Genomic DNA, 57,671 nt, shown 5'->3' on the forward strand with positions numbered 1-57,671 from the left:
TGGTTTTGGCTACCGAAATGATGCCCATCTTTTCCTCCGTTTACGTTTGGAAACAGGTCATTGATTTTGTCATCCCCAGATTTTGGTGATGAGCCTATTTTTGGTATAATTACCTTATAAATACAAAAATGTTATATAGGAGAGAGTTATGAAGATTTATAAATTAGCACAGATTTGTACTATTTGTCTTGTTTTATCGGGATGTAGTACACATTCATCTCAAACAGAAGAACCATCTCCCGCCGAAGGGCCGAGAGTAATCAACGATGAACCAGTTGAGTTGGATATCACGCAAGAGAAGACAGAGGAGGAGCGAATTCCTATTACTCGTGGTGACATGATAGATGCGCAGATAATATCTCCTATCGGTGAAAGCCACACATATTTTACAACGTATGGAGATTCGAAGGTTAAAGTTTATTTGCTGAATACTGGTACTGAAAGCTTTCTATATAAAATTCGAAATGCGGATGATAAAAAGGTTGCAGCGGGTGTTTTGAAGATGAACGAAAGCTTTGAACAGGTATTTACTGATTTACCAGAAGGAGATTACTTCATTTCTTGTATAGTTCAAGAAGAAGAACCTCCAATCGATATAGCTTTATCAGTGAAAGTTGAGTTCGTTGAATAGTAGACCTTTAGAATTTAAAATGAACAAATAATTTATCTACCATTAAATAGCGGTTTAGTTACGTATTAAGAGCAAAAAGGGTGGTGAAAAATGTTATATGTCATTTTGTTTATAATATCACTTGTTATTGTTTATTTTGCCTTTCACCTAACTGAGGGAAATAAAATGAGTAGAATAACAACTGGGGTTGTTTTAATACTATCTATTTTTACTTATCCGTTAACCCTTACTGTAGTAATGGAAATCAAACCAGAATTGGACACTGTAGTCGTTTTAGTACTATTCCATTTATTTTTATTGTTGAGCGGGATTATTGCGGTGATTATGGGTATTTTTATGAAAAAATCGAAATAAAAACAATGATAAGATATTTATATAATGAAGCTAACGGGGGCGATTGTTCAAAAGAGCAGTCGCTTTTTTACTAAGGGCTCAGGTTAGTTGAAGAATAAATTCTATAATTGGATATCATTAAAAAGCGAGGGGGAACCGTTATTAATAAGTGGTTATTTATATTAGCAGTTCTAGTAAGCGTTTGTTTAATGGGTTGTTCTAATGTCAACCTTCCAGGAGGTAAACCGCCTAAAGTTTTTATTGAGGTTGGAGATGAAACATATCCAACGATACTTGGAACTTATTGTTGGAAAGATACCTGTGTAGATACTGCTGGTCCAATTGAAATGTTAAGTGGCACAGAAACCATCAAGGTAAAACCGGGAGAGACTATTTCATTTGTGCTGGATTATAAACCACAACCAAGTGAAACTCACCTTTCAGAGTTTAGAGAAAATCAGGTATCAGTTGAAATTGAGCTTAAAGATAATCAATTTACCGCACCTACACAAAAAGGAATTTATTATTATTCTTATGGCGTTTGGTGGATGGATGAAAAGAGAGAACACGTTTCTAATGGAGATGCTTTTTATGCCTTTGCTTTAGAAGTAAATTAACTTTGCTACATCAAGAAAGAGCAAGTTCTCAAAACATGCTCTTTAGATTTGTTCTCATATCAAGGCAAATATCGTTAATTTAAATTTCTTTATTTCTTCCCGAAGAAAGGTAGATCTGATAATGCTTAACCGGGTGATAAAGCTGAGGGGAACAATACATTTTATAAAAATTTATTCTGATGGATCTTTAAAATAGAAAAAATAAAGCGACAACAGCTAATTACAATAAAAGTAATAATAAGTTTAAAGAACTTTTTTCTTCTATCAGTCCTATTTAATCTTCTTAAATTTAGTATAGATAAGGTTATAAAATAAATGAATAAAAAAGAAAAAGAAATAACCAAATACAAATTTTCATGCAAATGTTGTTTTAGTAAAAAGCCATTATGGAATAATCCTTGATGGCTTTTTTATATGGTTTTGACTGGAAATTCAATAATAAGGTACTACAAAGTTATTTCTTCATGGTCATTTAAAATAAAGTGAGTATTGTATTATCTCTTCTTATTTTCATTGTTTTTAATCAAATTTCATTTCAAACTTACCAAATTAATGGAAAACTATATCCCGATTATACTCGTCTAATTTATTAAGGGAGGAGGCTAAATATGAATAATAAATATAATGAGTTACCTTACACAGAGAAATTAAATTCAAAAGAAGAACAAAAAGAAACCTTCATTACTCAATTAATGAATGACTATGCTCAGGATATTATTTGGCTTATTTATAGTTATGTTAAAGATAAAAATATAGCTGAGGATTTAACCCAAGAAGTATTTATTAAAGCTTTTAAAAAGTTAGATGGATTTCAAGGGAATTCATCTATAAAAACATGGCTATATAAAATTGCCATAAATTGCAGTAAGGATTATTTAAAAAGTGCATACATTAGACGGGTATTGCCAATAAATATTTTTTGTAAATTTAATAATCATACAACACCTTCAACGGAATCAATATATATGAAGCATAACGAATCGGCTATTATAACAAAAAATGTTTTAAAATTACCTTTAAAGTATCGGGAAGTAATAATGCTGTTCTATTTTGAGGAATTATCCATAAATGAGATAGAAAAAATTATTCATGTAAATTCTAATACTATTAAGACACGCTTAAGAAAAGCGAAGCAATTGTTAAAAGGCGCTCTTGAAAATGAAGAAGGAGGTAAAAAAAATGGATGAAAAATTAAAAAAACTACGAGATCATATGACTACAACGGATTTTAAAAATATTAGATTTGATGATGAAAAAAAACAGTTGGTAATGAAACGTATTATAAATCAAAAAGAAACAACCAAAAGTTGGATTCCGAAAGCGGTAAGTACAATCTTTAGCTTAGCTATAGTTTTTATAGTATTTTTTTCTGGGAGACACCTTTTATTTGATTCAAGTAATTTAGTTCAAGGAAGCAAAGAAAGTTCCGGAAAAATAGTTAATCAAGAAGGAATAACTCTATCAGATAATACCAATGAAGTTATTGATTCCAATCATGAAAACTCCCCCGATTTGAGTAAAAAGGAAATTCTATATCGTATGCTAAACACTAATGACTATTTTAAAACTGCTCAAGGTTCATATGTATATCGAAATCCTTATATAAAACAAAAAGTATTTTATAAATTAAACATGGAAAAAGGAGATATAGGTGGTTATGAACAAGCAGTTAATGAACAATCGAATAGTTCGGTAACTACAATAGTAAAAAGTGATAAAATATTAACTTTACATGAAGAACAAAAAGAGTATTTGCTGACTAAAGCATTTTCTCTTAATGGGGATTCAATCTCCTTGGATGAGGTTTATGGGAAGGATGAGTACGGTTCATCAGTTATTACTTATAGAGAGCGACCTCCTATAGGCAGGGATTCATTATTTCCTTTTGAAATAGTAGCGAATTATCTAGAGGATGAAAAACAATGGGAGATTGAACAAGAAGAGAACTATCTTGGAGAAAAAGTGATTGTTATTAGAGGGGACCTAAGTGCATTTAATCGTGAAACACATCAATCAGTATCATTTAAATTTTGGGTGCATAAAGCCACAGGAATTTTAATGAAGATGGAGACTTATAGTGCAGAAGGAAATGTAGTTAATTCATTAAAAACGCAGAAGCTTATACTAGATAAACCAATACCATCAAGTGAATTTCAATTAAATATTCCAAAAGATTTTAAAAAAATGATGTAACTTTGCTGAAGACTATAAATTTAAATGATAAATGTACATTCAGCGGACAATTTTAAAAATTTTGTCCGTTGAATATAGTTGTGTAATTACAACATGTTTATTGCATTAATATATTACTTGGTGGTATAAAAGTATTAATTTTACATACATGGGTGATTGTAAATGTTTAATTATGAAATATTTGATTGAATTGTAATTAGTGGTAATTTGGGAGACTTCTGCAACTACCGTTTCGCTTATGTTACATAAAATATTTGTACCTGTCACTACGTTTTCGCCCAAAACACTTGCTGAAAGAAGAAGTTAAACTATGGTGATTCAATTACCAATTATTCACTTTGCTAACTAGGGATTTATGGATTCGGAATATAAGAGATTACGCCTAGCTAATTTGCATTTCATCGTATTCGATTGCATAATAGCTTAGAGGTGTTAGGGATGAAATTTATCGAACAGGTAGTAAAGGCATGCTTGGTTATCGGTTTAATCTTACTGGGAGGACGTATTCTTACCGTAATATGCCATTATTATAATATAGCATTTACGTCTTTTTTTGTTGATTATCATGCTGCATCTCTAGCTATACTATTGATAGGGGTTATAGGTACAGAGATATTTAATAGTCGAAAAAGGAAGGGACGAGCATAAATGACTGAATGGCCAAAGGGCGTAGCGAAGCCTGCTATACGTGCATTAAATGCAGCAGGGTATACACAATTAGAGCAATTACAAAAGGTCGATTTATCAACGTTGAAACATCTACATGGAATGGGACCGAAAGCGTTGGAGGCTATTGAAGCGGCACTGAAAGAAAGTAGGGTGCAGAGTGAATAAGCTGACTTTATTTTTGCTGGCGATGGTCGTTTATTATATTTTTGTGGTTTTCGTGATTAGTAAGTTATTTATCATTCCTATTATGAAGTTTATGGCGCTTGTATTCTTCATTGGAGCTGGCTATATCTTTTCTCGAAAAATGCGGAAGAAGCTACAGTAGGAGGAAATATGAAACTTGTAAAACTTACCTTATTTTATTTAGCCATTATTATGCTAGCAATGGTGCTATCACTGGCAGGTGTTCGTCTGTCGATCTCACTGGGTATCTTTGCGCTAATAGTACTAGCCATGATTTATAGGCATATACATATTGTATTTCGCACAAATAATATGCAGTTGGTGGATAAGCTCGTGAAAGACCGCAAAAAGGAGCCATTTTATGCGTATCTTCATGAGATTGCTTATGGAACAAAGGAAGATCAGCTACGTTCATTAGATGTAGTCATAATGAAATATAAGCAGCCGGCAGTGAAGTATAATTATAAATTTGTGAAGGCGATCATGGAAGAGAATTTAGAGGATGCTAAGGATGCAGCTGATAACATCAACAAAGAGCCATTAGCAAGCTATGCAAAATGTTATATCGCCGCACTTGAAGGCCGAACAGCAGATATGCGAAGCGATCAGCTTACACAGCCATGGATGCAACCAGCGATTGAAGCGATTTATGCCTATACTACGAAGAATGCAGCAGCGTTTCAGCAGTATCAGAAAGAAAGCATTGAGCTGGCGCGTGGTGTACAAAAATTTGGGTTAATACATACTTTTGAAGAGATGAAAATGAATATGTAAACATTTTAGGCTACTTGATGCTATTTGGTGTCAGGTAGCTATTTTTTACTAAAATAATTTTTAAAAATATACAAATTATGCTGACTGATTCGTCTAATATAATGAGACTTTCATTCAGAGTGGGTTTTCACTGTAGTAAGAGAGGTGAGAAAATGGAATTTGATGAACTATATGAACAATATTTTCAACGCATTTATCAATTTATTTACTATATGGTTTCAGATCCTGGTTTAGCGGAGGACTTAACGCAGGAAACATTTCTTCGGGTTTATAAAGGACAGTTTAGAAACGAAGCGTCTATGGCTACATATATAAGGAAAATTGCACGGAATCTTGTCTATGATACTTATCGAAAAAAAGCGTTAATTAAATGGTTGCCATTTCAAAAGAGACATGAAGAACGGGAGACACATTACGTGCCACATGAATGGATTATGCAATCTGAAGAACGAAGGCTATTATATGAAGCCATCCAATTGTTAAAGCCTGAATATCGTGAGGTCGTCATCTACAGAAAAATTGAAGAGCTGACATTGGCTGAAACATGTGAAATTTTAGGTTGGTCTACAGTAAAAGTGGCGAATACACAGCGCAATGCACTGAAAGCATTAGAGAAAGTACTGGGAGGTGATGAATTTGGATTTACACAATCGACTGAAGAAACTCAATAATTTACCAGAGGATCAGGCTGTAAAGTCACGGATTTATGAACACATTCAGCACAAAAAGAAAAAGGGGTTTTCGACCTGGAAGGAAGGCATTTTATTACTCACGATTGCTGTGATTGCTCTATTTTTAATCCTATTACCACAAAATTCTTCACTACCACAGACTGCAAACCACTCAATTCAAGCCATTTATAAGTATTTTGGAGGACAAGAGGGGAAATTCTTTGCACGAAGCTCCGGTTTGTATATATCTGTTGAGAAAGTTGACGATACAACCGTATATAGCTTTTTTCAAGATTTGACACAGTATGTTGAAGAGGCAAATGGCAAGTTAGGCAAATATATAGTAGATGTAGTCGTTGTTAGAAATCAGCAAGAGGAGCACTATCAGGTTTCAGATACGGGCATGCTAAACGTTGATTCTGGACAGTTTTTTGTAGGGAAATCGGCTATCTATGATGAAATATTTTTTTCATTATATGATGTAAAAGCAAGATCGTGGCTATTTTTCCTTCCAGTTATCATAATCACGGTGGTCAATTTAATTTCAATATACTATTATAGCGGACGTAAATTAGAAGAAAAAAAGCCATCTAAGCGAAGCTGGCAGATACTATTACTTGCAATTACAGTACTTGTTGGTATTATTGTATGGGCAACTTGGGTAGGTCCTTTATATAGGCCATTGATGGTTGTGATAGCACTTTTATATCATGTCATCGTTTGGCACTACCTCAAACGAGATATACAGAAATATTCCGACTATAAAGTAGAGATGATAAAAATAAGTATTTTTTGTCTAGCGGTTGTTTTTATGATTATTATGTTTTAAAAACAAAACACCTTTTTTGCAAGTTATAGAAAAGCTGCAGAAAAAGTGTTTTTTTTAAAATGCTATGCTTTTTTTCCTAATAAAACGCCACGTACGATGCCCATAGTGAATATCACACTTAATAAAAATAGAAAAAGATAAGCATGCCACTGCTGTAAAATACGATTGTGACCTAAAGCAGCTATTAAATCATTAAAAAGTGAATAGGTAAAGTACAACAGAATACTATTTTTGATGAGACAAAAGGTAATAATACCATTTTGTCGCTGTACATGTGAGAGGGTTGGCTTATTTTTTCGCAGGATAGGATAAGCAGCTTTGATCTCTAAATAATGTAAAAGTAAAAATAGCATGAGCGCAATAAAGGGTAAATAAAAAATCGCGATTTTTGGACCAAATTGCGCATGGTCACTCGTAAAGCTTTGTAAAACTGGTATAGAGGTCGGAAGCTTATGATATTGGATAAGCGTTGCCGTAATGCCAGCTAAAAAAATGGTGGCGACAATCAACGTTAGCTGCTTACAAAAACGCGGTGTAGGTGTTTTGTGTTGTTCAAGCATAAATTCACCTCATTTTTCGTCTTAAAAAATAGCATTCTGTTATACTGTATCATAGAATAACAGAATGTGTGGCGCAGAAAGAAGGTTTAGATGGAATACTTATTGATTTTAGTTATTGGCATCGTTGGTAACGTCATCGGAACATTAGTCGGTGGTGGGGGATTAATTACTTTACCGACCATGATGTTGATGGGAGTACCAGTTCACTCAGCAATCGGCGCGAATAAGGTTTCTAATATGGTAAGTGCCTTTTCAAGCTTTTACACGATTTTTAGAAGAAAAGAATTATTATGGTCGGAAATGCGCGCTGTATTAGTTGTTTCTCTAGTAGGTGGAACGCTTGGCGGTCTGTTTGCATCGTTCATGAGTAGTCAAACGTTGACGCTTATTGCCATTGTTTTATTAGGATTTGCTCTCATTATGTCCTTTATCGGTGGGGCTGAATTTGGCGATAAGGAAAGATTTACTATGAATCGCAAAAACGGTTCAATCCTTCTTGGTGTAGGGTTTTATGACGGAATGTTCGGTCCTGGTAGTAGTACGCTGGCACTTTATACTTATGCACATGAGAAAATCTCCTATATCAAAGCTGTTGGCCTGTCTCGTGTAGGCGTTTTTGCCATGTGCTTAGGAGCAGCTATTACATATATAGCAACGGGTAAAATTGAATGGTCGCTAACGCTCGTATTAATGATAGGATCTATTATTGGGGCTCAAATTGGAATTATCCTTGCAAGGAAGGTCAAGGCAAATCAAGTAAAGCTATTACTACGAATTATCACAATTGTACTGATCGTACAGCTTGTTTATGATTTTATCCAAACGCTATAGGAGGCAATATTCATGTTCGAAATTACACCTTATCCAACTTTTTCGTGGTCACTGTCACGCCATAAAACGTTAACAAGCTGCGCCCGAAAATACAGTTATGAATACTATTTTTCTCATAACGGCTGGTTAAGTTACAATGTAGAGCCCTATCATCAACATGTTTATCGCTTAAAAAAGCTTCAATCCATGCCGATTTTATTTGGGCAAATTGTCCATCATTTAATTGAGCAATCGATCAATGATTATTTGCAAACAGGTATGGTGCCGACTGTTGCTGAATTAGTAAATCGTGCTCGTGGACAACTCAATGCAGCCTTTATTGATTCAACACGCCATGCCGAGTTATGGAGACAAAAGCCTAATAAATTTTATATGATGCAGGAAGTTTATTATGAGGGGAAGTTAAATCCTGAATTAGTACAAAGCTATAAGGAGCGGTTACAGGCTGTATTTGAAAGCTTTCTAAACAGTGAGACATTCCAGCAAATTACTGCTCGCAAAGGTTCATTACGAATCGGGGAGCCTGAACAATTTCGTTCCATGAAAATTGAGGGGATACAGGTATTCGTCGTAATGGACTTTCATTATTATGATGAAATGGCAGACAAGTGGATCATCATTGACTGGAAGACAGGCAGGGAGTCTGACGATGATCGCCAACAATTAGCGCTCTATGCACACTATATCCAGCAGAAATACCGTGTAACGCTCGATCAAATTGATGTCTACAATGAATATCTATTGACAGGCAAACGAAAAAAATATTCTTTTACAACCATTGATATGGATAACATTTTGCATACATTTCAGCGCAGTGTGCTGGAAATGAAAAAGTACCAGGCAGATATTTTCTCCAATGAACCAGTGGATTTAGAGGAGTTTGTGGAAACCGATGATAAATGGCACTGTAGAGGCTGTAATTTTAAAGAATTGTGTATGTAGAAATAAGTTAGAAGATGGAGCAGGAGACCAAAAAGAGGCAATTAGATAGAATGTCATACCAAACTAGGTGTGGCTTTTTATTCTCATTCAGTAGAAGACTCTCTCCTCTATAGGTGGTGAGATGCAAACATCCGCTGAGTGACCAAATCAAAGCCTCCAAACGCAATTACGCCATGGCAAAATTGAATATGCTTCATAGTTTTTGTAATTACAACCCATTATATATGTAGATGGGAGGTGTTTACTTATGGACTATGAATATAAAGTGAAATATTACTTTAACGAAGGTGGTGAAGAAGAATATAAAATCAAGAACAATATTGAACTAGAAACATTTACAGAAGAAATTTCTACTGGGTTCAATGAGAAGGCTTGGTATTCGTTTACTGAAACAGAACATTATAAAACGATTTTAATTAGTACTCAAGATGTTTACAAGGTAGTCGTAGAAAAAAATATTTTAGAATTTGATTAAACAAAGGTAGTAAGTCACATCTTCTAACAAGGTGTGGCTTTTTGTTATTGATGCAAAACAGCAATTAGTGATGCGATATTGTGTTTTTCTCGATAAATCATATAAAATTCTCGATAAATTATAAAAAACTCTCGATAAAATCACAAAATTTGTCGATAAATTAATGGTTCTTATCGATAAAATGAACAAAGGGCAATCTATCAGTGTGTTTGTTCAGAATGATGTAATACTCTATTAATGTCAAGGTTTTTAAAAGAACACGCATAGACAAAAAGAGACCGGTAAAAAATGGCAAGTACCTGGTCTTTTTGCGTTTATCCATCATACCGTCTATTTATGTAGGGGCAGTTATTTTCCAGAGTCAATCAAAAAGGAATACACGGTATCTTATAAAGAAGAATTTATAAAATTAGTTCAAACTGAAATATTAACGCCTTTGGACGAAGTAAAAAATTTACACAAACATTAAATTCCCTTATAAAGCGTGGAAGTTCTAATAAAGGGATTAAGTCGAAAATAAAGAGTCTTTATTAATCAATTTTAATAGCAAATAGAAGCCCATTCGTACTGGATGCGTATAATACGCTGTCTTTTATAACAACAGGCTCAGCAAAGTTGATATACCTCTCATCTGCATTATCTTCTATAGAAAACTCCCAAATGGTTTTGCCAGTCCCTTTATCTAATACTGTTAATCCCCCATGTCTACTTATAAACATTTTATCTTGTAAGAACGTAGCAGGGAAAGTACTGTTTATATTTTGCGATTCTACAAAATCATAAGAACTAACAACTAAATCTTTTCTTTCCCATTCTCTTTGTCCAGAGAATAAATTTATTGCTGTTAGCGTTCCATATTTGTCTACAATATATAAAAACCCATCATATACTTGCTTACTACTAATCGTTTCCCTATAAGGATAGGACCATAGCATTTTTCCTGTGTTTTTATCTATTAAAATAATATTGAATCCTATTCTAAATAGTAAATGATTCTCTAAGTTCCATACATTATCAATATCTATAAAGCTATTATTTTCATCCTTATATTCTAATATTTTTTCTCCACTTTCGATATCAAAGGAGTATAAGTAATTGACGGTATTGTACAACTTATCATATACCCGATAGGAATCGTGTGTCGTAACAAATAGAATATTTTGTGTTGCAATATAATCAACTTGGGAAAGATCGAGATTGAATTGCCATAATACTTCATTTTGAGTCTTATTAATAACTTTAAGCGAATTTGAATCTTCTTCAATTTTAATATTAGGGTTTGCAATCGGATCTTTTAAGTAATGTGCAACATTATTATCTTGTTCTATATCTAATGAATTTCTTTTAAAATTGAACGAAGGCTTACCTGTTTTAAGATTTATTTCATAAAGGACATCATCTGATTTTATGTAAGATTTTCCATTTAGATTAATTGGTGGAGTTATCTCAAATTCTTTTTTGCTTTCAGTTACCCATAATATTTCTGCACCTGCATATTGATTATGATTGGGATCTAAAAAATTCATGTCATATTTTTCGTGTAGTTCATCTAAGTCAACCTCTGTAAGCCTATTAATATTAAAAAAATAGATAGGTATTAATATAATAATAATAAATAGGATTAAAGAACCTTTATTCATATATGCCTCCTAGCTCTATTATCTTGCCCTGGATGATTATAACATAAAGGTTAGAGCAGAAAACCCTATTTTATTAAAAAAAGAGGTCATAAAAAGACCAATCAAAACTGCATATCAGGCAGATGGACGTAAAGGTTTACAAGAAGCAACTTCGTGTAAATCTTATTCAGAAGCGTTAAAACTAGCTGTTGTAAAAATCTATCTTCGAGGGAATCATTACCGATTGAGTTGCTGGTACTTTGAGAGCTGAATTTGTTAGGGCATCAGTAAGATTGCAAAGTATTTGAGTATCTAGTCGACCAACAAAAACAAAGCACACAAAAGAGCGCCCTGTGCCTTTCAATAATTGGTTAAACGAAGGTGAAGTCTATTACAATGAATAGATAATAGTCCTGGTAATTTAGATAATTGACTTGAATAGTAGAGAGGTATGGATAGAAAAAGTTCTTGAATAAAAGGCACTTGTCCTTATAGTTCCCAGTCATGTTGATCACTTGAGAATATAGTATTACTAGGAAATCAAAAAGAGGTGAATAGATCTGGAACATGAAAATAATTCTCATGATCAGCAAATGCCAGAAAAATTTTGTGGTTGTGTAGATCCAAATAAATGTCAAGAACTCGCTAATATTATTGGTGGGTTAGTTATTACTACAACACCAGTTTGTGTTGTACAACGTCTGCGTGATATTAAGGCAACTATTCTTGGACGAACTACTCGATCACCTCTTGCACTTCCATTTGCACTTTCTTTTGAAGGCATCGGAGCTAATACACTAAACCTCGGCGAAACTGTAGTACTTCAGGAAGAAATTAATCCATTTATAACAGAACTTCGCAAGAGAGGACTTATTGTAACAGCAGTGCATAACCATTGGCTTTTCGATAATCCTAGATTAATGTACATGCACTGGGAGAATATCGGGAATCCAACCCGATTTGCAAAAAATAGTTTCAATGCTGCAGTTGCAGCAGGCCTGTTCCAAAATGGCAAACAGTGATAATAAATGACAAAAGACCACTCGTATGGGTGGTCTTACATAGAAGTCATTAGGATTTTTTGATAAAAAACAAAAACCATACAGCATGATTTTGTTCATCTGCTGCAGCCCGTCGAAATCGTTCCTTAATAATTGAATCATTTGCTTTATCTCCTATATTTAAATAAGAATCAACGGCTTCTTGTTCATCTTTAAAGGCAAATTCAATTCCTTTACTATAATTATCTGGGCATTCCTCAGTGATTTGATAAGAGGGTTTTCTACCTGTTAAATTTGTATAAATTTTGCTGAATTCTTCGAGATGGCGTTTCTCATCACTTTGTATTTCAAGTATTTTATTTTTTTCATCCTCTGTAGGTGCCAGTTTGGATAATTTCTCATAACAAGCAACAGCACTGTATTCCGCGTTAATAGCTTTCTGAATATCGTTTACAAGCTGAGAATCATTTCGCATATGATAATAATCATTATACTGTGGAACATAAGGATAAAAGTATTGATGTGGATACATGATTGTCCTCCTTTTATTTAACCATCGCCTTATCATATGCTTTGCGTATAGGTAGTTGTGCAAGTTCAAAATCTGCATCATACGTCTTTATACCAATTTATCCATTGTTACTTTTTAGTAAGAAGACCTCTCTATAAAAGACCTGGTAATAGTGATCGAAAGCCCATGCCCACAATTGTTTTTGAGCATGGGCATTTAAAAGACTCCTCCGTTGGGCTTTAATTATATTTCACATAATATGGACCATTTGCTTCGCCTGCAATATATTAAATGGAAATAGCTTCCTAAATGAAACTGAAGTAAAGGAAAAAACAGTTTTTATTTAAAGGAAGCGTTTTGATGAGTAAAAGAGATCAAATATTACTTGGTATCGTAATTATATTGATGATAGTAGGTTTTATCTTGCATTTGGTGTTTGGTTTCAAGATAATAGAACTTAAACTATTGGATTTATTGGTTCTCGCTATTTGGGGTATTATTCTTTTCGGAATATATAAAAGAAATGGTGGTGTATCCTAACGAGTTAGGACAAACTATGAATAATAGATTGGAGAATACATAAAAGTGCAAAACATAATTCGTACATTAACACCTAAAGATTTAGAGCAAGCATCAAAGGTTTTTACTAATGTTTTTAGTGCAGCTCCTTGGAATGAACCATGGAGTTTGCAAACGTCTTCTAAACGATTGTTAGACATAAGTAGTACTCCAGGATACATAGGAATCGGTTATTTTCATTCAGACGATCAAATGATAGGATTTTTAGTTGGAAATGAAGAACAATGGGCAGATAGCAAGAGCTTTTACATAAATGAAATCTGCGTATTAAATAATATTCAACAAAACGGGATTGGCTCAAGTTTACTAAAATATTTAGAGGATATCCTTATAAAGAGGGAAGTTGAGACAGTGTATTTATCAACCGAGAGGGGTAAAGGCAAACCAGAATCATTTTTCAAAAAGAATGATTTTAAGACAAACGAATCGCGAATATTGATGACAATGAATCTAAAAACAAAAAAGAACAGCACTGTGAGTAAAGAAAATGTATAAGAATCTTTAAACTTCTTACATGTAAAGACTAGCAATTGTGAGTTTCTCCATAAATTATATAAAATTCTCGATAAATTATAAAAAACTTTCGATAAATTCACAATATTAGTTGATAAATTAATGGTTCTTATCGATAAAATGAACAAAGGGCAATCTAACAATGTGTTTGTTCAGAAATTGTTCAGAATGATGTGATACTCTATTCATGTCAAGGTTTTAAAAGAACACGCATAGACAAAAAGGGACCAGCAAAGCTAATTTAGCAGAGCTGGTCTTTTTTTGTAGAAAATCAAAAGGAACAATCATCTGACGAAACCGTCTTTCAGGATGAGGTGATTTTGTGAAAAAATGGTTAATAGTGATCTTGGTGTTCATGATGATTTATTTCATCTTTATAAAGGTGATGGAGACTAGTCCTCAAGATACGATAGATTTTTATGAAGAAAAATGGGGCATCAAGCTTCCATTGCCTGATGAAATCAATGATGTACATAGTTCCGAGCTGAGTTTTAATGGGGATGGTGAGTGGTTTACGATTTTTACCTATACAAAAGATAACGGAGAGATCGAGAAAAGCGGCATGGTTCCTATAGCTGCAGCTAATATAGGAAATGCGAATTACAAAATAGAAAAATTTATTGCTACTACGCTTGAGATATACATGGATGAAGAGTCAACCGAATTAAAGAAAAAATTTGATCAATATCCGGTTAAAGCGGAACTAGGTGATTACTATTTTTATAAAGCTAAGAATGGAGGAAATGACTATTTTATAGCAGTTTATAAACAGCATGAACAAAAATTATATATATTTGAATGGCATCAGTGAAAATAAAAAGGGGGAAAATCGTATTGATAAAAGCAGTGATTTTTGATTTAGATGGCACATTATTAGATCGTGATCGTTCTGTTAATTTATTCATTGAACAGCAATACGAGCGGTTACAGCAAAAGCTATCGCATATTCCAAAAGAAAGCTATGTTCATCGCTTTCTTGAGCTAGATAATAGGGGTTATGTTTGGAAGGATAAAGTTTACCAGCAAATGGTCGAAGAGTTTTCTATTGAATTATCCCCAGAAGCATTGTTGAAGGATTACCTACAATATTTTCAGCATCATTGTGTTCCGTTCGAAAACTTGCAAAGTCTGTTACACAATTTGAAAAGCCAAGGCTTAAAACTTGGTATCATCACAAATGGTTATGGGCAATTTCAATTAGAAAATATACGTGCGTTAGGCATTGAAGACGAGTTTGACATAATCCTTATCTCTGAATGGGAAGGCATCAGAAAGCCGAACCCTGAGATATTCAACCGTGCTTTATCAAAGCTAGGCGTGTCAGCCAATGAAAGCATCTTTATAGGAGACCATCCTATCAATGATGTGGAGGCCGCTAAAAATGTAGGGATGAAGGCGATTTGGAAAAGAAATGATGCATGGCAAAGTGTTGAAGCGGATGATATCGTCGATCATTTAATAGAAATTCTAGATTTGCTAATGGTGTGGCAAAAGGAAACCGAAACAAAGTAAAGTTAACATAAAAATTAACATTTATTCTTATAATAGTTAACATTCGTCAATGTTTAGTGTGTACTGAGTCGTGCTAGGATAGACATATCTCGAGGATAATTATTGGCTATAGCAGAATGATTCATACACATTGGAGGTTAGTAAACTATTATGCATACTACAATCGATATTGATCTTAAATTAAAACAGGGGTTTCGTACTTTATTTCCTGATTATGCAACAAAATTAGAAAAGGCAACTTCACAGGATGAAATAAATCTACTCCAGGCTGCTTTTATTGAGGAAAGAAAGCAAGCCTTAGCTGATGCTTTAGGTAAGGATATCACAGAGCTAAAAGCAAGTGATCAAACAGCGGCAATTCCTTTAAAAAAGGAGACGTATGATATTCTCATCAATGCGACTGGAGACGATATTAAAAGACAGCTTCATGTACTAATTGATGGACTTGAAAGATTAAAAGGCATGGAACAGGATGATGCGGGTCTTGTAACGGCACAAATCCTTTTATCGGGTGCTTTGGGAGTCGGTTTATTATCCACTTCGGCAGTTGTGGCTAAGCTAGCGGTTGGAGCGGCTGAGGCTGTTGCTGCATTCGCTGGCGTTTCAGTGGCGACAGTGGGAGCTGTTGTTGCAATTGCTGCCTTAGTGATTGTAGCTGTTCTGATTCCAATCATTTATTTTATGCATAAACCAGCTAATGCCATTGTGCTGTTAATTAATGAATTGGACAAGCCTTTAGTTTTTGAGCATGATCATAATGTTCATGGCAAACCAATGCTTATGACAACGCCTATTCCTGAAGGCATTGAGGTTCCAGGGAAAGCTAAATATCCTGTTGCAGGATTTATCGCAACTCAAAAACGTGATAGTGCCTTAGTAGGGACACAATATGGCTTTACAATGGGCTACGGAAATACGGGGACTAAATTTTCCTTTGGTGTAGAATGTCCATTAACATCAATTTATACAGATAATAATTGTTATTGTGCTATAGACGAAAGTGCTGAAAAGGTTGCAGAATTGACGACCAAGAAAAATAAACAATTCTGGGAAGCTGAAAAAGACGGGTTCAAGCTAAGCATTCGCTGTAATTCAGGAAGCGGCTCCATTGCCTATTATGTAGCGCGAGCATATAAAGGATAGAAGAAGAGTATCCCTAACTAAATTGGTTAGGGATACTTCTTTGTGTATTCGATTTATTTGCTTAACTGATATGTTTTAATTGCTGGCGGAACAAAAGCAGCACATTTATCTAAGAGTGCTACAATATTATCGTCGACTAGCAATGCTTCACGGTTTTGTGGTTGTAAAAACTGTTCGTTTTGCATATGGTCAAATAACCCAATTAGTAAATCGTAATAATGGTTAATATTTAAAATACCACAAGGTTTTTGAAGGAGGCCAATTTGATTCCATGTGAATACTTCAAAAAGTTCCTCTAATGTACCAGGTCCACCCGGTAATGCGATAAATCCATCAGCTAGCTCCATCATTTTGCTTTTGCGTTCGTGCATGGAATTCACTACAATCAGCTCTGTTAGATGTTTATGGGAAATTTCTCGTTCCTCTAGCAAGGTAGGAATAACCCCAATCACTTTGCCACCTTCACGAAGAACCGTGTCTGCAACTGTCCCCATGACACCGACACTAGCTCCACCATAAATTAACGTAATATTACGTTTTGCCAATTCTTTTCCTAGAAGAATAGCTCCTTCTCTATACGCCTCAGAAGCACCGATGCTTGATCCGCAAAATACTGCAATACTATCCATCAACTTTCCTCCATATCTGAAATTTTTCTTTTATCCCGCATTAACGGGCTGTATAACTCCCACCGTAAAATTCAGCGAAAGTAAAGAAATTAAGTGGGAGTCTTACAGCCCATAATAGCCCGATTGGTGAGGGGCAACAAATGTTTTCTGCGCGAAAGCAAAGCGGCAGGATGTTGGTCACACAAGCGTTTTCACAGGATGTGAAGTTTTTAGCTTTTGTTCCTCTATAATCCGTGGGGATGAAGAAAATCCCCACGGATTAAGTTTCACTTTATAGTATAATTTATTTTTAATAGGAAAGAAATGGAGGATCTTAAAATGGAATTAAATGAATTTCAAAAATGGGTAAAGGATTACTACGATACACGAGGTTGGTCGGAGTTAAGTATATTTACGCGCATAGGCTTTCTTGCTGAAGAAACTGGGGAAGTAGCAAGGGCCATACGAGCACTGGAAATTGGTCGGGATAGACCAGATGAAAAGATCCAATCGTATGAAGAAAATAAGCAAGAATTAGTAGAGGAGCTAGGAGATGTGCTAGGGAATATTATTGTGATCGCCAATAAATATGATATTTCACTTGAAGAAATTTTTACAGCTCATCAGGAAAAGCTAATGAAGCGTTATCAAGATTGAAGGGAGAAGCACATATGGATTACCAAATAGAGGTTTTACTAGAAAAACACGATGACTTCACTAGTTTTTTAAATACAAAGTTAAGAGTGTATAATGATGAACATTCACCTTATCATAAAGCCAGTAGAGAAAAAGGCTACATACGCCCGTTAAACCTTATCGTCACAGATACTCAACAACAATGGATTGGAGGCATCACGGCCGAGGTTTATTGGGGATGGGTGGAAATCAACAAGTTTTGGTTTAGTCAAGAATACCGAGGAAAAGGTATCGGTGGACAACTACTAGCGAAGGCTGAAGACACTGCCAAGCAAATGGGAGCAACCAAGGCACTGTTAACTACATATGACTTTCAAGCACGTACGTTTTATGAAGCTAGAGGCTATCAAGTTGTTGGTGAAATAAAAGATTATCCTCCTGGCAGTAGCTATTACACGATGGTGAAATCACTAGTTTAGATCACGGTCATGAAAAAATATAGCTGAAAAATGACTAAAAAAACTCCCTGGTGTCAAACTTATAAAAAAGGGGAGATTTAGTGTGTATTCGTTATCAAATTTTAAAATACTTGTTGAAAAGCAGAAGGAAATTGATAATATTCATCAAAATTGTGATCATTTAATGCAGACAACTGTAACGCCTAAAATGAATGCCGAAGTCAATAATTTGTTAGATGCCATTAATAAAAAACTAACAGAACAAGGTTTTTCGATTACAGAGACGTCTACTGGACTAATCGCCAAATATGGTGAATCTGCTGTTATTAATGTTGACAAGCATTCGAAAAATTTGGAGGAGTGTTTTTTTATTAATTTAAATAATTATGCGGAAGATCAAGTTGCCATTGTTTTAGATATCACGGATTCAATGATGTCGAAAATCTCCAATAATCTAGATGGCTATTCTGATATAATCGATCAAATGACCGATACGCTGAAGCAAGCAAAAAGCCTCGAAAAAGCCTGCACTTCGCCCAAGTTTATTTACAAAACGCAAAACAATATTATCTTTCAATCAGCAGATGAAGTAGTCGATTACTATTTTCAGTAAAATGGAAGCCCCCTTACTATTTTTAGAAGGGGGCTTAAAAAGAAGCTCTATTGATTAAATATTCCCGCTACGATCATTTAAGCAATAAACTTTCTTCCAAAAATGAACATGATCACCGTGATGATAAAGAAATACATTGGCATCATCATCAAGGAACCATTGTGCAGGAAACTCATACCCGACGTTATTAGACTAACGAGTAAGTAATAGCCTAAGCTGAAAATTGCACCTGCTGTTCCAATCACGTCTTGAAAACTGACAAGCGCTAGACTTAAGCAGTTAGGTAGAGTAATCCCTGCTCCTACTAACATTACAAAAATAGTACCTAAAATACCTATCAATATCACAATATTAGGTAATGGCAAAGTGCAAACGATTAGTAGTAATAAAGCGCCTACCACCATCACAAAGCAACCAAGGTGAATAACTTTTTCTGGTAGATAATTATTGACGAGTCTTTTTGAAATCATTGCTCCGATAATAGAGGCGAGAGCCACAATTATACCAAGAAATCCATATAGTCCAGGCGATAAATTGAAATGCTCAATAAAGATAAAGGGTGCCTCAGCATAGTAACTAAATAACACCCCATTTATTCCACCGATAAGCAACCCAAAAGCAAGAACTCGTGGAGATAAAATAATACGTTTTACGACTGGGAAAATGGTTATTCTTTTTCTCGTTGAAAGATCTGTTGTTTCAGGGAGCCTGAAATAAGCATAGATCAACAACAAAATACTCATTGCAACAAGCACAAAGAAAACAGCTCTAAAACCAAGTGCTTGATCGACCCAGCCACCAACAAGCGGTCCCACTGCAGGGGTAAAGGCGATCACGGCTGAAATTTGCGCAAACATCGCATGTCTTTTACTGCCAGACACACTTTCCCGCAAAATCGTTTGCGTGATAATAGAGCCAGTAGCCGCTCCAAAGGCTTGTATAAGCCTACTAACCAATAGAAAAGTTATTGTTTCCGCGTAAAAACACATGAAACTTCCAATACCATAAAAAATTAAACCGCCCAACATTGCCGGTCTTCGTCCAATAAAATCAGATATCCATCCCCAACAAAAGACACCAATTGCAAAACCTATAAAATAAATACTTAAGGTTAGCTGCACAGAGCTATTAGAAGCATTCAGTGCGTCTGAAACATCTGGGAGAGATGGAGAATAGATTGTCTCGCTAATCTGTGGAAAAGCTACAAGAACAATCATTAACAGTAAAGATGGTGTTGTATGTTTTTTCAACTTATTGCCCTCCTACAAGCAAAATCTACTTTTTTAAAAAAAAGTAGACTTAGCTAGGGAAACGGCGGGACCATTATTAGTATTCGTTCATAGGATGTCATTTTCAATCACCTAAATATGCTTAAAGTAGGAGTGCATAGTCTAGCTATAATTATAAGTCTTTCTAGTATTTTTAAAAGGATAATATAGAAATAATTTCTATTTATTAAATCTCGAAATTTTTCGATAATTTATCTTATAAATAATGATATATACAGGAATGGCAACGAATGTTCTTTTTAAGGAAAAAATGCATGACTAAACCATGATGGGAAGTTAAGAATTGAAGTACCATCTGGAAATAATGATTGGAGCAAAGTGGCTTTACAGAGGGGAATACTCCTCCAGTTATGATTCTTCATGCTAAAAAAATGCCGTCAAGAAGTCATGCGCTACTCAAATTTTTGGAGAGGGTACATTGTTTTAGATGTGATCTTTTTTGTATTAAAGGATTTTATTAGCAGTGTGGAGAAAAAGTAATGATAGAAATCAAAGGAGGATAATTAACATGTTTCCTAATTTAGAGACAGAAAGACTTGTTTTAAGAGAACTAACACAGGCTGACGCAGAAAGAATTTTTGCCTGTTTTTCTAATGAGGATGTGACGCGCTATTATGGCCTAGAACCTTTTGTAGAGCTAAAACAAGCAGAAAATTTAGTGAACCTATTTTCAAAAAGCTTTGCTGATAAAAGGGGGATAAGATGGGGAATTGAACGAAAAGGAACAAAGGAGATAATTGGAACTATTGGTTTTAACGTCTGGTCGCCTGCACATAAAAGGGCAGAAATTGGTTATGAAATTCATCCTGATTATTGGAGAAAAGGGTATACTTTAGAAGCACTTACCAAAGTGATGTCGTATGGCTTTGAATCTATGGGGCTGACTCGTATTGGGGCCGTTGTATTTTTAGAAAATGAAGCCTCCAATAATCTACTAAACAAAATAGGTTTTCAAAAGGAAGGAATTCTTAGGGATTATATGTATCAAAATGGCAAGGCGCACGATGCATTTATGTATTCAATTTTAAAGAAAGATTTAAATGTTCTTCTGTAAAAACAAAACCTATTAACCTGTGAAAATATATTTTTGTATTGATAAAATCCTTAAAATGGAAAATAAATGATAATTTAGCTGTAGTTTCATGGTTACTTTATGCGGTTATAGTGTTAGTAGGAACCTCTTTTTTTAGTAAATGAGAAAAAAGTAACAGGTAAGGGGCATTGTAAGAATGGAAATACAGTATAGTACAGCTTATTTTCAAAAACTAGATTTACTAGAAAGTTTATACGCAGGTCAAGCAGCATTAAAAGAGAGAATGCCATCGCATAATGTCAGCCAAAGCCATTTGGAGCGCTATGAACAAATGGAAACGGCAATCGCTAAGTTGAATATGGAAATTCGCATACTTGAGCGAAACATTATTCAATCAATAGATTCTGACTGATATGATGGAAGAAAAAAATGAATACGATCAGCTCATTATAAAACCAGCCAGCGTTGGTTAACTACTAACTCAAAATATAAACCTAAGACATATAACATCCATACAATTCGCCCAACTCTACATGTTTAAGAAAATGAGCTGTATAAGAGCCTTACACCTATCACGGTGAAGGCTCTTTTTTTTGCTTATGCTTAAGGTATATCTCTATAAGAAAAAGTTATTGAAATTAATAATTTACATTGATTTTACTTATGGTTGAAATGGATATAAACTAAGGTTAAAAATATCCATTAAAAACAGAAAAGAGTGATGAAGATGGGCATTGATTTTCATAATAAGAACAATCAAACTACTTATACAACTCGACATGCTGACCATTCATGGGTGGAAGCCATAAAAAAATTGATACCTGCAAAAAATATTGCTAAGGCTGCAGATGTTGGCTGTGGTGGAGGAATTTACACAAAAGTATTAGCAGATATGGGCGTACCTTCTGTGATTGGCGTAGACTTTTCACAGGCCATGCTTGTTGGGGCAAAAGAAAATTGTAAAGAATATTCTAATATAACTTTTAAACAAGGGGATGCATCAGATACTGGCTTAAACAATAACAGCTATCAATTAGTACTTGAACGAGCGTTAATTCATCATATCCAAGATCTAAAAACTTGTTTTCAAGAGGCATATAGAATTTTAGAAAACAAAGGTGTCTACATTATACAAGACCGTACAACTGAAGACTGTCTTTTAAAAGGTGATGATTACCATATAAGAGGATATTTCTTTGAACGTTTTCCAAGATTAATAAAACAAGAAATTAATCGTAGACATAGTAGTGAACTAGTAGTTGAAACGCTTAAGGAAAGTGGATTTAGTGACATTCAAGAAGTAAAGTTATGGGAAACTAGAAATGTTTATGACCAGAAAGAGCAATTACTAAAAGATTTACAGGAAAGAACAGGAAGAAGCATCCTACACGAGTTAGACGATAATGAAATACATGAATTAGTAGACTATATCGATAAATCAATTTCAACTGACAGTTCTATAGTTGAAAAAGACAGATGGACGATTTGGAAAGCTGTGAAATAATCCTCCTTTACACAGTTTGATGGATGAATTCTTCATTTTGGCCGTTCTATCCGTCAGTTCGGTTGATCAATCCGTCACATTCGTAATTCAATCCGTCAAATCAGCTTGTCTATCCAATTTCGATGGATCAATCCATCACATTGACAGTTCTATCCGTCAGTTCGGTTGATCAATCCGTCACATTCGTAATTCAATCCGTCAAATCAGCTTGTCTATCCAATTTCGATGGATCAATCCGTCACATTGGCCGTTCTATCCGTCAGTTCGGTTGATCAATCCGTCACATTCGTAATTCAATCCGTCAAATCAGCATTTCTATCCAATGCGATGGATCAATCCATCGCATTGACAGCTCTATCCGTCAGTTTGATGAATCTATCCATCGCATTCGTAGTTCAATCCGTCAAATCAGCTTGTCTATCCAATTTCGATGGATCAATCCGTCACATTGACAGTTCTATCCGTCAGTTCGGTTGATCAATCCGTCACATTCGTAGTTCAATCCGTCAAATCAGCTTGATCCAATTCGATGGATCAATCCATCACATTGACAGTTCTATCCGTCAGTTCGATGAATCAATCCGTCAAATCAGCTTGTCTATCCAATTCGATGGATCAATCCATCACATTGACAGCTCTATCCGTCAGTTTGATGAATCTATCCATCGCATTCGTAGTTCAATCCGTCACATTGAATGCTCTATCCATCAGTTCGATAGTTCAATCCGTCGCATTGACAGCCCTATCCACCATTTTTTCTACCAACTCAAACGCCATCTTAAATAGAACTAAAAAAGCTCTCGTTTATTTCAAACGGGAGCCTTATCTTTTATTTACTTACTAATGCGAGAAGGTATTTGTCACGCTCTGCTTCCTCTAGCATTTTATTATCGATGAGTACAGCACCGTAACGCACATTTGTCATATCACGATCCACTAAAAATTGAGCATTCACTTTTGCGACTTTATTATTTACGGGACACTCACCTTTAAACTCTACAACGTCCTGTCCTTTTTGTGTTTCAAAATATACCCAATTTGAATTTTCGCAAGCCTTTGTAAAGCTAGATTCTAGAGTCTTGCTACTATTTTCAAATGAATAATTTTTAACATATGTTATATATTCATTATCTGTGATTTCCTTTTGCGGACCGTAAAAATACCAAAATGTCGCTAAAATACCAATTGGCACAATCCACAGTATATTTCTTTTACTTAACTTCCCCATATTTGCATCCCCCTTTATTAGAATATTTTATCATCTTTGTACTGATTTTTGCTAGCTTACTATAATATTTTCTAGTTTAGGGTCTAATTTCGTAAATAGAGGGGGCTTGAAGGTTACCTAGTTCGTCTGATGTTTAATGATGAACTTATGGTAATGCCTAAAATTAAAGAAACTATGAGGCTTGTGATGACGTCCTTTATGAAAGCAGGCGGGTATTTCAACAGACGCTCAAGGTTATTTTCTTGCTACATTCAAAAATGAATTGGGAGCACTCTTTTAACCTGAGAAACGAAAATTAAAAGCAAGGAGATTTACAAAATGAATTATGAAATTTTTCAATGGATTAATGATATAGCTGGTCGCTATTCATTTCTCGATAAAGGGATGATTTTCATCACTGATAGCGTTCCTTATATCGTAATCGTATTCATGTTATTTTTATGGTTTACAGCAAACAAAGAAAAAAGGGCAGAAAAACAATATACCGCTATTTATATTGTCTTTACATGTTTACTTGGATTGGGTCTAAACGCACTCATACACTTTGTCTACGATCATCCACGCCCATTCATAACATATGATGTTCATCAGTTAGTACCACATGCTAATGATTCTTCATTTGTAAGTGATCATTCAGTATTAGCCTTCGCTGTAGCTTGTACGTTGTTATTACGAAAAGACTCGTGGAAGTATCCTGTATTAGTATGGGCCATCCTGGTAGGTATTTCACGTATCTACGTCGGGGTCCATTATCCAGCGGACGTGATTGGCGGGGCTCTATTATCGTTTGGGTCAAGTCTAGCGGTCATTAAGTTGGCTAAAAAATTGGAGCCTGTTGTACAAATCCTATTCAACATCTATAATAGACTAACGAAGCATATCCCTTTCTTAGCCAAATACGCAATAAAGAACTGAATAAAAATTAAGGATTGAGAGTCGCATTTTCATGCGGCTCTTTTTACATTTCCATAATTAATATGAGTTGAGAGTATGAATTACAGCACCATTCCATATCCTGTGGAAAGTGCTGTTTTGATTCATGAATTGTGTTCGTGCCTGGCACCAAATTTAACTCTAAACACATCAGTAGATACTAGCATGAGCTCGATTATTTGTTGAGCCATTTCTTCTTGTGGTGTTTGGAAGTCTTCTTCGATCCACCGAATAACCATCCCGGCAATACCATGTGAACGGTAAATATATAACCATTTTATATCGAGTGTGGGTGGGACATTTTCGTATTCGTATTCCTCAATAAATAAACGCTCAATAGCTAAAGCAATTCGATGGCGAAAGTCGACTTGAATATGGTCGCTCAATAGCAGTTTATATAGTGAAACCTGATCGATAAAATATTGAAAAAGTGTGATGTCTTTACTGTTAAGTCTAGCTAAATTTACAGTTGCCAAGTTTTTATATGGTACACGTATTTGCTCAATCATTTCCTTTAAAGTGTCATCAATAATTGATTGGAGGAGCTGTTCCTTCGATTCAAAATGAGCGTAAAAAGTGCCACGGTTGTAGTTTGCTTCTCGGATAATATCAGAAATTGTAATATGTTGAAAAGGTTTTTGAACTAATAACTTTAAAAACGCAGACTTTATAGCACTAGTAGATCTTTGTATGCGTTTATCAACGTAAGTTTCCAAGATAATCACCTCTTATTTATTGTTCACCAATTATAAAAATAAAGCAATTTTAATGTACAAAAAATGCAGTTTTGTCTAATACTATACATTTGGGGTTATTCTAATGATTGTTTAAAAAAGAAGATTTCATTATATTGAGAGTGACAATTTGGAGGAGGTAATACGTATGGAAACATTTCCAGTTTTAGAAGGTAAAGTAGCAATTATTACAGGAGCAGCAATGGGCATGGGGGAGGCAACAGCTAAGCTTTTTGCACAAGCAAAAGCAAAAGTTGTCATCGCTGACTTTAATGAAGAAAAGGGACGTCAAGTTACAGAAGAAATTATCGCAGCAGGTGGGGAAGCAGCATTTATAAAAGTAGATGTTTCACAGGGTGATGGAGTGAAAGCAATGGTACAATTCACTGTTGATACATTTGGTAAATTAGATGTAGCAGTAAACAACGCGGCATTAACACCTGATGACCAACCAGCCGATTCATTTGATGAAGATTATTGGGATCGATTAATGTCGGTTGATTTAAAAGGAGTAGCATTATGCCAAAAATATGAATTACAGCAAATGAAAAAACAAGGTAATGGTGGTTCAATCATTAATATTTCATCTGTAAGTGGTTACCGCCCACAGCCTAATAACATTGCATATGTAGCAGCAAAACATGGTGTTGTAGGTCTTACAAAAGTGGCAGCACTTGAAAATGGTCAATATAATATACGTGTAAACTCAGTAGCACCTGGAGCCATTGATACACCAATGTTACGTGGTGCACTAGAGCAATTCGGGTTAAATGAAGCAGAATATGCACCACAATTAAGCCTATTAAATCGCTTTGGTCAAGCTAGTGAAATTGCGCAAGCAAGCCTATGGTTAGCATCAGACCAGTCTTCTTATATTACAGGTACTACGATACATGCAGATGCAGGTTATACATCAAGATAATCATGAATCGAAACCGGTTTCTACAATTTGTAGGAATCGGTTTTTTATATGTTTTTATCTTCATCCAGCAGTGTTTGCTGTGCGAAAGCGAAGCACAGCAACATGTTTTTATCTGTGCGAAAGCGAAGCGACAGCAAACGACTGAGTGACCAACATCTTACAGCTGCCGCTATACGATTAGAAACGTCCTAAAGTGTTAGCAGTTCTTTCATTCATTCGCTACGAGCAAAATATTCTAAAATTTATTTTTTCTCTGCTAACCATTGAGCTAATGTCTCTGCTTCTTCACCTTCTAATAGTCCGCCAGGCATTGTTGTTTTTTCTATACCATTTAAAATAATGTCTAATAATTCCTCTTCATTATATATAGAGCCAGTAGTTACTAATGTTGGGCCTACGATACCTTCTAAATTTAGGCCATGACAATTAGCACATTTATTGTTATATAATTCTTGACCTTTTTCATTGATTGCTATTGCTTTATCTTCTATAGCATCACTCTCCTCATTACTTTTATTGCTACAGCCAACGATCCCCAGTGAGATTATTAGCAAACTTACCAACAAACCTTTTCTTAGCATTATACTTCCTCCCAATACGAAGTTATTTTTGATAGAAAATAATTCACGTTCACGCTAAATATGAATGATTTCTAAACATTATAATATTCAGAATATGCGTAATGAACAATAAATTATTTTGTTATATAAATAGTCATAAATTAGATTGACTTTCGACAAACTTTGTTAACATTTTTTTTGCAGCCTTGAATGTAGTTAAGTGTGAATAAATACCTTCATGAAACTTCGTATACTCCTAGTTTTCTTGTTAATAAGATAGTTTTTTTACTATAAATACAGATTGAAATATAAATAATTTGACTTTTCTTGTAATTTTTTAGAAAGCAGCAAATAAAAGAAAAAATGAGGGTGAAAAATTATCATATAATTTTCATTTTTCCAAAAAAACAACCTTAGTTTCAATGATATACTGAAAGCGCATATAAGAGGGGGGGAGTGTATGGAGACAAAAAAGAAAAGATTAGTTATGAGAACCGCTGTCTTGTCAGTCATTATTAGTGCATTAATTTATACTTTGTATTTGAATTTTTTCAAAGAGAAAGCAGCTGCAGTTTCAATTGGTGATGAGGCACCAAATTTTATTTTAAAAGATATGAATGGTGTGGAATTTCAACTATCGAATTATAAAGGAAGAGGGGTTTTTTTAAACTTTTGGGGAACGTATTGTGGTCCTTGTGAAAAAGAAATGCCTTATATGAACAACGTATTTGAGGAGTATCAAGCAGACGGTGTAGAAATTTTAGCCATTAATATTGGTGAAGCCGAGTTACGAGTTAATAGCTTTATAGATAAGTATGGATTGAATTTTCCTGTTCTGTATGACAATGGTGGCACGGTAACAAGTTTATATAGTTTTATTCCGTTACCTACTACATTTTTAATTGATGAAAATGGGAAAATTGTTGATATTATATCTGGAGCATTATCAGAAGAGGATATTCGGGAAAGTATGGATAAAATTAAACCAGTATCATGATACATAGGAGGGAGGGAATTTTTCTCTTGTTAAATGGACAGTGGGCTGAATTTTACAATTTTTACTGTCTATATAACTATAAGAGATTATATTTTTATGGATAAAGTGAAATGCGACTGTGGTCATGTGAATCCGATTGGTACTAATTTTTGTGAAGCTTGTAATAGGAAATTAGAAAATAACGAAAAAGATGTAAGAAAATTAGTCGACATGCGTTATGAGGGAGCTACAAGACGTTCAGAAATCTATAACAAATCCTTCATAGATAAAGTTTGGAGTTTTTTCTCTTCTGTTAAAGTTGCCATTTTTCTACTTTCAATTACGTTAGTTGTATCAGCTATCGGCTCATTATTACCACAAGAAACGAATACTGTGATTCCCTTTAGTACAACTGTTGAGCAATACTACGATGATAAATATGGTGTATTTGGCACTGTTTTTTATTGGCTAGGATTTCATCATTTATATAGTGCTTGGTGGTATATTACGCTAGTTTTTTTAGTAGCTACCTCTTTAATTATTTGTAGTTTAGACCGTTTTGTACCCCTGTATCGTGCATTGAAGAAACAACGTGTTGAACGCTCTGACGGATTTCTGAAACGTCAACGTTTTCTTTCATCCACAAAGATTGCTAGTTCAAAAGTGGAAATGTCAGAATTAGAAGAGCAGTTTAAGAAGTATAACTATAAAGTTAGAGTCAAAAACCAAAGTCTTTTAGCTGAAAAAGGGCGTTTTTCCCGTTGGGGTCCGTATATCAATCACATTGGGCTAATTATCTTCATTGCGGGTTGTATGTTACGTTTGGTTCCAGGAATACATATTGAGAAATCTTTAGCCGTTAGAGAGGGAGATACTGTCGTTATCCCCGGAACAGATGGCGAATATTATTTCAAAAATAAAGAATTTATCGTAGAAATGTATAATGAACAAGACAACGAAGCATTTGCAACGGCTTTAGAAAAAAGTAATGGTTCAATTATAAAAAATTATACAACAGAAGCTGTCTTATATAAATCTGTTGGTGAAACTATTCCCGGTGATACGCCAGAATTAGAGGAAGTTACCGAATACTCTATTATGATGAATAATCCATTGAAATTCGATGATTATGCAATTTATCAGATGGGTTATGATGTTCAATTTGGTGATATTACATTTGAATTACAGAAGAAGATGAATTCTGATGAAAAACCAATTGGTACAATTACGATTGATTTAATGAATCCAGAAAGAACATATGATTTAGGTGATGGGTATGAAGTAGTTATTGAAGAATATTTCCCTGATTTTTCTTTAGACGAAAATGAAAAGCCAACGAGTATATCGGCTAATCCAAATAATCCTTTTATTGTATTTAAAATAATTTCACCAGAATCTCCTGTTGGAGAAACAATTTACTTTACGATGTTAGGCTTAATTGAGCCAGACGATTCACAAAATAAGTATGCCTTGAAATATGTACAAGGAGGCAATAACTTTATTTCATATTTACTAGTCAAGAAAGACTTAATGCTACCAGTTTTGTTTGTTGGAGGAACAATTTTTATAATTGGTGTAATAATAGGTTCTTTTTGGTATCATCGTCGAGTTTGGATAACTGTGAAAGAGGACGAAGTTATAATTGCAGCTCATACAAATAAAAACTATTTTGGGTTAACAAGAGAGCTGGAAAAAGTTTTGGAGGGATTACCGTTATCGATTCCAGAAGATCAATTAGAAGATACTAAAAAGAAAAAATTACATATGGAGGATTAAATGATGCAAGAAGCAAGTGGATATTTATTAACGATAGCCTTTGTTTTATACTTAGTTGCAACATTATTTTTTGGAGCTTCTATACGTCAAAAAAAAGCTGAAACGATAAAGAACTCATCAATGATTGCTAATGTTGGTATTACTATTACAATTTTTGCATGTATTTCTCACATTATTTCCTTTATACTTCGTTGGATAGTAGGTAGATATCCACCTGTCAGTAATATGTATGAATTTACAACCTTTTTTGGATTGATGTTTATTATCGCATTTATTATATTATTTTTCATTTATCGTTTAAATGTATTAGGCTTGTTTACATTACCATTAGTTGCGTTAATGATAGGTTTTGCCAGTATGTTTTCAAGAGACATTACGCCTCTTGCACCATCATTGAATAGTAATTTTTTACAAATTCACGTAATGTTGTCTGCCCTAGGACAGGGGATTTTAGCGGTTAGTTTTGTTATTGCTATCATCTATTTAGTAAAAGTAGTAGATCAAAATGTTAAATCTAAAAAGACTTTTTGGTTAGAAGCTGTTCTATATACATTATTTGTTACAGCAGGGTTTATTATTGCTACTCTCTCATTTAATATTGTAGGCGGATATTCAGCTGTTTTCCAAATTGATAATGGCGAAAAGTATATCGAATATCGAATGCCAATTATTTTGGGTCCAACAGAAGGTGTGTTAGTATCCGAAACGGGCTCCGATCCAATTATGGAAGCACCTTCGTTTATTGGTAACTTTGTCGATGCAAATAAAATTAACACGTTTATTTGGTCACTTATTTTTGGAACAGTTTTGTATATTTTTGTACGTTTAATGACGAGAAAGCGATTTGCTGCTATTTTACAACCTTATACTAAAAATATTAGAGCGGATTTGCTAGATGAAGTATGTTATCGTTCTGTCCTAATTGGCTATCCCATTTTTACTTTAGGCGCTTTAATTTTTGGTATGATATGGGCACAGCTTGCATGGGGTAGTTTTTGGAGCTGGGATCCTAAAGAAGTTTGGGCATTAGTATCTTGGTTGTATTATTCTGTTTTTTTACATTTACGTTTATCACGAAATTGGCAAGGTGAAAAATCTGCATGGTTAGTCATTGCTGGATTTGCACTTATTATTTTCAATCTAGTATTCGTTAACTTTTTACTTGCAGGTCTACATTCTTATGCAGCTTAATAAAGAGCGAAAAACACTGAGCCTCTAGCTAGAATCAGCAAAGTGTCATGTGCATGAAAATTACATTAAAATCATAGAACAAACGCCTACCTTAAAAGGTAGGCGTTATTACGTTTGTGCATGATTTAGTATGCTTCAGGTGCTTCTACTACTGGTACTTCTCCACCTAAAGTTTCTATGAAAGCAACTAATTGATTAATTTCTTCATCAGTTAAGCCAAGTGGTTGGATTAGTTCACTTTTATTCGTATCTGTTCCTCCACCTTTGTTATAGAACTCAACAACATCTTTTAATGTAGCTAAACTACCATCATGCATATAAGGGGCTGTATGAGTAATTCCACGTAAAGAGGCAGTTCTAAATGCACCCTTATCAGCATCATTATTAGTTACTGCATAACGACCTTCATCGCCTTCAATACCTAAGTTATAGTATTTACCATCAGACAATGTAGGTGTAGCATGACACGTAATACAGCTCGCTTTACCAGTATATAATACCATACCATTTTTAGCTTCATCAGAAATTGCCGTATCATCACCGGCTAAGTATTTGTCAAAGGCAGTATCTTTAACTACAATTTTACGTTCAAATGTAGCAATTGCTTTCAAAATATTATCAACAGAAATTTCTTCACCAAAAGCTGTTTGGAAATCAGTTACATAGGCAGGAACTGCTTTTAATTTCCCTACCAATCCGTCAAGATCTTGGTTCATTTCACCTGCAGCAGTAATAGGTCCTTTTGCTTGTTCTTCTAAACTACTAGCACGTCCATCCCAAAAGTTTTCAGAATAATACGCGGAATTGATAATTGTAGGGCTATTTCTAGGTCCTTTGAAACCTTCAAATCCAATAAATGTTGCTAAGTTATCTCCATATCCTGCTTGAGGTTGATGACATGAACTACAACTTTGAACATTGTTTCCAGATAATCTTGAATCAAAGAATAAACGTTTTCCTAACTCAACTTTTTCATCTGTAATTGGGTTATCTTCCGGAACCGGAACTTCCCCTAATGGCTGGAACATAGCTTTCGCAGAAGCAATAGCGTTCTCATCAGTAGACACAGTTACTTTAGTTTCTTTGTCTGTTGCTTCTGTGGTGGTCGCCTCATCTGACGAACACGCTGACAAAATACCGATTGTTAATAAAGATGTCATTAACAAAAAATACTTTTTCATTTGTTATCCCTCCAAAAACTTTTTTCAAATTCATGAAAAATGATATGCTAGAATCCATAACTTTCCTTCCAACATATTTACTACATGAACTCACAATTTATTATATTACAAAAATCCCTATATTTTTTTCGAATTTCCAATAGATTGTGATAATAAAGTGAATTTTCTGAAATTTAAGCACTGTTAATACGGTTGGAATATTTATAATGTGCCGTAAATAGGGCTTATTAATGGCAGAGAAGCTGTCCGTAGCAAAGTACATTGCAGATGCTTTGCACATTAAAATCAAAATATAGTATGCATGAAATAGTTAGTTTCGTTTTTATATGTAGACTAATTGAATGGGATTGCTAGTATAATGGGTCACAAAGATCCTATGCAAAATGGGGTTTTCCTGTTATATTGCTATATTTTTTACACTCTGAGAGTCGCATAATAATGTGGCTCTTTATTTTACTTAATAAAATTTTATATTTGAATTTGAGGAATATGATGAAGTTGCTGGAAGTCGTTCTTCAGAAGGTCATCGTTATTATGAGATTGAAGGTTAAAAAAGCACAGTGAGTTCTGTGCTTATAATGTTATAATTTGTTTTCTTTTTCTAAAAATATTGGAAGGGTGCATCTGGTGCAAAGATTTTAGTAAGTGATATTTTAAATTGTTTAAAGTAAAATAGTAGTACAATTCATATAAAACTCAACTAATAATTCAATTAGTTGGGTTTTATATTTTTATAGAAAAACAACTAAAAAATATTTTAAAGAAGATGTGATGATCAATGGGGAAAATCGCTATTTTGGCAGAGAAACCATCTCAAGCAAGAGCTTATGCAGACGCATTTAAAATTAAACGAAAAGAGAAAATCTTTATTGAATTGGAACCTTGTTCTACTTTTCCTCAAGGTGCAGTAATTACCTGGGCAGTTGGCCATCTCGTTGAATTAAAGGAACCAAAAGAATATCAAAAGGAATGGGAGAAATGGTCGCTTGGATCATTACCTATCATGCCACAAAAATTTGAAGATAAAGTTGTCTCTAAAATGTATTCACAATTTAATGCTGTAAAAAAAATCTTTAGTGATCCTCAAGTAACAATGATTTATAACTGCTGCGATAGTGAACGCGAGGGTTCAAATATCTTCTACTCACTTTTAAAAATGACAAAAGTAAATAAGCCTGTTAAACGATTATGGATCAATTCATTAGAGGTTGAAGAAATTCGAAAAGGTTTTAATAATATGCAAAGTAATGAGCGTGATTTGCTTATGTACCAAGAAGCAAAAACACGCCAAATTAGTGATTGGTTAGTAGGTATGAACTGTAGTCGCCTATATACGCTACTTTTACAAAAAAAGGGGTTTAAAGGTAGTATCTCTATCGGACGTGTGCAATCACCAACCGTATATTTAATTTATAAAAGACAACAGGAAATCGAACATTTCAAGCCTGAAAATTTTTATGAAATTGAAGGGATTTTTAAAGCACAAAATGGTGTATATAAAGGGAAGGCACAGTTAAAAACAAAAGAGCGGGCAGAGGCAGTGCAATTATTGCATCAACATGGGGTTGAACCGATAGATACAGGTCTAATTACGAGTGTAACGAACAAAACGAAGCGTATTGCACCACCAAAACTACATGCGTTATCAACATTACAAGCCGTCGCCAATAAACGTTGGAAATACAGTCCGTCGCATGTGTTGAAACTAACGCAATCACTTTATGAGAAAAAGCTCGTTTCGTACCCACGAACCGATTCACAGCTCATTACACATAATGAGTTTGCCTATTTAAATGAATCATTGGCAAAATACCAGCAGCTCGTGAAAAAGTCATTTAATGCGATAAATCGAGGGAATAACAAACGCTATGTCGACAGTGCCAACGTAGGGGAGCACTATGCTATTATTCCAACGAAAAAAGTGCCGACAGAAAAAGCTTTACAATCAATGAATGCTGATGAACGAAATATTTATTTCGAAATAGTCAATACGACACTCGCCATGTTTCACCAAGACTATGAATACGATGAAAAAACGATTATAACAAATGTCAAAAAATTAGAGTTTAAAACGGTAGGGAAAACAGAACTTGTAAAAGGATGGAAAGAATTATTTTCAAGTGAAAAAGAGTTGCAGGAGCGTGAAGAGTCGTTACCTGCCGTATTCCAAGATGAGATGGTCCAAAGTAAGGTTTCTATTCTAGAAGGCACGACAACACCTCCTAAGCCATATACAGAAGGGCAACTCATTACGATGATGAAAACGTGTGGTAAATCAGTTGAGGATGAAGAAGAAATCGAGGTGCTGAAATCGATTGAAGGTATTGGTACAGAAGCGACTCGCAGTGGCATTATAGAGACGATTAAAAAGCATGGATTTATTGAAGTACGAAAAAACATAGTGAGCATTACGCCTAAAGGGGAGCTTTTATGTCGGGCAATTGAAGGGACATTACTTTCAAGTCCATCTATGACTGCAAAATGGGAAATTTACTTAAATAAAATTGGGCGTGGAGAAGGCTCTGCAAAACATTTTATTGAAAACATAGGCAAGTTTGTTAATCAATTAATAGCAGAGGTACCTAAACAGTTAGAGTCACTCACAATCGAAGCCGAGCAGTTTAAACCAGCTGTTGTGAAAGATATTGTGACGTGTCCAACATGTAAAGTAGGAAAAATGGGTTTGCGTAAAAGCTTTTACGGTTGTTCGAATTATAAAAATGGTTGTAAGCAAACGTTCCCAGAAAGGCTATTAGGAAAAAAACTAACTGAAAAGAACATTAATGATTTATGTAAGATTGGTAAAACAGCTGTGGTTAAAGGGTTTAAATCAAAGAATGGTAAACAATTTAATGCGTCACTTCGTTTGATAGAAGGGAAAATTGAATTTGACTTTAATGCAAAGTAAAAGCGAAAGAGATTTAAATTTCATAGTTATTTGTCATAAAAATAATTAGTGGTCTTTCTTTTTTTGTATTGAAATTTAGTTTGGGATAGTATAAAATTTACAAAATTGCATATAAAAAGCTATGAAAAGAAGAGTAAACATACGTACTATCTACAGAGACCTCTGATAGCTGAAAAAGAGGGATAGGAAATATGTTGAAACAAGCCTTTGAGCCGTGCATCGGATTTGGAACAATGATGGTGTAACGTATTCTCACGTTAAAGAGATAGAGTATCGCAGGTGATTTATTCACAAAGCTGTACTCGATAAGGCTTCTGCAGCAATGTAGAAATGAACTGGGGTGGCACCGCGATATGACTCGCCCCCAAGATAACAATCTTGGGGGTGAGTTTTTTTATTTTGTTTTCTAAAAAAATAAAATAGGAGTGGTGATTATGTCCAGATGGAAGTATCCTTTAATACTTTTAGGAGGAATAGGCATTTCAAATGTGGGTGCATGGGTTTACCTAATCGCACTAAATTTAATTATTTTGAATGAAACAGGTTCCCCATTTGCAATTGCTTTATTGTATATACTAGGTCCAATTGCAACTATTTGTTCTAATGCTTGGTCAGGTAGTTTAGTTGATCGGGTAAATACACGGCGACTTATGATGGGATTAGATGTTTTTAGAGCAATATGTATTGCGTTAATTCCATTTTTACCTTCACTTATTTATGTTTATGTACTAGCGTTTATCATTAATATGGGAAGTGCTATTTTTCAACCTACATCTATGGTTTATATGACTAAACTTATTCCAGAAAAAGATCGGCAACGCTTTAATGCACTTCGTAGTTTTATCAACTCTTGTGGTTCACTAATAGGTCCTGCTATAGCTGGGATATTATTTTGGATGGGTACTCCTTATACTGCCATTCATGTAAATGCAGTGGCTTTATTTTTTTCGGCACTGATTATCATGATGCTACCAAATGTTGATTCAGGGCTCAAAGAGACAGAGGGACAAAGATTTACATGGGATATGATAAAAACAGATTTTTGGGTTGTTTTTAATTTCAGTAAGGACGATACCTATATTACAAAGATATATTTATTATTTAGTGGTACTACTATATTCATGACCGCAATAGATTCTCTTGAGGCAGCATTTGCTAAAGGCGTACTTTCAATATCTGACACCAATTATGGGTTTTTGTTAAGTGTCTTTGGAGCTGGAATAATAATAGGATCAATTATTAATTCGGTATTTTCAAAACAACTTGCCGTTAATCTTTTAATAGGTATTGGTACCATTTTTACCTCAATAGGATATTTAGTACTTTATAGTTCGAGTAGCTTCTTTAGTGCAGTGCCTGGTGTATTTTTAATCGGGTTTGCTGTAACGTTTGCCAATACAGGGTTTTTGACTTTCTACCAAAATCATGTTCCTTTGAAGATGATGGGAAGATTCGGAAGCATCTTTAGTGTTATTGAAGCAGGTTTCATTGTTGCTTTAACGGTTTTAATAGGTTTAGCTGCTGAATTAACTTCAATCCGTCCTGTGGGGTTAATGGGTTCATTTGCCTTCCTCTTATTAGGGTTATTGGCATTAAAAGCTGTATCAGGTGCTAAACGGCAGGAATATTTTAAAAAAGCTGCTTCTTCTATAAACAGTTAATTAAAAAAGCTTGAATCACACTTTACTATGTTATGCATTAGAAATGGGCGAAAAGTGCTGAATTAAGGTATTAGGAAACTTATTAAAATCGTATAAAGGGGTCGAATAAATGAAATACATTGAATCTGAAAAGGTCACTGAAGAAGAAAAAGAACATATTATTCAAGAGTTATTAAAATACAATCTTGATAACATTGAAGATAAGTTAGTAAAAGATATTGGTCTTTTTGTAGAAGATGAAGAAGGAAATAGAGTTGCGGGGTTGATTGGTGATACACATGGAAATTGGTTAGAAGTAGAGTATTTATGGGTAAGTGAAAAACTTCGTGGACAGCATATTGGTACGGATTTGATGCGTAAAGCTGAGAAGATTGCTATTAATAGAGGATGCAAGTTTGCCTCCCTAAATACGTTTAGTTTTCAAGCCCTGATTTTTATGTGAAGCTAGGCTATAAAGAAGAATTTGTACTCAATGATTATCCGCTAACGGGTAAGCGATACTATTACACAAAAAAACTTTAAGATTCAATTGTTAATGAGAACGTTTTGGAATTCTTGTTGGCTTTTTCTAGTTTTGTTATTTTAGCCACAAAAGCATTGAGAAAAAGAGGCAGGCCAAAACCTGCCAAAACCTGCCAAAACCTTAAAAAGCGCGAGAAATCAATTTTAGAAACGGTTGATTTTTCGCGCTTTTCTGATGTGAATTTTTTTATTTTGCGTCTTTGCCTCTTTTTTAAAGGCTCTGTTAAAGAATAATGTTGAATTGGATAATTTTACAAAATTTTGTTATAATTATATAAGAACGAACATTCGGTGGTTGTAATGGTGAGCAAAGCGTTTAATAACTTGTTAAAGCATATCGACAAGCTATCTCAAGTTGATTGGCTCAAAACTATCTTCTGAAAATGTTCTTGTCACCGATACTTGGGGAGCTTGTAAAATTTATGCAAGAGAAAAAGGATTAGAACATTATAGAATTAAGTCTAATGACGGTAAACACGTAATTAAGGGCTTGTATCACATCCAAAATGTAAATGGTCTCCATTCACGTTTGAAACAATGGATTGACCGTTTTAAAGGTGTGGCTACCAAATATCTCGACAATTACCTCAGTTGGTTCTTGTTCGTAGATAGCCATAGTAATGAAACTACAAAACATAATATAAAAGAGTTTTTTAACATCGTTTGTATTTGAAATGACGGAAACAAATGATAGTTTACGCTTGTCAAAATTCAGTGCATAGTGCTTAGTAAACTAATTAAGGAGGGGATTGTGATAAAAAAATATGTTCTGATTTTGTTATTTTGTATCACTTTAATATTATCGGCTTGTACTCAAAGTGAAGAGGATACACAAGAATATTCAGGAACTATTGGTGATGGTAAAGCTATGGATTATGAGTACACCGTAACCAAAGAGGAAAATTCATTCACTTGGAAGATTGGTTACAAAGGAGATATAACTACTATCGAAGAAAGTATCGACAATAAAGATGAATTACTAAATTTTATGATGGCTGTAAGCGATAGTAAATTGATACTTTCAAAACTAATCATATCGTTATCATACTTTTTAATTGTTGTAGTATTTTCGTTCTTCCTTTATAAGAAGAACAGAAAACTACTTAAAGATGGTGCAATTGTAATTGTTTTAGCAAGTATTATTGCATTATATATTGCCATTGATGCCTCTGTTGATTTAAGTATTGCACTACAAGATATAAAACTACACTATCTAAGGCTAACTATTTGAGTTAATGGGGAAACCCCATAAAAATAGGGTTTCCTTTAAGTTTGCCTAATTATCAACATTTAATTTTTACAGGCGCTTTTTAAAAAAGTATTTACTCATATTACGATACATAAAAAAACATTTAAGATTGAACCTTTTCTACTTATATTGTGATTTTAATATAAATAAAAATTTCTGAGGGTTGGTGAAACATATTGGATTATTTATTAGAAACAGTTGATCTTACAAAGGATTTTAGTTCACAAAGGGTGGTCGATCAACTTTGTTTACATATTAAGAAAGGAGAAATATACGGATTTCTTGGAGAAAATGGGGCAGGGAAGACTACAACTATCCGCATGTTAATGGGGTTATTAAATCCAACTTCAGGTTCCATTTACTTCAATGGACAAGAGTTTTCAACACAGTATCCTTCAGTACTAAAAAATATCGGAACAATTATTGAATACCCAGGTTTTTACCCAAATCTAAATGCAAGAGACCAACTTAAAATAAGTAGTAACCTTATGGGGGTAAAAGATGAAAAAAACATTGACCAAGTCTTAAATACGGTTGATTTATTAAAATGTAAAAATAAAAAAGTGAAAGATTTTTCCCTAGGAATGAAACAAAGACTCGGTATAGCAAGGGCGATTTTACATAATCCTGAATTCTTAATTTTAGATGAGCCTACAAATGGTTTAGATCCAACGGGTATACAGGAAATTCGTGAGCTTCTATTACATTTGTCTCAAGATTTAGGAAAAACCATTCTTATTTCTAGTCATATTCTAAGCGAAATCGAACAGTTAGCAGATACGATAGGCATTATTCATCAGGGTGTTTTAGTTGTGGAAGACAATTTAAATAACTTGAAAAGTAATTTTAAAAAGCAAGTTAGACTTAAAGTTGATAATCGAGAAAAAACCATACAATTGTTACGTGAGAAAATACCTAATATTACCTATGAACTAGTAAATGAGAACAATCTTCTAATTTTAAGTGAAATACCTAATGAAGCGTTAATAACGAAATTATTAGTTTTAAACCAAATAGAAGTTTATGAAATTACAACTATTCGTCAATCTTTAGAAGATTATTTTATAAATATAACAGGTGGTGGGACTATTGGTTGAAGTATTAAAATCGGAAATGTTAAAACTTAAAGGAACAAAAATTGCTTATATTGTCCCATTCCTGACTTTAGCTACAATTTTTTTAGTATTTTTTATGTATGCGTCTAACCCAAAATATTCAATTGATGAATTGGGATGGGATGAATATTATATGACTATCTATATGATTTTTAATATGATGACTGGCATCTCCATGTACTATATCTTTGCTGGATATATTTTTTCAAGAGAGTATCAAGATAATATGGATATAGTACTTTTTACAAGTTCTATACCAAAACATAAATTTCTAATTGGAAAGTTTTTAATCGTTTTAGGCTTTATTATCTTTTCCATGGTTATTGTTTTATTACTTCCTTTTTTACTTGGAATAACAATTTCAAACGAACCTTTTACAATTCAATTATTTTGTAAACAATTAAAAACGGTATTGTTAATGACTCTGATGCACTTTAGTCTAATACCTATAGGAGCATATTTTTCTATAAGATGGAAGAATATGCTGTCTGTTGTCTTGTTATTGGTAACTATTTTATTTTTAAATTTAATTTTAATAAATGCACCAATTAATACTCTTTTTCCTTGGGCTGTTCCATTTATTTTTAGTCCTAATGAAGCAGGAAGAACGTTTACCAATTATCCATTGGGAATATTTACATTGATTTTCACATTTATTTTAGGCAGTGCTTTATGCAGATATGAATTTTACAGAAAGAATTAAACCAATATTTACATTTCCAGTTGATTTAGAGTTCACGGGTAGATTAGAAAAATCCTTATCTAAATTCGATGCTATTCTGAGATATGAAAAAAATCCAGATAACGAATACTTAGTTGGAAAATCGAGTTTGCTGAAAATAAGGATTTTAAATTAAAAATTAATCTTCTTATACCCTAGTTATTTTGACATTTCTAAGCTTGTTTTATTTCAAAGCCAAACCACTTACTAGTTATAAAAAGTGGTTTTGCTTTTTTGTTGAATTTTTTGCAGACATTATGGCAAACTGATTATAGATAAATCCGAACATGGTTCATCGACACCTAAAGGCTTAAGCATCTTATGGAAAATTGAGGTAAGTACGCCATATCAGGAATGCTAATAAACTAGTGTTTATAGTTTACATATTGGAGGTTGAAAAATTGAGCAAAAGGAGATCAGTTGGATTAGAGTTACGTACATTATCTCTGTTAATGAGAAGACAATTGGATCATACACTAATGGAAAAAGAAAACCTTACTGCCATGCATGGTTGGACCATTAGTTATCTTTACAAAAACCAAGATAAAGATGTCTTTCAAAAGGATTTTGAAAGAGACTTTTCTATTCGTAAATCAACAGCATCTAGAATACTAAAGACTATGGAAAATAATGGTTTTATTACAAGGCAATCTGTTCCCTATGATTCAAGACTTAAAAAAATTGTCTTAACAGAAGATGCGCTTAAAATTCACGACGGTATCATGACTCGTAGAGCGATGCTTGAACAAAGATTACTAACAGGTATCCCGGAAGAGAAACTTGAAGTTTTTTTTGAAGTAATGGATGCCATGAAAAGTAATATAGAATCTTAAAGAAATGCTATTTTAAAGTTTTTTTCACTATATAGTTAGCATGCTAACTAAAATGAGGAGGAATGCAAATATGTTGAAAATATTTAAATACTTAAAACCAAAAGAATGGACGCTTATTGTAGCCAGTATCGTGTTCATTGTAGGGCAAGTTTATTTGGATTTGAAGTTGCCGGATTATATGGCTAAAATTACGACTCTTGTACAAACAGAGGGCAGTAAAACGAGCGAGATATGGGCAGCTGGAGGGAAGATGCTTTTATGTGCCCTTGGCAGTATGATATTGGCAGTCGTTGTCGGCTATTTTGCGGCAAGGGTAGCAACATCTCTCTCAAAGGAATTGCGAAAAGGCGTATTTGACAAAACGTTATCTTTCTCTATGGAAGAGATTAATGGTTTTTCAATCGCAAGTCTAATTACTCGTTCTACTAATGATATAACGCAAATACAGCAAACTGTTGCAATGGGTCTTCAAGTGATGATTAAGGCTCCGATCCTTGCAGTATGGGCTATTTTAAAGATTACCGGGAAAAGTTGGGAGTGGTCTGCGGCAACAGGAGTAGCTGTCATTGTTTTACTTATTATGATAGGCAATTTGATCATCTTTGTGCTACCGAAATTCAAAGTCGTTCAAAAATTGACAGATAACCTTAACCGAGTAACAAGAGAAGGTTTAACGGGTATTCGTGTTGTTCATGCTTATAATGCACAAGGGTATCAGGAAGAAAAATTTGAAAAAGTAAATAAGGATTTAACTGATACAAATCTTTTTGTGAATCGACTTATGGCCCTTATGCAGCCTGGGATGGGTCTGATTATGTCAGGTTTAACTCTTTCTATCTATTGGATTGGAGCTCATTTGATTAATAATGTAGGGGGAATGGATCGAATCGGTTTGTTCAGTGATATGGTCGTATTCTCATCTTATGCAATGCAGGTGGTTATGGCATTTATGCTCTTATCAATGACATTCATTTTGCTTCCGAGAGCAGCAGTATCTGCAGCCCGTATTAATGAAGTGCTAGATACACCTCAGACAATTATTGATGGAGACATACAATCGTCACCTAAGGGAATCGAAGGGGAGATCGAACTGCGTCATGTTAGCTTTAAATATCCTAATGCAGAGGACTATGTTTTAGAAGATATTAGCTTTACGGCACATAAAGGCGAAACTGTCGCTTTAATCGGTTCTACAGGTAGTGGTAAAAGTACGCTAATCAATTTAATCCCAAGATTTTACGATGCTACTGAGGGCGAAGTATTAGTCGACGGCATCAATGTGAAAGAATATGCACAAGAAGCTCTTCATAATAAGATTGGCTACGTTTCTCAAAAAGCCGTATTATTTTCAGGTACAGTTAAATCTAATGTTGCCTACGGTGATAACGGCCAGACTTCTTCAAAGGATGAGGGTATCAAAAAAGCTGTGGAAATCGCCCAAGGAAAAGAATTTGTCGAGACAATGGATGGCCAATATGAAGCGGATATTGCTCAAGGCGGTACAAATCTTTCAGGAGGACAAAAACAACGACTTTCTATTGCAAGAGCAGTGAATAGAAAACCAGAGATCTTTATTTTTGATGATTCGTTCTCTGCCCTAGATTATAAAACAGACCGTCAACTTCGTTCTACTTTGAAAAAAGAAACGAAAGGTGCAACTTCTTTGATTGTGGCACAGCGAATTGGAACGATTAAAGATGCTGATAAAATTATTGTTCTTGACGAAGGTAAAATCGTTGGTATGGGGAAACATAGTGAGTTACTGAAAACTTGTAAGACTTATCAGGAAATCGCCTATTCGCAGCTATCAAAGGAGGAGTTGGAAAATGCCTAATACACAAAATAAGCCTCGAAAAGGTCCAGGTGGTCCAGGTCATATGATGGCTCCTGGGGAAAAGCCAAAGAATTTCAAAAAGCCTTTGGGCAAGTTGATTACCTATTGTAAACCTTATTTACCAGCGATTATCTTTGCACTTGTATTAGCAGTTGTAGGAACAATTTTTACGATCATTGGACCGAATAAGCTTAGTGAGATAACCGATTTGATAATGGAAGGCATGATGGGTGAGATTGATATTACGGCTATTGGAAAAATCGGTCTACTCCTTGCTATTTTGTATGGATTGAGTTTTATTTTCAATTATATTCAGGCGTTTATTATGGCTACTATTACGCAGCGAGTTTCCAAAAGGTTACGGTCAGATATTTCAAACAAAATCGATAAATTACCGTTGAAATACTTTGACTCTACAACCTATGGGGATGTGTTAAGTCGTGTCACGAATGATGTGGATATGATTGGACAGTCACTAAACCAAAGTATTGGTTCGCTAGTGACAGCGGTAGTTATGTTCTTAGGATCTTTGATTATGATGTTCTCTATTAATGTTACGATGACACTTTCTGCCATTGCAGCAACTTTCGTTGGATTTGCCTTAATGACCTTTATTATATCCAAATCCCGAAAGTACTTCATACGTCAGCAGCAAGACCTTGGTAGAATTAACGGTCATATTGAAGAAACTTATTCAGGGCATGATGTCATGAAGGTTTATAACGGTGAAAAAGTAGCGAAGCAAGAATTTAATGAAATCAACGAAAGTCTATTTAATAGCGCTTGGCGAGCACAGTTTATGTCGGGGATGATGATGCCTCTCATGATGTTTATTGGAAATTTAGGGTATGTCGTTGTTTGTGTAGTAGGTGCTGCACTAACAGTGAAAGGCTCCATTACCTTTGGTGTTATCGTTTCATTTATGGTTTATATCCGCTTATTTACGCAGCCATTGTCTCAGTTGGCACAGGCAGCTACAAGTTTGCAGGCAACTGCCGCAGCAAGTGAACGGGTATTTGAGTTCTTAAAAGAAGAGGAGCTTGAGGACGAAAGTGATAAGAAAGTTACTTTAGACGCCAAAGAGGTCAAAGGCAATGTGAAATTTGAAAACGTTAAGTTTGGGTATACGAAAGAGAAACTTATTATTAAAGATTTCTCTGCGCATATAAAAGCCGGACAAAAGGTTGCCATTGTTGGACCTACCGGGGCTGGGAAAACAACGCTTGTTAATCTTCTCATGCGTTTCTATGAAGTAGATAGTGGGGAAATCAAGATTGAGGATGTACCGACTAATTTGATTACTCGTAAAAATGTACACGACTTATTTTGCATGGTGCTGCAAGATACTTGGCTATTCGAAGGTACCATTAAGGAAAATATCGTTTATAACAAAAAAGATGTAACCGATGAAGAAGTGGTTGCAGCTTGTAAGGCAGTAGGGATGGACCACTTTATTAAAACCTTGCCGAAAGGTTATGATACAGTTTTAAATGATAAAACAAGTTTATCTGTAGGACAAAAGCAACTTATTACCATTGCAAGGGCAATGGTTAAGAAAGCACCGTTGCTAATTTTAGATGAAGCTACTAGCTCCGTTGATACGCGTACTGAAGCATTAATTCAAGAAGCAATGGATAAATTGATGGTGGGAAAAACATCATTTGTTATTGCACATAGACTTTCAACAATTAAAAACGCCGATTTGATTTTAGTTATGAAAGACGGAGATATTATTGAAAGTGGTAATCATGAAGAGTTGCTTGCAAAAGAAGGATTCTATGCGGATCTATATAATAGTCAGTTTGAAGATGCATCTTGAATTGTTGATGATCAAACCCGGCGGAGTAATTAACTATTTACAATATTTAGTTTGCTGTAGTATGATGAACAGGAAATATTTTCTGAAAAGAGGTTTTGATTGAATATGATGAAACTTATTAATGGCTAATAAAAATTCAGTGAATTTTATAGTATAAAGAGTGGAACTAATGAGTAATTTTTTTAGTTTTATTCGAGTTGCTCTTTATACATTATCCATTAGAAGAAATCATATCCAATCAAATTATATTTAGTAAATCACATCTTTTTATTCACAAGAAGAATAGGTTTATTTGTAATGAATTTAATTTGGCTATGAGAAGGATTTCTTCTTATAGTCTTTTTTTATGCCGAGGCATAATTGATTGAAAAGAAAAAATAAAAGAAAAGGGGTATACAAAACTATGTCAACCTATCAACTCATACATGACTACAAAAATAATCAGCTGTTGAAAGAGAGTTTTAATGAATTAGCAAAATTAGTTTTTAACTTGGATTTTAGTAAGTGGTATAACAACGGGTACTGGGGGGATAGCTATGTCTGTTATTCATACATGGATGGCGATAAAATTATCGCAAATGCGTCTGTTAATTTTATGACAGTTCTTTTGAATGGTAAAGAATATAATGGCATCCAGATTGGGACGGTAATGACACACCCAGATTATCGTCATCAAGGCTTATCGAAAAAGTTAATGGATCATATTCTCAAGGAATATGAGGATAAATGTGATTTTCTTTATTTATTCGCCAATGAGACTGTACTAGATTTCTATCCGAAGTTTGGATTTACGAGAATACAAGAGACTCGATATTTTATAGATGCGGATTCATTGGAGGGCGATTCGAACAGACCCGTTCGACAATTAAATACTGAAAATGACAATGATGTCTCATTAATGAAATTGTATGCAAAGGAACGAGTTCCTGTATCATTCGTTGTAGCTGTAAAAGGTAATGAAAATTTACTAATGTTCTACTTCCTTATTGCGTTCCCTGACGCCATTTATTTTCTTGAGGAACAAGAAGTGATTGTATTATTCGAAGAAGAGGAAGGGGAATTACACCTCTTTGATGTTATTAGTAGAAAGCAAATTGATTTGGACAAAGTTTTAAAAAACATTGTATCTCCAAATACAAAGAAGATCATCTTTTACTTTATCCCTGATTATGAGGGGGTAGAGTCTGAATTAATAGAAGAAGAGGATGATGTTTTGTTCGTTCGACCAATGATTGAATTCGGCACAAAGCAACCATTATTCCCATTAACATCACATGCATAATGTAAAAAAGCACCCTTTACCCCACAATGAAAACAAAGAAGTGGGGCGGGACATAAAAGCAGTGGGACGACCCCAATGATGAAGTTTCCCTTTAATGGGTGCTTTTTTTACATATAAATAAACTTATTGTATATTATTTATTAAATAATAAACGTAGAGAGGTTTTGTTTATGAATATGAATGATATGACAATCGAACAATTATCAAAGGGATATGTAGACACAGGGGATACATATGAATGTATATTTTGTAAGGAAACATTTGATGCCCAAGAAGTATTCAATATAGACAATCGATTTTTTACAGCGAAAAAGGCTTTGCAGCTCCATATCGAGCAACAACATGGCTCTGTGTTTGAAGCGTTAATTCAATTAGATAAAAAATATACAGGTTTATCAGAAGTGCAAACGGAATTGTTGAGGCTATTCGCAACAGGATCATCCGATAAAGAAATACTTACTAGCACTTCGGCAAATAGCATTTCAACAATTCGACAGCATCGATTTAAATTGAAGGAAAAAGAAAAACAAGCAAAAGTTTTTCTAGCTATTATGCAGGCTTTAGAAACAACAAAAGTTTATGAACCAATTCATCAGGGGGCAACACAGGTGGATGAGCGTTATGCAATTACAGTAGAAGACAAAGGAAAGGTATTAGCCACTTACTTTAAACAGGGCTTGGATGGTCCTATTGAAAGTTTCCCGAGTAAGGAAAAGCGTAAAATAATTATACTGCAACATATAATTACGAAATTTGAAATAGGGAATAAATATAGCGAGAAAGAAGTAAATGCCATTTTAAAGTCTATTTATAGCGATTATGTTTCTATTAGAAGACACTTAATTGAATATGGTTTTATGGAACGAAACGACGATTGTACAATGTATTGGGTGAAAGAGAATTTTAGCCCAAAATGACTAATAGAGAAAGGCAGAAATGTTGATTTAACAACATCTCTGCCTTTCTCAATTTGCTTTAATAAGATCTATTGGGCGGCCGCTCATTATTTTTGCGCTTTTATTAATTCAATATATTGAGAGTCCCCAAGACCATAAGGATTCTATTAATGCGGAATTAAAATTGTTAATCAACTATAAAAGCATAGAATTTATTCGAAAATATGCTAAAATTTTAAAAGTATTGTATCCATCTTCCTAAATTCTATTGTGTTTCCTACTTATATGCATCCTTCCACTATAACCTCATTTTGTAGAGTTTTTAACCTTCCAAAATATTTTCAATCCTTTATAAATTCTAAGGCAATGTATTTTGAATTTTTATGACGCAATTGTTGAATCAGGATAAGGAGGAAGCTTTTAAATGTCTAATAAAAAAATATATAGAGATAATTTTATTGTTATAACTGGTGGACCTGGTTCCGGTAAAACTACAGTATTGGAAGAAATACAGAAAAACGGCTATAAGATCGTTTCTGAAGTAGCAAGAGAAATCATTCAAACACAGGTTTCTTCTAACGGTGATGCACTGCCTTGGAAAAATGTTAAGAACTATCGTGATTTAATGTTAGATAAATCAGTGGATAGTTATCTTGCCGCATTATCGACTCCTACAAACCAACCCTTGTTTTTTGATAGAGGCATTCCAGATACACTTACCTATTCACATTTAATTAATATTTCCATTTCAAAAAAACTTGAAGATGTAGCTCGGAAATACAGGTATAACAAACAAGTTTTTATATTACCACCTTGGAAAGAAATATACATTAACGATCAAGAAAGAAAACAGGATTTTGACGAAGCAGTAGAAACTTATAATATAATGATGGAAACTTATAAACAACTTGATTATGAAATAATGGAAGTTCCTAGAATGGGAATTAAACAAAGAGCAAACTATATTATTGAGAATGTTTTACATAACTGTATGTAAAACGAATCTAGATGTGTATACTTTGATATAGTTTTGTTTAATCGCAATTACTTTAAACAGAAAAGGATTCTTTTTTCATGTTTAAAGTAAAAAAGAGTATCCCAAGGAAAAGCTATGGTCTCTTTTCCTTGGATTTTGTCTATGCAACAGCTGGGAAAAGACTATTAATGTACTACTATAGATAAGGGTGGACAAGCAATTATCAATTATGCTTAGGAGAAATTGAAAACTTAAATCATCTTTTTCAGAACGGAATATAAAAACTCAGCATCTTCTCCTACCCCACAAATAAGTGCTGATCCTCTTTGATGTTGCCATGGTAATCCAATATAATATAACCCTTGTATTGGACTCACACCTCTTTTATGAAGTGGAAAACCTTTATCATCTAAAATTCCCTCTATGTCTATCCATTTGTAGTCAGGAACAAATCCTGTTGACCAAATAATATTTTGCACGTTTCTTTTACTAAGATCGTTAAAAGTTATTTCTTCTCCTTGTGTTTGTATGACTCTTGGTTTAATATTAATTTTTTTCTTACGAATCAGATGCTTAAATTCAAGGCCGAAAATAGGGTCACTTTGTTTTCGAAACCATGCTCCGCGCCTAGTATCAGTCCCTGCATATAAGAGACCAATCTTTTCTAACCAGTAAAAAATGCTTTTGCCCATGATTTTGAGTGGTAAAAATTTAAATGGATGGCTAATAGCAATGATTACTTCACGATTTTCTGCAAGTTCAGTCGCAATTTGCGTACCAGAATTTCCTCCTCCAATCACTAGAACAGGACCATCTGGAATCATCTCCGGTGATTGGTAATGGGAAGAATGAATTTGAAACACCTCTTGGGAAAGACTTTGGGAAATTGAAGGAATAAACGGTTTCTGAAAAGCACCAGATGCGATAATAACATGTTTGGAAAGAAATACCCCCTTATCAGTAGACACTTCAAATGTACTTTTAATTTTTTGTACTTTATGTACAGTTGTCTCCATTTTCACTGGCAACAAAAAACAGTTAGCATATGTTTCAAGATAATTCGCGATTTCATCCTTTGTTGGTAATGCGTTTTCATCTCCTTCTAATTTCATCCCTGGCAGTGAACTATATGACTTAGGTGTAAATAGGATCAAAGAATCATACCTGTTTCTCCATGTGTCTCCAATTCTTTTTTCTCCATCAAGTATGACAAAATTATAGCCTCCTTGTTGCAAGTAATACCCCATACTTAATCCAGCTTGCCCAGCACCAATCACAATAACATCTAACATATCTTCATCTCCACTTCCTATTTTAAAAGATAATACATGAATATATGAGTAATTATTCATATATTCATGTATTAACGTTCATTATAGCAATTCCTTCCCACACGTCAAGAGTTTACATCAATTTTAATTAGAGATTTTTAAACCTCTTTTAGCAGCTGTTTTTTGCGAGAAAGCATAGCGGCAGTAGCAGATACAGTAGCCCCCATCTCTATAGGAGGTGGGTTGAATGCGGATTTAAGTTACTTTTCAGCGGGTGTCCTAATTACTTAATTACGGAAATTTAAGTTCTTAAATGTTAATTGGAAGAGGGATAGCAGGGTCTAATAAAAATTACAAGCATATTATATCTTCAAGATTTTTATTTCCATAAAGGAGGAGAAAATTATGTCAATTGTTCATGTAACAACAAAGAGTGAATTAAGAGAACACTTAAAAACTAAAAAGATTGTGTTAATAAATTTTTGGGCTGAGTGGTGTGGCCCGTGTAAAATGTTCGCAGGGGTTCTTAAGCAACTTAATGAAGAATGCAGTGGTAAGGTGAAAATTATAAAGGTAAATGTTGAAAAAAGCCCAGATATTGCAGCGGAATATAAGGTAATGGGAATTCCTAATTCTCGATTGATCATTCATAATAAATTACATGAACCAATTGTTGGATATGTGCCGTTAGAAAAACTAAAGCAAATTATTGGAGTTTAATTCTTCGGAGGAAATCAATTATTGGTGGAGGACCAGCAGAATATTAGCCCCTAATAAAATGGTTTTTTTTTCCTCATCAAGTGGTAGAAATCGTTGAACATGGAATATTAGTTAAATACAATATATTCACTCTGTTTAATTGTGCACCAGCTCATGTTATAATAAGGAGCTTAAGATAATTATTATAACTGAACGGATGCCATGAAAGCCTCCGCATAGCGATAAAATATGGAGGTGTAAGAGAGAATGAATAAAAAATGGACGATCGGTAAAATTAAAGAATTTGTTGAGAACAATTCGGAAAGTAAGTTGCTAACGACTGAATATCACGGCTTTTCTCAAAAATTACTATTTAAATGTGCATGTGGTAGCAACTTTGAAAAAACGTTTAAGAAATTTAAAAATAATCACCAACGCAAATGTGATGTCTGCCAACCGCCAAAAGCATCACGCTAAACGTATAAATGGAAGAGTAGATTAACCAGCTAATAAAAAGAGCTCAATGTTCAAATTAGTGTTACTAGTAGAAAGTATATTTAAAAGTGATAGGAGAACAAATATGATTGAGATAAAAACATCTCCACTAAGTAATGGAGAATTCAATAGAGGGGTATTTGCTACACGGGATATCCAAAAAGGAGAGCTCTTACACGAAGCACCTGTCATTTCTTATCCAAACGAACAGCATCAATACGTTGAGCAAACCATACTCGGTGATTATGCTTTTGAGTATGGGATAGGTCAATCTGCTATCCTTCTTGGCTATGGAATGTTGTTTAACCATTCTTATGAACCTAACGCAACTTATGAGATTAATTTTAAAAATCGCACATTTGACTTCTTTGCTTACACAGATATAAAAGCAGGAGATGAAATTCTAATCAATTACAATGGCGACGTTGATGACAAAGACGAACTATGGTTTAATCAAGAATAAAAAGATAGCAATATAAGGAGGACGTTGATCCAAAGAGGATTGACGCTCTTTTTTTATTGAACTAAAGGTGCGGTTCTGGTTCCTTTTCAGTGGGTGTCCAAACAATCTCATATAAACTACAGCCGTATGGAATGTACAGGGTATTAACTCCAGAAATAAGGAATATTATTATTATCTTTACTATGGCGAAATTTTCCGTAATAGTGAGACAGCATCTTTTAGCCTTTTAGAAGGAAATTGAAAGAGGAGGGTTCATGATATGTCGCAAACCATCATTCCTAGAGCTGCTGTGCGCGGGACAGCTTTTGGAGTTCTCTTCATGGCATTTTTCGGTACTCTGTGGGCGGGAATTGGAATTAGAGGGCTGCAGGGCTGGGGATTTCTCTGGCTGTTGATCTTATCCCTGCTGATTGGTGTTATACTGCTGATTGGAGGAATCGTATTGATAATGAATTCCAAAAGGTTATCAAACGAGATGATGGAAGGGGGTTCCCATCGTTGGAAACGAAAGAATATGTGGTTCGGTATTATTTTCGGTTTAGAAGGCGTATTGATTGCCGTTGCCTCTGTAATTTGTGAAACTACCAATCACTTGGATTTGTTTGTCCCTGTTATGGCCCTTATTGTCGGAGCTCATTTCTTTCCCCTAGCGCACCTTTTCCAGGTTAAGATTTATTATATTTCGGGTTCACTTCTTTGTCTGTTTTCGGTAATTGCACTGTTTACTTTACCTGTAAGAGTTACCTGGGGTAATTATCAAATTATGGTGTGGTGGACATTTGTTGGTTTTAGTTCAGCCCTGATATTGTGGGGGACCGGGGTGACAGTTTGGATTTCAGGACATAGACTTCTGAACAGAGCTGGGAATGGATCCAAAGAAGCTTAGGTTCTTTCAGGTTATAATGCTGCTTTTCGCGCTATTATTGATCAACAAAAGTAAAAAATGATCAAACTTTTTTATAAAAACCAAATAAAATAACTGAAAAAGAATCTATTTTAAGCAATCTTTTTTTAAAAATGGATTCTTTTTATTTTTCGTAAAATATGAGTTAGCGAGGTATTTTTAATCAAACTTTATGTCAAGCCAACAAAAAGAGACCTAGATAGTTGTCAAGGTCTCTGTAGAAATGATATTCAGCTAATGGCCGTTCATGTATCCCTCCAAACTAGCTAATGATAGAAAGCACGTGTATTATTCACATAATAGAATTTGACGTAAAAACGTTTGCTTTTTAGCGATGCATCGATCTGATATAACAAAACCTGCATCTTCTATCATGTCATCAATTGTTTCAATTGTAACGACAACAACCTTATCGGCAATCCGGCGAGCATGTTTTAGAATATCAAATTGCTCTTCAGCTGATGAATGTGTAAATAAGTTATAGGGTAAATCAATTATGGCAACATCGTAATGTTCCTTTACTTCTGAGATTGGACCTAATGTAATTTTGCCTGTTAATCCAAAATAAGCGATATTTTCTCGGGAACCTTTGCAAACATGGTAATTTATATCTCGTCCTTCCATATTAATTCCCATAGAAAGGGCTTCAATTATTACTGTCCCAATACCACAACAAGGGTCGATTGCACGAATATTTTGAGGCTGAGGAACCGCGATATTTGCAACAGCACGAGCTACCCTAGTACTAAGTGCCGTTGAATACATGTGTGGTTTGTGTAAATGTTTACGCCAAAAGGATACACTCTTCATATGTTTTCCAAAATACCATTTTCCGTCTATAAAAATAAGACCAAAAACAATTTCAGGATGATCAAGGTCGGGTTCTCCCTCAATGCATAATCCAATCTCACGTTCTATCAATCGCCGCTCTGGCTGATGAATTTTCGTCGTTGCACCTATATCCATATTATTTAAACAAACCACTTTATAAGTTTCATCTATTTTTAGATTCTTCACTAATGACTTGATGTTGTCTAAGTTGTTTTCTTCATATAGCACTTCAAGTCTGTCTTGTATAAAAGGACTACGGCTAGGATCAATTTTAGTATTGCTTATTATATAGTTTGCTTGAGAATCAAGACTAAAAAATGAACGCATCTCCATTCTACATAGATCGTATTCGTCAACATGATGTACATATGTGTATATAAATTTTCTTTTGTTTTGTTCGTTACTCAATTGATTATCATCCTTTATGTATAGTTGTTCACTTGATTTTACTAAAGAAAACACAAATAAAGCTACTTAGTTTGTAATCGTATCATAGGTATCTCTATCAAGCCACCCTATATCAATATCAATGTGAAGGAAGGGGAACATTTAGAATGGGATAAGGAATAAGGAAAATGCCTAAATATAGCTGCCATTGTTGGTTTTCATGAAGTATTCTACATCATGTTATCTCCTGTTATTAGTCGATTGGTTGCAAGGGCGATTGTGAATCATGTGAAATTAGAATAATTAGGGGGGAGTCGGCTACCTCGATTTTATCCAGTTATGGTAGTACATTAGTTCCGTTCAGGGATTTCTTTTTAGAGTTGAACCTTAAGACAACGTTCAAAGTTGATTTAATTTGGGTGCTTTCCTGTAATAAGGGAAATGCCTTTTTTTCATTTCTAAAAGCTTTCTGAAAAAGTGGAGTTTGCGATAAAATGTTAGGTAAGGAGGTTTTTATCATGCATAAAAAAAGACGTAGCTTTCTCCTGATTTTCGCGCTGATTTTAATGGGTCTGCTCGGTTTTATCGGCATGAAAATGAGGCCGGACACACACATAAATAAAATTTCAGCGTCAGCCCCAGCTCATGAGGAAGACGATGTAGAACCAGAAAATCTTGAGCTGTTCATTCAGGATATTGTAAACTTGGCCCAAGAAGGGAAAGTGCCAGATATATCGTTTGTAGCAGGGAAGGCAAACAGACAAACGATTCATCAACAATGGGGGAAACCTCAGCAAACGGCTGCTACTACTACCGGACATTACGAAGATTATAAGAACCATCATGTGACGATTGGCTTTCAGGATACGCTAGCAACTGATATCCGTTCTTTTAAAGCTGAATTACAACACATTCATTTACAAGATATTAAAAAACTCATGGGAGAACCTGATGAAGTCCGCTATTATCAGGATAAAATGACAAATCAAATCATTCTTGTCTACCAAGTAAATGCTATGTACCAGCTCAAGTGGATTTTGCCGAAACCAACTGACGATCAGTCGAACCCCGTTGTTCATCACATTTCGGTATATACCGAACTAGATCAACAAGTGACAGAGATGATCGAGCAGATGACTTTGGATGAGAAAATTGGCCAAATGTTGTTTGCAGGTGTTTCAGGTACAACACTTCAACAAGAGACGCAAGATTTGCTCCATGATTTTAAGGTTGGAGGATTCATTTTTTACGCCAAGAATCTCGAAACACCGCAGCAAACGATAACATTCATCAACGACTTAATGGCTGAAAATGCGAATAATAAGCTTCCACTTTTCATCGGAACCGATCAGGAGGGTGGGAAAGTAGTAAGACTGCCAGGACCTATAAAAAATTTCCCAACGAACAAAAAAATTGGGGACATCAACAAGTCACAGTTTTCGTTTGAAGTGGGTCGATTACTAGGAGAAGAATTAAAGGTCTTTGGTTTCAACCTTGATTTTGCACCTGTACTGGATGTGAACAGTAATCCGAATAACCCCATTATCGGGGATCGCTCGTTTGCAAATAATCCCGATATAGTCAGTAAATTAGGTATTCAGACCATGAAAGGGCTGGAGTCCCAGCAAGTTATTCCTGTGGTAAAACATTTTCCAGGGCATGGTGACACATCGGTGGATTCACATTTAGAATTACCAAAGGTGACGAAAAGTTTGGACGATTTAAATAAGCTAGAAATCATTCCATTTAAAGGAGCTATTGAAGAAGGTGCGGATGTAGTCATGGTGGCCCATATTTTATTGCCAAAGATTGATCAACAATATCCTGCATCAATGTCAAAGGCAATCATTACGGGAATTTTAAGAAACAATCTCGCATTCGACGGCGTTGTCATGACCGATGATATGACCATGAAGGCCATCACCAATCATTTTGATATCGGGCAAGCAGCTGTTGATTCTGTGAAAGCAGGAAATGATATCATTTTGATCGCCCATGATTTCAACAATGTACAATCCGCAGTAGAGGCATTGAAGGCAGCAGTACAGCATGGTGAACTAACAGAGGACAGAATTAATGACAGTGTCCGAAGAATTATTCAGCTAAAACGCAAATATAAGCTTGAAAATAACAAAGTAACGACAGTCGATATCAACAAGCTTAATGCCGATATCGAAAAAGTACTGAATACCTATATGAAGTGAAGAGGCAAGGGACGTCACTATGGAGAAAGTGATTAAGCTGATGCGATATATTATCGTTCATGTAAAGGAAATGGCTAAATGCATAACAATAATGCTTGAGACAAGAAAAAACTAGGATTCACAGGTTGTGACCCCTAGTTTTTTTGTTGTTTACATAGAAAAACCAAGCGGAGGGGAGCAAATCTCTCGCTGCCTAGCAAAATCCCCGCTGACCCGTGGAAGAGAAGCGAATCCAATACGTGCAGGAATTCTCTGCGAAGAAAGAGATATTCACATGACCAGGGAGAATACCCGCGAAAAGCAGGGAAATACCCGCGAAAGAGGAGCGAATACCCGCGAAAGGGAGTGAAATACCCGCGGAAGAGAAGCGGATACCTGCGCAAGGCAGTGAATCCCGCGAAGAAAGAGATATTCACATGACCAGGGAGAATACCCGTGAAAAGCAGAGAAATACCTGCGGAAGAGGAGCGAATACCCGCGAAAGGCAGAGCAATACCCGCGGAAGAGAGGCGAATACCCGCGAAAAGCAGAGAATCCCCGCGGAAGAGAAGCGGATACCTGCGCGGGGCAGTGAACCCCGCGAAGGAGAAGCGAATCCCTCGCGCTCCAGGAAAATACCCTAGCAAAGCAGGTGAAATATCTAAAAATTAAATCCCTTGACATCGTTTTAAAATAGCACAAACATCACTATTTTTTCTGCATAACATAATGAGGTAAGCGTTTTCTTCAATTATATAGAAGAAAGGCATTATGATTGATACAAAATGGGAACCATAAAAGGCAAAGTTTACTGCAAAATATTTTGTAAAAAGGACGGAGCAGAGTTGGCTCGTTTTTTCATGCCATATTGATGGCTATATTTAGAAAATGAAGTCAATATAAGCTAGTTTAGACGAAGATTTGTACGATTATGGTGATTTCGCGAAAAAAATTTGCAAAAACCTTAACTATTTCATATGAAATCCGTATAATAAATCAAACAGTACGAAAATTGTCCATTTTCTTTCGGTTAATTGCGTGAATTTTTTAAATTGTATTGACGTAGGGAACGATAATTTGTACACTGTGTACATTCAAATGTTTTGTGGAGGAATACAATTAATTTAAAAAGTTAGGATTTGATAGATATGATCGTATGTAAATTTGGTGGAACATCTGTAGCAAGTGCAGAACAAATTCAAAAAGTAGCAAACATTGTAAAATCTAATCCGGCACGTAAAATCGTAGCCGTTTCAGCACCGGGGAAACGCTCTGGTGACGATATAAAAGTAACGGATTTATTAATTAAGTTAGCAACGGCAGCATTAAATAATGAAGATATCGAAGAGAGAGTACAAAAAGTTGTTAATCGCTTTATGGCAATTGCGGATGGCTTGCAGTTGGATCGTACAATTTGTGACGTTATTGCTGAAGATTTACGTGAACGTGTACAAGGTGATAAATCGAATGAGGAATTATTTGTCGATAGCATTAAAGCAGCAGGAGAGGATAATAACGCGAAGCTTATCGCAGCTTATTTTAATTCGATCGGTATGCCAGCACGCTACGTAAGTCCGAGAGATGGTTTAGTGGTCAATGATTTACCTGAACGTACCTTTGCATTACCAGAGGCGTACGCCAATTTAGCACCTCTAAAAAATACAAAAGAAATTATTGTGTTCCCAGGTTTCTTCGGTTACACTAAAGCGGGCATATTGCGTACATTTGACCGCGGTGGCTCTGATATTACAGGTTCCATTTTAGCAGCAGCTGTTGAAGCGGAGCTTTATGAAAACTTTACGGATGTGGATTGTGTGTTCTCCGCGAATCCGAAAGTCGTGAATGATCCAGTGGAAATTAAAGAAATTACGTATCGCGAAATGCGAGAATTATCCTATGCAGGCTTTTCAGTGTTCCATGATGAAGCGCTAATGCCTGTCTACAAGATTGGGGTGCCCGTTAACATAAAAAATACAAATAATCCATCAGCCCCAGGTACTCGTATCGTACCAAGACGTTCTGCAACAGGTCGTCCGGTTACAGGTATCTCGGCAGACAGTGGCTTTTCAACTTTATATGTGTCTAAATATTTGATGAATCGTGAAGTAGGCTTCGGACGTAAGCTTCTACAAATTTTAGAAGACGAAAATATTTCTTATGAACACACACCGTCTGGTTTAGACGATATTTCCGTGATTATGCGTTCCAATCAACTAAATATGGAAAATGAAGAGCGTATTCTTACTCGCGTGAAAAATGAATTACAAGCGGATGATGTACAAATGCGTCATGGCTTCTCTATGATTGTTATTGTAGGCGAAGGTATGCGAAATAACACAGGTCTAGCGGCACGTGCAGCAACGGCGATTTCAAAAACGGGCGCCAATATAGAGA

Annotated in this window: 59 protein-coding genes, 1 pseudogene and 1 other annotated feature (1 of these 61 running past the window's edge); of the genes and pseudogenes, 49 read left to right on the forward strand and 11 right to left on the reverse strand. The window is 34.8% G+C overall.

What is annotated here, in order from left to right; all coding sequences use genetic code 11:
* Window positions 1-148: 148 nt before the first annotated feature.
* The 9 genes from ACIQXF_RS13475 (at window position 149) to ACIQXF_RS13515 (ending at window position 6,900) form a co-directional block, all read left to right on the forward strand.
* Window positions 149-631 carry a hypothetical protein gene (locus ACIQXF_RS13475; protein WP_402783632.1) on the forward strand — a complete coding sequence of 161 codons (483 nt, stop codon included), beginning with the start codon at window positions 149-151 and terminating at the stop codon, window positions 629-631.
* A gap of 165 nt (window positions 632-796) precedes the next feature.
* Window positions 797-985 (forward strand): hypothetical protein, encoded by a 189-nt coding sequence (locus ACIQXF_RS13480; protein ID WP_402783633.1) that lies wholly within the window; start codon window positions 797-799, stop codon window positions 983-985.
* 107 nt (window positions 986-1,092) lie between these two features.
* Entirely contained in the window at window positions 1,093-1,581 is a 489-nt protein-coding gene (locus tag ACIQXF_RS13485; RefSeq protein WP_402783634.1) for a hypothetical protein, read from the forward strand.
* 608 nt (window positions 1,582-2,189) lie between these two features.
* A complete protein-coding gene (locus tag ACIQXF_RS13490; protein ID WP_402783635.1) occupies window positions 2,190-2,768 on the forward strand; it encodes a sigma-70 family RNA polymerase sigma factor in 579 nt (192 codons plus the stop codon).
* Window positions 2,761-3,774, forward strand: coding sequence for a hypothetical protein (locus ACIQXF_RS13495; RefSeq protein WP_402783636.1), 1,014 nt, complete (start codon window positions 2,761-2,763; stop codon window positions 3,772-3,774). Before ACIQXF_RS13490 ends, ACIQXF_RS13495 begins: the two co-directional genes overlap by 8 nt.
* A gap of 648 nt (window positions 3,775-4,422) precedes the next feature.
* Complete coding sequence (locus ACIQXF_RS13500; RefSeq protein ID WP_402783637.1) at window positions 4,423-4,608, forward strand: helix-hairpin-helix domain-containing protein; 186 nt, start codon at window positions 4,423-4,425, stop codon at window positions 4,606-4,608.
* A 168-nt stretch (window positions 4,609-4,776) separates the two neighbouring features.
* Window positions 4,777-5,400 (forward strand): hypothetical protein, encoded by a 624-nt coding sequence (locus ACIQXF_RS13505; protein WP_402783638.1) that lies wholly within the window; start codon window positions 4,777-4,779, stop codon window positions 5,398-5,400.
* 152 nt (window positions 5,401-5,552) lie between these two features.
* Entirely contained in the window at window positions 5,553-6,071 is a 519-nt protein-coding gene (locus ACIQXF_RS13510) for an RNA polymerase sigma factor (protein WP_402783639.1), read from the forward strand.
* Window positions 6,037-6,900, forward strand: a complete 864-nt coding sequence (locus ACIQXF_RS13515; RefSeq protein ID WP_402783640.1) for a hypothetical protein — start codon at window positions 6,037-6,039, stop codon at window positions 6,898-6,900. The genes ACIQXF_RS13510 and ACIQXF_RS13515 overlap by 35 nt, the downstream gene beginning before the upstream one ends.
* Before the next feature lie 62 nt (window positions 6,901-6,962).
* On the opposite strand, the gene ACIQXF_RS13520 is transcribed toward ACIQXF_RS13515, so the two are convergent.
* Window positions 6,963-7,460: a DUF1648 domain-containing protein gene (locus tag ACIQXF_RS13520; protein ID WP_402783641.1), complete on the reverse strand. Its 498-nt coding sequence runs from the start codon at window positions 7,458-7,460 to the stop codon at window positions 6,963-6,965.
* A 90-nt stretch (window positions 7,461-7,550) separates the two neighbouring features.
* Here ACIQXF_RS13520 and ACIQXF_RS13525 point away from each other — a divergent pair, with 90 nt between their 5' ends.
* From ACIQXF_RS13525 to ACIQXF_RS13535, 3 genes are all read left to right on the forward strand, one after another.
* Window positions 7,551-8,291, forward strand: a complete 741-nt coding sequence (locus ACIQXF_RS13525; protein ID WP_402783642.1) for a sulfite exporter TauE/SafE family protein — start codon at window positions 7,551-7,553, stop codon at window positions 8,289-8,291.
* Window positions 8,292-8,303: 12 nt separating this feature from the next.
* A complete protein-coding gene (locus tag ACIQXF_RS13530; RefSeq protein ID WP_402783643.1) occupies window positions 8,304-9,233 on the forward strand; it encodes a PD-(D/E)XK nuclease family protein in 930 nt (309 codons plus the stop codon).
* 247 nt (window positions 9,234-9,480) lie between these two features.
* The gene (locus tag ACIQXF_RS13535; RefSeq protein WP_402783644.1) at window positions 9,481-9,708 is read left to right on the forward strand and encodes a hypothetical protein; all 228 of its coding nucleotides are present in this window, start codon (window positions 9,481-9,483) and stop codon (window positions 9,706-9,708) included.
* A 530-nt stretch (window positions 9,709-10,238) separates the two neighbouring features.
* Here the strand turns inward: ACIQXF_RS13535 and ACIQXF_RS13540 are convergent.
* Window positions 10,239-11,348: an outer membrane protein assembly factor BamB family protein gene (locus tag ACIQXF_RS13540; protein ID WP_402783645.1), complete on the reverse strand. Its 1,110-nt coding sequence runs from the start codon at window positions 11,346-11,348 to the stop codon at window positions 10,239-10,241.
* 572 nt (window positions 11,349-11,920) lie between these two features.
* Here ACIQXF_RS13540 and ACIQXF_RS13545 point away from each other — a divergent pair.
* Window positions 11,921-12,349 (forward strand): DUF1259 domain-containing protein, encoded by a 429-nt coding sequence (locus ACIQXF_RS13545; RefSeq protein ID WP_402783646.1) that lies wholly within the window; start codon window positions 11,921-11,923, stop codon window positions 12,347-12,349.
* Between the two features lie 49 nt (window positions 12,350-12,398).
* On the opposite strand, the gene ACIQXF_RS13550 is transcribed toward ACIQXF_RS13545, so the two are convergent.
* Window positions 12,399-12,860, reverse strand: coding sequence for a ferritin-like domain-containing protein (locus tag ACIQXF_RS13550; RefSeq protein WP_402783647.1), 462 nt, complete (start codon window positions 12,858-12,860; stop codon window positions 12,399-12,401).
* A 339-nt stretch (window positions 12,861-13,199) separates the two neighbouring features.
* Between ACIQXF_RS13550 and ACIQXF_RS13555 the strand changes: the two genes are divergently transcribed.
* The 5 genes from ACIQXF_RS13555 to ACIQXF_RS13575 all read left to right on the forward strand — a co-directional run bounded on the left by ACIQXF_RS13555 (window position 13,200) and on the right by ACIQXF_RS13575 (window position 16,586).
* Window positions 13,200-13,379 carry a hypothetical protein gene (locus ACIQXF_RS13555; RefSeq protein WP_402783648.1) on the forward strand — a complete coding sequence of 60 codons (180 nt, stop codon included), beginning with the start codon at window positions 13,200-13,202 and terminating at the stop codon, window positions 13,377-13,379.
* Between the two features lie 45 nt (window positions 13,380-13,424).
* Window positions 13,425-13,913, forward strand: coding sequence for a GNAT family N-acetyltransferase (locus tag ACIQXF_RS13560; protein WP_402783649.1), 489 nt, complete (start codon window positions 13,425-13,427; stop codon window positions 13,911-13,913).
* A gap of 340 nt (window positions 13,914-14,253) precedes the next feature.
* Window positions 14,254-14,742, forward strand: a complete 489-nt coding sequence (locus ACIQXF_RS13565) for a hypothetical protein (protein ID WP_402783650.1) — start codon at window positions 14,254-14,256, stop codon at window positions 14,740-14,742.
* A gap of 23 nt (window positions 14,743-14,765) precedes the next feature.
* Window positions 14,766-15,443 (forward strand): HAD family hydrolase, encoded by a 678-nt coding sequence (locus tag ACIQXF_RS13570; RefSeq protein WP_402783651.1) that lies wholly within the window; start codon window positions 14,766-14,768, stop codon window positions 15,441-15,443.
* Between the two features lie 150 nt (window positions 15,444-15,593).
* The gene (locus ACIQXF_RS13575; RefSeq protein WP_402783652.1) at window positions 15,594-16,586 is read left to right on the forward strand and encodes a hypothetical protein; all 993 of its coding nucleotides are present in this window, start codon (window positions 15,594-15,596) and stop codon (window positions 16,584-16,586) included.
* Window positions 16,587-16,639: 53 nt separating this feature from the next.
* Here the strand turns inward: ACIQXF_RS13575 and ACIQXF_RS13580 are convergent, their stop codons facing one another.
* Entirely contained in the window at window positions 16,640-17,215 is a 576-nt protein-coding gene (locus tag ACIQXF_RS13580; RefSeq protein ID WP_402783653.1) for an LOG family protein, read from the reverse strand.
* 318 nt (window positions 17,216-17,533) lie between these two features.
* Here ACIQXF_RS13580 and ACIQXF_RS13585 point away from each other — a divergent pair, with 318 nt between their 5' ends.
* From ACIQXF_RS13585 to ACIQXF_RS13595, 3 genes are all read left to right on the forward strand, one after another.
* A complete protein-coding gene (locus tag ACIQXF_RS13585) occupies window positions 17,534-17,851 on the forward strand; it encodes a MazG nucleotide pyrophosphohydrolase domain-containing protein (protein ID WP_402783654.1) in 318 nt (105 codons plus the stop codon).
* A 14-nt stretch (window positions 17,852-17,865) separates the two neighbouring features.
* Window positions 17,866-18,309: a GNAT family N-acetyltransferase gene (locus ACIQXF_RS13590; protein ID WP_402783655.1), complete on the forward strand. Its 444-nt coding sequence runs from the start codon at window positions 17,866-17,868 to the stop codon at window positions 18,307-18,309.
* 82 nt (window positions 18,310-18,391) lie between these two features.
* Window positions 18,392-18,901 carry a hypothetical protein gene (locus ACIQXF_RS13595; protein WP_402783656.1) on the forward strand — a complete coding sequence of 170 codons (510 nt, stop codon included), beginning with the start codon at window positions 18,392-18,394 and terminating at the stop codon, window positions 18,899-18,901.
* Between the two features lie 77 nt (window positions 18,902-18,978).
* On the opposite strand, the gene ACIQXF_RS13600 is transcribed toward ACIQXF_RS13595, so the two are convergent.
* Window positions 18,979-20,151 (reverse strand): multidrug effflux MFS transporter, encoded by a 1,173-nt coding sequence (locus tag ACIQXF_RS13600; RefSeq protein ID WP_402783657.1) that lies wholly within the window; start codon window positions 20,149-20,151, stop codon window positions 18,979-18,981.
* Window positions 20,152-20,698: 547 nt separating this feature from the next.
* Here ACIQXF_RS13600 and ACIQXF_RS13605 point away from each other — a divergent pair.
* The 3 genes from ACIQXF_RS13605 to ACIQXF_RS13615 all read left to right on the forward strand — a co-directional run bounded on the left by ACIQXF_RS13605 (window position 20,699) and on the right by ACIQXF_RS13615 (window position 22,727).
* Window positions 20,699-21,244, forward strand: a complete 546-nt coding sequence (locus ACIQXF_RS13605; protein WP_402783658.1) for a GNAT family N-acetyltransferase — start codon at window positions 20,699-20,701, stop codon at window positions 21,242-21,244.
* A gap of 175 nt (window positions 21,245-21,419) precedes the next feature.
* Window positions 21,420-21,635, forward strand: a complete 216-nt coding sequence (locus ACIQXF_RS13610) for a hypothetical protein (RefSeq protein WP_402783659.1) — start codon at window positions 21,420-21,422, stop codon at window positions 21,633-21,635.
* A gap of 315 nt (window positions 21,636-21,950) precedes the next feature.
* Entirely contained in the window at window positions 21,951-22,727 is a 777-nt protein-coding gene (locus ACIQXF_RS13615; protein WP_402783660.1) for a methyltransferase domain-containing protein, read from the forward strand.
* A gap of 829 nt (window positions 22,728-23,556) precedes the next feature.
* Here ACIQXF_RS13615 and ACIQXF_RS13620 read toward each other — a convergent pair.
* Window positions 23,557-23,955, reverse strand: a complete 399-nt coding sequence (locus tag ACIQXF_RS13620) for a glucosamine 6-phosphate synthetase (RefSeq protein ID WP_402783661.1) — start codon at window positions 23,953-23,955, stop codon at window positions 23,557-23,559.
* 318 nt (window positions 23,956-24,273) lie between these two features.
* On the opposite strand from ACIQXF_RS13620, the gene ACIQXF_RS13625 reads away from it, so the two are divergent.
* A complete protein-coding gene (locus ACIQXF_RS13625; protein WP_402783662.1) occupies window positions 24,274-24,870 on the forward strand; it encodes an undecaprenyl-diphosphatase in 597 nt (198 codons plus the stop codon).
* Between the two features lie 122 nt (window positions 24,871-24,992).
* Here the strand turns inward: ACIQXF_RS13625 and ACIQXF_RS13630 are convergent, their stop codons facing one another.
* Complete coding sequence (locus ACIQXF_RS13630; RefSeq protein WP_402783663.1) at window positions 24,993-25,604, reverse strand: TetR/AcrR family transcriptional regulator; 612 nt, start codon at window positions 25,602-25,604, stop codon at window positions 24,993-24,995.
* 166 nt (window positions 25,605-25,770) lie between these two features.
* Between ACIQXF_RS13630 and ACIQXF_RS13635 the strand changes: the two genes are divergently transcribed.
* Complete coding sequence (locus ACIQXF_RS13635) at window positions 25,771-26,544, forward strand: SDR family NAD(P)-dependent oxidoreductase (protein WP_402783664.1); 774 nt, start codon at window positions 25,771-25,773, stop codon at window positions 26,542-26,544.
* Between the two features lie 242 nt (window positions 26,545-26,786).
* Here ACIQXF_RS13635 and ACIQXF_RS13640 read toward each other — a convergent pair whose 3' ends face one another.
* On the reverse strand, window positions 26,787-27,125 hold the full coding sequence (locus ACIQXF_RS13640; protein ID WP_402783665.1) for a c-type cytochrome: 339 nt from the start codon (window positions 27,123-27,125) through the stop codon (window positions 26,787-26,789).
* A 439-nt stretch (window positions 27,126-27,564) separates the two neighbouring features.
* On the opposite strand from ACIQXF_RS13640, the gene resA reads away from it, so the two are divergent.
* The 3 genes from resA to ccsB all read left to right on the forward strand — a co-directional run bounded on the left by resA (window position 27,565) and on the right by ccsB (window position 31,047).
* Complete coding sequence (resA, locus tag ACIQXF_RS13645; RefSeq protein ID WP_402783666.1) at window positions 27,565-28,101, forward strand: thiol-disulfide oxidoreductase ResA; 537 nt, start codon at window positions 27,565-27,567, stop codon at window positions 28,099-28,101.
* 126 nt (window positions 28,102-28,227) lie between these two features.
* Complete coding sequence (gene resB, locus ACIQXF_RS13650) at window positions 28,228-29,856, forward strand: cytochrome c biogenesis protein ResB (RefSeq protein WP_402783667.1); 1,629 nt, start codon at window positions 28,228-28,230, stop codon at window positions 29,854-29,856.
* 3 nt (window positions 29,857-29,859) lie between these two features.
* A complete protein-coding gene (ccsB, locus tag ACIQXF_RS13655) occupies window positions 29,860-31,047 on the forward strand; it encodes a c-type cytochrome biogenesis protein CcsB (protein ID WP_402783708.1) in 1,188 nt (395 codons plus the stop codon).
* A 125-nt stretch (window positions 31,048-31,172) separates the two neighbouring features.
* On the opposite strand, the gene ACIQXF_RS13660 is transcribed toward ccsB, so the two are convergent.
* Window positions 31,173-32,228 carry a cytochrome-c peroxidase gene (locus tag ACIQXF_RS13660; protein WP_402783668.1) on the reverse strand — a complete coding sequence of 352 codons (1,056 nt, stop codon included), beginning with the start codon at window positions 32,226-32,228 and terminating at the stop codon, window positions 31,173-31,175.
* Between the two features lie 778 nt (window positions 32,229-33,006).
* On the opposite strand from ACIQXF_RS13660, the gene ACIQXF_RS13665 reads away from it, so the two are divergent.
* The 14 genes and pseudogenes from ACIQXF_RS13665 (at window position 33,007) to ACIQXF_RS13730 (ending at window position 48,065) form a co-directional block, all read left to right on the forward strand.
* Window positions 33,007-35,136, forward strand: a complete 2,130-nt coding sequence (locus ACIQXF_RS13665) for a type IA DNA topoisomerase (protein ID WP_402783669.1) — start codon at window positions 33,007-33,009, stop codon at window positions 35,134-35,136.
* Between the two features lie 112 nt (window positions 35,137-35,248).
* Window positions 35,249-35,505: a binding site (T-box leader), on the forward strand.
* Between the two features lie 65 nt (window positions 35,506-35,570).
* On the forward strand, window positions 35,571-36,797 hold the full coding sequence (locus ACIQXF_RS13670) for an MFS transporter (protein WP_402783670.1): 1,227 nt from the start codon (window positions 35,571-35,573) through the stop codon (window positions 36,795-36,797).
* Between the two features lie 109 nt (window positions 36,798-36,906).
* On the forward strand, window positions 36,907-37,239 hold the full coding sequence (locus ACIQXF_RS13675) for a GNAT family N-acetyltransferase (protein WP_402783671.1): 333 nt from the start codon (window positions 36,907-36,909) through the stop codon (window positions 37,237-37,239).
* 116 nt (window positions 37,240-37,355) lie between these two features.
* Window positions 37,356-37,553: a hypothetical protein gene (locus tag ACIQXF_RS13680; protein ID WP_402783672.1), complete on the forward strand. Its 198-nt coding sequence runs from the start codon at window positions 37,356-37,358 to the stop codon at window positions 37,551-37,553.
* Between the two features lie 121 nt (window positions 37,554-37,674).
* Window positions 37,675-38,041: pseudogene (locus tag ACIQXF_RS13685) on the forward strand (IS1595 family transposase); the annotation flags it as partial.
* A gap of 29 nt (window positions 38,042-38,070) precedes the next feature.
* Window positions 38,071-38,550 (forward strand): hypothetical protein, encoded by a 480-nt coding sequence (locus tag ACIQXF_RS13690; protein WP_402783673.1) that lies wholly within the window; start codon window positions 38,071-38,073, stop codon window positions 38,548-38,550.
* A 194-nt stretch (window positions 38,551-38,744) separates the two neighbouring features.
* Window positions 38,745-39,665: an ABC transporter ATP-binding protein gene (locus ACIQXF_RS13695; protein WP_402783674.1), complete on the forward strand. Its 921-nt coding sequence runs from the start codon at window positions 38,745-38,747 to the stop codon at window positions 39,663-39,665.
* Window positions 39,649-40,386, forward strand: a complete 738-nt coding sequence (locus tag ACIQXF_RS13700; RefSeq protein ID WP_402783675.1) for an ABC transporter permease — start codon at window positions 39,649-39,651, stop codon at window positions 40,384-40,386. The genes ACIQXF_RS13695 and ACIQXF_RS13700 overlap by 17 nt, the downstream gene beginning before the upstream one ends.
* A gap of 419 nt (window positions 40,387-40,805) precedes the next feature.
* The gene (locus ACIQXF_RS13705; RefSeq protein WP_402783676.1) at window positions 40,806-41,237 is read left to right on the forward strand and encodes a MarR family winged helix-turn-helix transcriptional regulator; all 432 of its coding nucleotides are present in this window, start codon (window positions 40,806-40,808) and stop codon (window positions 41,235-41,237) included.
* A gap of 70 nt (window positions 41,238-41,307) precedes the next feature.
* A complete protein-coding gene (locus ACIQXF_RS13710) occupies window positions 41,308-43,071 on the forward strand; it encodes an ABC transporter ATP-binding protein (RefSeq protein WP_402783677.1) in 1,764 nt (587 codons plus the stop codon).
* Window positions 43,064-44,890, forward strand: a complete 1,827-nt coding sequence (locus ACIQXF_RS13715; RefSeq protein WP_402783678.1) for an ABC transporter ATP-binding protein — start codon at window positions 43,064-43,066, stop codon at window positions 44,888-44,890. Before ACIQXF_RS13710 ends, ACIQXF_RS13715 begins: the two co-directional genes overlap by 8 nt.
* Before the next feature lie 403 nt (window positions 44,891-45,293).
* Window positions 45,294-46,172: a GNAT family N-acetyltransferase gene (locus ACIQXF_RS13720; protein WP_402783679.1), complete on the forward strand. Its 879-nt coding sequence runs from the start codon at window positions 45,294-45,296 to the stop codon at window positions 46,170-46,172.
* A 170-nt stretch (window positions 46,173-46,342) separates the two neighbouring features.
* Window positions 46,343-47,089, forward strand: a complete 747-nt coding sequence (locus tag ACIQXF_RS13725) for a DUF2087 domain-containing protein (RefSeq protein WP_402783680.1) — start codon at window positions 46,343-46,345, stop codon at window positions 47,087-47,089.
* 403 nt (window positions 47,090-47,492) lie between these two features.
* Window positions 47,493-48,065 (forward strand): AAA family ATPase, encoded by a 573-nt coding sequence (locus ACIQXF_RS13730; RefSeq protein ID WP_402783681.1) that lies wholly within the window; start codon window positions 47,493-47,495, stop codon window positions 48,063-48,065.
* 230 nt (window positions 48,066-48,295) lie between these two features.
* On the opposite strand, the gene ACIQXF_RS13735 is transcribed toward ACIQXF_RS13730, so the two are convergent.
* The gene (locus ACIQXF_RS13735) at window positions 48,296-49,336 is read right to left on the reverse strand and encodes a flavin-containing monooxygenase (protein ID WP_402783709.1); all 1,041 of its coding nucleotides are present in this window, start codon (window positions 49,334-49,336) and stop codon (window positions 48,296-48,298) included.
* A gap of 384 nt (window positions 49,337-49,720) precedes the next feature.
* Here ACIQXF_RS13735 and ACIQXF_RS13740 point away from each other — a divergent pair, with 384 nt between their 5' ends.
* From ACIQXF_RS13740 to ACIQXF_RS13755, 4 genes are all read left to right on the forward strand, one after another.
* Entirely contained in the window at window positions 49,721-50,035 is a 315-nt protein-coding gene (locus tag ACIQXF_RS13740; protein WP_402783682.1) for a thioredoxin family protein, read from the forward strand.
* A gap of 246 nt (window positions 50,036-50,281) precedes the next feature.
* Window positions 50,282-50,491 carry a hypothetical protein gene (locus ACIQXF_RS13745; RefSeq protein ID WP_402783683.1) on the forward strand — a complete coding sequence of 70 codons (210 nt, stop codon included), beginning with the start codon at window positions 50,282-50,284 and terminating at the stop codon, window positions 50,489-50,491.
* A gap of 103 nt (window positions 50,492-50,594) precedes the next feature.
* Window positions 50,595-50,972, forward strand: coding sequence for an SET domain-containing protein (locus ACIQXF_RS13750; protein ID WP_402783710.1), 378 nt, complete (start codon window positions 50,595-50,597; stop codon window positions 50,970-50,972).
* Between the two features lie 259 nt (window positions 50,973-51,231).
* Window positions 51,232-51,858 (forward strand): hypothetical protein, encoded by a 627-nt coding sequence (locus ACIQXF_RS13755; protein ID WP_402783684.1) that lies wholly within the window; start codon window positions 51,232-51,234, stop codon window positions 51,856-51,858.
* A 306-nt stretch (window positions 51,859-52,164) separates the two neighbouring features.
* Here the strand turns inward: ACIQXF_RS13755 and ACIQXF_RS13760 are convergent, their stop codons facing one another.
* Window positions 52,165-53,115 (reverse strand): TRM11 family SAM-dependent methyltransferase, encoded by a 951-nt coding sequence (locus ACIQXF_RS13760; RefSeq protein ID WP_402783685.1) that lies wholly within the window; start codon window positions 53,113-53,115, stop codon window positions 52,165-52,167.
* A gap of 497 nt (window positions 53,116-53,612) precedes the next feature.
* Between ACIQXF_RS13760 and nagZ the strand changes: the two genes are divergently transcribed.
* Window positions 53,613-55,298 carry a beta-N-acetylhexosaminidase gene (nagZ, locus tag ACIQXF_RS13765; RefSeq protein ID WP_402783686.1) on the forward strand — a complete coding sequence of 562 codons (1,686 nt, stop codon included), beginning with the start codon at window positions 53,613-53,615 and terminating at the stop codon, window positions 55,296-55,298.
* 1,127 nt (window positions 55,299-56,425) lie between these two features.
* Window positions 56,426-57,671: the 5' portion of an aspartate kinase gene (locus ACIQXF_RS13770; RefSeq protein WP_402783687.1), read on the forward strand. Its footprint extends 113 nt past the window's final position; 1,246 of the gene's 1,359 nt are visible here — the first part of the coding sequence; its start codon is at window positions 56,426-56,428; the stop codon falls past the right edge of the window.

The organism is Lysinibacillus sp. NPDC097231, from assembly GCF_044761885.1.
In the GTDB taxonomy this organism is placed as follows: Bacteria; Bacillota; Bacilli; order Bacillales_A; family Planococcaceae; genus Lysinibacillus.

What these genes read in the sequence shown, in the direction of transcription:
- ACIQXF_RS13725 (WP_402783680.1), top strand. Translation starts at nt 46,343, where the DNA reads ATGAATATGAATGATATGACAATCGAACAATTATCAAAGGGATATGTA.
- ACIQXF_RS13730 (WP_402783681.1), top strand. Translation starts at nt 47,493, where the DNA reads ATGTCTAATAAAAAAATATATAGAGATAATTTTATTGTTATAACTGGT.
- ACIQXF_RS13665 (WP_402783669.1), top strand. Translation starts at nt 33,007, where the DNA reads ATGGGGAAAATCGCTATTTTGGCAGAGAAACCATCTCAAGCAAGAGCT.
- ACIQXF_RS13550 (WP_402783647.1), bottom strand. Translation starts at nt 12,860, where the DNA reads ATGTATCCACATCAATACTTTTATCCTTATGTTCCACAGTATAATGAT.
- ACIQXF_RS13535 (WP_402783644.1), top strand. Translation starts at nt 9,481, where the DNA reads ATGGACTATGAATATAAAGTGAAATATTACTTTAACGAAGGTGGTGAA.
- ACIQXF_RS13750 (WP_402783710.1), top strand. Translation starts at nt 50,595, where the DNA reads ATGATTGAGATAAAAACATCTCCACTAAGTAATGGAGAATTCAATAGA.
- ACIQXF_RS13615 (WP_402783660.1), top strand. Translation starts at nt 21,951, where the DNA reads ATGGGCATTGATTTTCATAATAAGAACAATCAAACTACTTATACAACT.
- ACIQXF_RS13530 (WP_402783643.1), top strand. Translation starts at nt 8,304, where the DNA reads ATGTTCGAAATTACACCTTATCCAACTTTTTCGTGGTCACTGTCACGC.
- ACIQXF_RS13575 (WP_402783652.1), top strand. Translation starts at nt 15,594, where the DNA reads ATGCATACTACAATCGATATTGATCTTAAATTAAAACAGGGGTTTCGT.
- ACIQXF_RS13475 (WP_402783632.1), top strand. Translation starts at nt 149, where the DNA reads ATGAAGATTTATAAATTAGCACAGATTTGTACTATTTGTCTTGTTTTA.
- ACIQXF_RS13545 (WP_402783646.1), top strand. Translation starts at nt 11,921, where the DNA reads ATGCCAGAAAAATTTTGTGGTTGTGTAGATCCAAATAAATGTCAAGAA.
- ACIQXF_RS13675 (WP_402783671.1), top strand. Translation starts at nt 36,907, where the DNA reads ATGAAATACATTGAATCTGAAAAGGTCACTGAAGAAGAAAAAGAACAT.
- ACIQXF_RS13640 (WP_402783665.1), bottom strand. Translation starts at nt 27,125, where the DNA reads ATGCTAAGAAAAGGTTTGTTGGTAAGTTTGCTAATAATCTCACTGGGG.
- ACIQXF_RS13625 (WP_402783662.1), top strand. Translation starts at nt 24,274, where the DNA reads ATGAATTATGAAATTTTTCAATGGATTAATGATATAGCTGGTCGCTAT.
- ACIQXF_RS13745 (WP_402783683.1), top strand. Translation starts at nt 50,282, where the DNA reads ATGAATAAAAAATGGACGATCGGTAAAATTAAAGAATTTGTTGAGAAC.
- ACIQXF_RS13480 (WP_402783633.1), top strand. Translation starts at nt 797, where the DNA reads ATGAGTAGAATAACAACTGGGGTTGTTTTAATACTATCTATTTTTACT.
- ACIQXF_RS13540 (WP_402783645.1), bottom strand. Translation starts at nt 11,348, where the DNA reads ATGAATAAAGGTTCTTTAATCCTATTTATTATTATTATATTAATACCT.
- ACIQXF_RS13715 (WP_402783678.1), top strand. Translation starts at nt 43,064, where the DNA reads ATGCCTAATACACAAAATAAGCCTCGAAAAGGTCCAGGTGGTCCAGGT.
- ACIQXF_RS13605 (WP_402783658.1), top strand. Translation starts at nt 20,699, where the DNA reads ATGTTTCCTAATTTAGAGACAGAAAGACTTGTTTTAAGAGAACTAACA.
- ACIQXF_RS13590 (WP_402783655.1), top strand. Translation starts at nt 17,866, where the DNA reads ATGGATTACCAAATAGAGGTTTTACTAGAAAAACACGATGACTTCACT.
- ACIQXF_RS13520 (WP_402783641.1), bottom strand. Translation starts at nt 7,460, where the DNA reads ATGCTTGAACAACACAAAACACCTACACCGCGTTTTTGTAAGCAGCTA.
- ACIQXF_RS13505 (WP_402783638.1), top strand. Translation starts at nt 4,777, where the DNA reads ATGAAACTTGTAAAACTTACCTTATTTTATTTAGCCATTATTATGCTA.
- ACIQXF_RS13580 (WP_402783653.1), bottom strand. Translation starts at nt 17,215, where the DNA reads ATGGATAGTATTGCAGTATTTTGCGGATCAAGCATCGGTGCTTCTGAG.
- ACIQXF_RS13490 (WP_402783635.1), top strand. Translation starts at nt 2,190, where the DNA reads ATGAATAATAAATATAATGAGTTACCTTACACAGAGAAATTAAATTCA.
- ACIQXF_RS13755 (WP_402783684.1), top strand. Translation starts at nt 51,232, where the DNA reads ATGTCGCAAACCATCATTCCTAGAGCTGCTGTGCGCGGGACAGCTTTT.
- ACIQXF_RS13660 (WP_402783668.1), bottom strand. Translation starts at nt 32,228, where the DNA reads ATGAAAAAGTATTTTTTGTTAATGACATCTTTATTAACAATCGGTATT.
- ccsB (WP_402783708.1), top strand. Translation starts at nt 29,860, where the DNA reads ATGCAAGAAGCAAGTGGATATTTATTAACGATAGCCTTTGTTTTATAC.
- ACIQXF_RS13510 (WP_402783639.1), top strand. Translation starts at nt 5,553, where the DNA reads ATGGAATTTGATGAACTATATGAACAATATTTTCAACGCATTTATCAA.
- ACIQXF_RS13635 (WP_402783664.1), top strand. Translation starts at nt 25,771, where the DNA reads ATGGAAACATTTCCAGTTTTAGAAGGTAAAGTAGCAATTATTACAGGA.
- ACIQXF_RS13500 (WP_402783637.1), top strand. Translation starts at nt 4,423, where the DNA reads ATGACTGAATGGCCAAAGGGCGTAGCGAAGCCTGCTATACGTGCATTA.
- ACIQXF_RS13555 (WP_402783648.1), top strand. Translation starts at nt 13,200, where the DNA reads ATGAGTAAAAGAGATCAAATATTACTTGGTATCGTAATTATATTGATG.
- ACIQXF_RS13495 (WP_402783636.1), top strand. Translation starts at nt 2,761, where the DNA reads ATGGATGAAAAATTAAAAAAACTACGAGATCATATGACTACAACGGAT.
- ACIQXF_RS13735 (WP_402783709.1), bottom strand. Translation starts at nt 49,336, where the DNA reads ATGTTAGATGTTATTGTGATTGGTGCTGGGCAAGCTGGATTAAGTATG.
- nagZ (WP_402783686.1), top strand. Translation starts at nt 53,613, where the DNA reads ATGCATAAAAAAAGACGTAGCTTTCTCCTGATTTTCGCGCTGATTTTA.
- ACIQXF_RS13610 (WP_402783659.1), top strand. Translation starts at nt 21,420, where the DNA reads ATGGAAATACAGTATAGTACAGCTTATTTTCAAAAACTAGATTTACTA.
- ACIQXF_RS13720 (WP_402783679.1), top strand. Translation starts at nt 45,294, where the DNA reads ATGTCAACCTATCAACTCATACATGACTACAAAAATAATCAGCTGTTG.
- ACIQXF_RS13585 (WP_402783654.1), top strand. Translation starts at nt 17,534, where the DNA reads ATGGAATTAAATGAATTTCAAAAATGGGTAAAGGATTACTACGATACA.
- ACIQXF_RS13710 (WP_402783677.1), top strand. Translation starts at nt 41,308, where the DNA reads ATGTTGAAAATATTTAAATACTTAAAACCAAAAGAATGGACGCTTATT.
- resA (WP_402783666.1), top strand. Translation starts at nt 27,565, where the DNA reads ATGGAGACAAAAAAGAAAAGATTAGTTATGAGAACCGCTGTCTTGTCA.
- ACIQXF_RS13525 (WP_402783642.1), top strand. Translation starts at nt 7,551, where the DNA reads ATGGAATACTTATTGATTTTAGTTATTGGCATCGTTGGTAACGTCATC.
- ACIQXF_RS13620 (WP_402783661.1), bottom strand. Translation starts at nt 23,955, where the DNA reads ATGGGGAAGTTAAGTAAAAGAAATATACTGTGGATTGTGCCAATTGGT.
- ACIQXF_RS13670 (WP_402783670.1), top strand. Translation starts at nt 35,571, where the DNA reads ATGTCCAGATGGAAGTATCCTTTAATACTTTTAGGAGGAATAGGCATT.
- ACIQXF_RS13740 (WP_402783682.1), top strand. Translation starts at nt 49,721, where the DNA reads ATGTCAATTGTTCATGTAACAACAAAGAGTGAATTAAGAGAACACTTA.